Source organism: Streptomyces sp. NPDC050085, assembly GCF_044460595.1.
In the GTDB taxonomy this organism is placed as follows: Bacteria; Actinomycetota; Actinomycetes; order Streptomycetales; family Streptomycetaceae; genus Streptomyces.
The window spans coordinates 127,471-185,141 of sequence record NZ_JBITJZ010000002.1 but is presented as its reverse complement, the minus strand read 5'-3'; the positions used below and the strand labels follow the sequence as shown (position 1 = coordinate 185,141).

Sequence of the window (57,671 nt, the reverse complement as noted above, 5' to 3'; positions counted from 1 at the left end):
CGGTCTCGACAAGGACTGGCTCTGGGACGACTGGCAGGACTCGCTCGACGAGACCGAGGTCGAGGACTGCCGCTGGACCCCGTGCTTCGACTGCGGCGTCTGCCCGCAGATGCAGACCGAGATCCAGATCGGCCCGACGGGCAAGAAGTTGCTGCCGCTGACGGTCGTCAAGTAGCGCTTGCCTGTACGTAGTTGAAGGGGCGGCCGGTTGAGCAATCAACCGGCCGCCCCTTCGACGTACGTGCGTCTCCTTGCGTCTCCTTGCGTCTCCTTGCGCCTACTTGCTCACGGCGAACCGCATCAGGGCGTGCTCGTCACCCTGCTTGATCTTGCCCGTCGTGTTGATGACCTCGAGCTTCCAACTGCCGCCCACGCGCACGGCCTTGGCCACCGCGCAGCCGTTGTCGGCGCTCAGCATGCTCGGCCAGATGTCGGCGACCTGCTGGGTGCTGCCGCCCGTGGCGTCGTACACCTTGATGCTGACGTTGCGGGCCTTCGTGAACGAGCTGCCCTTCTTGTACGCGGCCGCGACGAACACGATCGACGTGATCTGCTGCGGGATGCGCGAGAACTCGACGGTCACCGTCTCGTCGTCGCCGTCCCCCTTGCCGGTCTGGTTGTCGCCGCTGTGCACCAGGGAGCCGTTGCCCATCGGGTCGAGCGAGTCGAGGCCCGCCAGACGCACCGGGTCCGCGCCCTGCATCGCGATCGCGATCAGGTCGAGGTCGGTGCCCTGCTTGCGGCGCAGCGCTCCGAGAACGCCGCCGCTCGCCCCGGAGGTCGGGTCCCAGGACACCCCGATGGACAGGTGCGTGACTCCGTCCAGGTCCGCCGGGCCGTCTTCCTTCGTGAGCGTGATCATGACTGGATCCCCTCCGCGTGGCTGGTGCGTTGCTGCGCAAAGTGTGCCTATACGAGGGGGTTTTCGTCCACGCGCACGTGATCCAGAGCCCAGTACCAGTTATTGCCCGCGTCATACATGCGGAACTTCAGCCGCACGCTCGTGGCCCCCGAGGGTGGCGTCAACTCCCTTGTCACGTACGTGTTCTCAACGTCCCGGCCCGCATTGTCGTTCCCGGCCGCATCGGCGCTGTACGACAGCAGCGTGACCTCCTCGCCTGTGTCGAACGCCGCACTGACCGACGCCTTCTGCGGGGCTTCCTGGCGGTAGTGCGAGTCGAAGGAGACGTACAGCTTCCGGGCGCTCGACGGGATGGCGAGCGAGGGGGAGACGAGCGTGGAGTCGAACTTTCCCTTCGCCGACGGCGATCCGGTGTCGTCCCAGTCGTCCGGGTCGGCGACCGCGATGACGCCGAGGGCCCGGTCGAAGCTCCCGCGGTCCTGGCCCGCCGGGGCCCAGGCCCGCTTGGTGTGGAACGTCCAGCCCTGGAGGCGGGCGGTGCCCTGCGGCATGCCGGGGGCGTTCACCACCGACCAGCCCTCGGGCGCCTGCGCGGTCCAGCCGGTGACCCCGGCGACCGGGGCGAGCAGGGGCGCGAGCGACTCGAAGTCCTCGTCCAGGAGGTGGCCCGTCATGGCCGGTGCGGTGCGGGCGCGCACCTCGCCGTCGGCCAGCACGAACCGCCGCCCGGCGCGGGCCGTGCCCGTGACCAGGAGCCGGTGCGCGTCCTGCGGCCCGAGGTCGGCCGGGACCTCGACCTGCCACTCGGCGGTCGCGGACGCGCCGGCCTTGAGGGCGGCGGGGGGAGCGGTGATCTCCTTCGCGCGCCAGCCGTCGGGGAGTACGGGGTACGCGGCGATCCCCGTCACGTCGGCGTCGGCGGCCGTGAACGTGGCGCGGACCCGCGCGGCCTTGCCCGGCACCAGGACCGGCTCGTCGATCGTGCCGGACGCGGCCTCGAGGGACACGGCCACCGTCAGCGCGTCGGGCAGGCCCATCGCCGGGTCGGTGACGCCCTCGCGGCGGCCGGCCACCCGGCCCGCGAACCGGCGCAGGAAGCCGGGCTCGCCGTGCACCGCGGCCCCGAAGTCGTACCAGCCCTCGTGCGCCACGGGGAAGGTGACGGTGCGCTCGGTGCGGCCCGGCACGCGTATCTCGCGCACCCCGGCGCCGTAGGCCAGGTCACCGACGGCGAAGGTGCGGGCGGCGCGGGCGCGGTTGGTGAGGGTGAGCGTGGCCCGGCGGCCGTCTTCGGACAGCTCGCACGCGGCGTCGTACGTCCCCTCGGCGTCCCCGCGCAGCTGCCACAGCGCACCGTTCGGCCCGTGCACCCGGAGGTCGTACCCGGCGCGCACGTCCCACACGTCGGACAGCGTGCTGTGCGCCGCGAGGGTGTAGTGCTTGGGCGGCGTGCCCGGCTCCGGGTAGACGGCGAACACGGCGCCCTGCGTCCCGCGGTTCGCGAAGTCGAGGGTCAACTGACCTTTTCTCGTACGGGACTTGAGGCCCAGTCGGTAGGGAGTGGGCCGTGCGGTGCGGGTCCCGCGCTGCTGCTTCGGCGGCGTCTGCGGCTTCGGCACGGTCGGCGCGGGCAGCTTGCCGGTGTCGGTGACCTTCTGCCGGTTGCCGCTGGTGTCGGGGAGCTCGGGCCAGTGGGGTTCCTTGCCGGAGAAGTCGAAGACCTCGGTCAGGTCGCCGGTGACCTCGCGGCGCCAGGCGCTGATGTTGGGCTCGCGCACCCCGAACCGCCGCTCCAGGAACTGGATCACGGAGGTGTGGTCGTACACGGTCGAGGCGACGGCCCCGCCCCGCGTCCACGGCGACACGACGATCATCGGCACGCGCATGCCGAGCCCGAGCGGGAACGGCCCCGCGACCTTCGTCTCCCCGGCGGGCAGGGCGTCGGACCAGGAGGTGCCGACCCGGTACTGCCCGCGCTGGTTCACGGGCCGGTAGAAGGTGGACGTCCCCTTCTGGACCCGCACGACGACCTCGCCGTCGGGGGAGACGTTCGTCTTCCCGCGCCCCTCGGCGAGCGGCGGCACGGGCGGCAGCAGGTGGTCGTAGAACCCGCCGTGCTCGTCGTAGTTGAGGATGAAGACGGTCTTCTCGAAGACGGCCGGGTTGTCCGCGAGCGCGGACAGCAGCCGGGCCGTGAGGTCCTCGCCGTGCGGCGGCGCGTAACTGGCGTGCTCGGACAGGGCGGCGGGCGCCACCAGCCAGGACACCTGCGGCAGGGCGTCGTTCTTCACGTCCTCGGCGAAGGCGGCGACGAGCGCGTCCCCCATCGCCCACGGGTCGTTCGTCTGCGCCGGATCACCGACCTTCTTCATGCCGCGCTCGTACAGCGCATCGCCGGGCTTGGCGGCGCGGAAGGCGGTGAACCAGGCGAGCGCGTTGTCGTCGAAGTTCTCCTGCGCCTGGTACGTCTTCCAGGAGATCCCGGCGGCTTCGAGCCGCTCGGCGTACGTGGTCCACTCGAAGCCCGGCTCCTGGTTGTCGACGACGGCGACGTCGCGCACGGTGCCGCCGCTGGTGCCGGTCATCAGGTGCTCGCGGTTGGGGTTGGTGCTGGTCTCGACCGAGCAGTAGTAGTGGTCGCAGACGGTGAAGACGGACGCGAGCGCGTTGTAGAAGGGCATGTCGGCGGGCTCGTAGTAGCCCTGCCCGAGCCAGCCGCTGCCGCGCCGCGTCACGTACCCGTCCGCGATGCCGTCGTTGCGGGCACTCATGGAATCCCCGAACCCGAAGGCGGCGGCGCCCTGTTGGTACGCGCTGGTGTGCGCGGCGTTCATCGCGAACGGCGCGAGCCAGCCCTCCGGGCGCGACGGGTCGGGCTGGTGCGTGACCGGCAGCCCGTTCACCCCGCGCACGGCGGCGCGGTCACCGAAGCCGCGGACGCCCTGCATCGTGCCGAAGTAGTGGTCGAACGACCGGTTCTCCTGCATGAAGACGACGACGTGCTCGATGTCACCGAGCGTGCCGGGCCGCCCCGGCGCGGCGAGCGCGGTGCGCAGGCTCAGCGGCAGCGCGGCCAGCACACCGGCGGCCGCGGCACCGCCGAGGAGGGTGCGGCGGGAGGGGCTGTGGGGTCTGTGGGGTCCAGCGTTCACGGGGATGCCTCCAACGGTGGTTCGTCCCGGGCCGCTTGGCCCAGACCCGTTATGAATACGAGACCGAGGTGACGGTGAACAGAGGTGTGCATGAAGTTCTCGTGGCGTGCATCCACCGGGCCGCCCCGAGCGTCTTCACCGTCATGGACACCGTCACGGACCTGGAGAAGCGCCCCGAACCCGGCGGCGAAGGCTGCCTCGTCGTGGCGATCAGGCTGCCGGTGCGCATCCTCGCGCTCGTCCTCGTGGTGCCGGTGCGCCTCGCGTGGGACGCGCTCGCCGCGGGCGGCCGCCTGCTGTACGAGAAGGTGCTGGTGCCGCTGGGGCGCGGCCTGGGCGTGCTGTTGTGGGCGGTGTTCGTGTGGCCGCTGCTGATGCTGTGGCGGTATGTCCTCGCGCCGGTCGGACGAACGCTGCGGTGGCTGGGCCGAATGCTGATCGTGGTGCCCGCGGTGTGGCTGTACGAGCAGGTCCTCACACCGCTCGGCCATGCGATCGCCTGGCTGGCCAGGGGAGTTGGGGTCGGGATCGCCTGGCTGGCCAGGGGGGTCGGCGTCGGGCTCGGCTGGCTGGCGAAGGCGTTGTTCGTGTGGCCGTGGGTGTGGGCGTATGTGCATCTCCTCACGCCCGTCGGGCACGCAATTGCCTGGCTGGCCAAGGGAGTTGGCGGCGGGATCGCCTGGCTGGCCAGAGGGGTCGGGGTCGGAATCGCCTGGCTGGTGCGGATGCTGGTGGTGGTGCCGTGCGCATGGGCGTACGCGAACGTGCTCGCGCCCCTCGGGCGCGCCCTCGCTCTCGCTGTCTCCGCACTCGTCCGGTGGATCCTCGTGGCGCCCGCGCTGGCCCTGTGGCGCTGGGTGCTCGTGCCCGTCGGCCGCGCCCTCGGCGTCGTCCTGCGGGAGATCGGCACCGCCTTCGGGCACGCCTGGCGCATCGCCGGACACGTGTCGCTCGCCGTCGGGCGGTTCATCGGGAGGCTGCTGCGCCTGGTGTTCGTGGACCCGGTGCGCTGGGCGTACCGCGCGGTCCTCACCCCGCTCGGGCACGTCGTGCGCGACCAGGTCTGGCGGCCGGCGCTGCACGTCGCCCGGGAGGTGCGCGCGAGCCTGCGCCAGGCCCGCGCCGACGTCCGCCGTGCCCTGTTCGGCACCACCAGCCCCGCTGAACCGCAGGTCAGGGACCGGCGGGAACCGGGAGCCCCGCAGCCACGTACTCTAGGTAGCAGTACGACCGCAAGCACGAAGACCGCATTCATTAAGGATTAGGACACTGGGCAAGCGACAGCCCGTAGGCCCGCCGCCCGCACCCGCGGTGCAGCGCATCCGACTGCGCTACACCAAGCGCGGCCGCCTCCGGTTCACCAGCCACCGTGACTTCCAGCGCGCCTTCGAGCGTGCGCTGCGCCGCGCCGAGGTGCCCATGGCGTACTCGGCGGGGTTCACGCCGCACCCCAAGGTGTCGTACGCCAATGCCGCACCCACCGGCACGGGCAGCGAGGCCGAGTACCTGGAGATCGCGCTCACGGCGCCGAGGGACCCCGAGAAGCTCCGTGCTCTGCTGGACGAGTCGATGCCCGTCGGGCTCGACATCGTGGACGCCGTCGAGGCCCGCACCTCGGGCCTGGCCGACCGGCTCACCGCCTCCGTGTGGGAGCTGAGGCTCGACGGAGTCCCGGTCGAGGAGGCCGCGCGCGCCGCCGAGGCGTTCCGCGCCGCCGAGACCGTGGAAGTCCAGCGCCGCACGAAGAACGGGATCCGTACGTTCGACGCCCGCGCGGCCGTCGTCAGCCTGGAAGCCTCGTCCGATGTTCCGGCTGATAGGCCCAGCGACAAGGCCTGTGCGATACTGCGCCTGGTTGTTCGGCACGTGACGCCTGCCGTACGACCCGACGACGTCCTGTCCGGTCTCACCGCCGTGGCCGACCTGGCGCCGCCGGTCCCCGCAGCGGTGACCAGGCTGGCGCAGGGGCTTTTCGATGAAGAGACCGGCACGGTGACCGACCCGCTCGCGCCCGACCGCGAGGCACTCCCGACCGCCCCACAAACGGCGGCCGCAGGATCTGCCACCGCGACGGCGCCTGCCGTGGAAGGTTCCGCGTAAGGCGGTCGTCGTAGCGCCGCCCTCGTACTCGGGAGCCACCTGGGTCGGGCAGCGCACCCACCCAAGGACTTTCGCCAGGCCGTACGTACATCGCGTACCGGAACCGGCGAGAACAGACAGAGAGCCCCCGTGCGGCGCCCGCGCCCCGGACCGGCGGCCCTCGCGCCCGACAACAAGCGCGAGCGAGCCGCGGACGTCACCGGTCACGGATCAGGCGCGGCGCCCGGGGGCCTGACGGGAGATCCACCCGCATGCCCGAGCCGATCGAGCCGAACGAACCCACCGCCTCCGCCGTGGGCGACACCCCCAGCGACACCCTGCCCCCGCGCCGCCGGCGCCGGGCCGCGTCGCGTCCCGCGGGCCCGCCCGTGACGGACACCACCGCAGACGCCGCCGACAGCGCGCCGGCCATACCGGCCGCTGCCGCGGACGCCGGGACCGGCGCCGCCGACGCGACCGCCCAGACTTCCGATGCCGCCGAGCCCGCCGCGCGCCCGCGCCGCCGTGCCACCCGCCGCGCCTCCGCGCCGGCCGGTGCGCCCGCGAAGGGCGAGGCCGAGGCCGCGGCCCCGGTCGCCGAGACGCCCGCCGAGACCGCCGAGGCCGCCGAGGTCGAGGACGCCGCCCCGCGCCGCCGTCGCCGCGCCACCCGCGCCGTGTCCGCGCCCGTCGCGGAGCAGGCCGTCGAGCCCGCCGCCGAAGAAGCCGAAGAGGCCGAAGAGACCGCGCCGGTCGCCGAGGTGCAGGAGCCGGAGGCCGTCGAGGCGCCCGCGCCGCGCCGTCGCCGCCGTGCCACCCGCACCGCCACCGCGCCCGCCGCCGAGCAGGCCGAGGCCCCCGTCGAGGTCGAGCCGGCCGCCGCCGAGGAGCCGCAGGCCGCCGAGGACCCGGTCGTCGCCGAGGCCCCGGCCGAGGACGTCGCCCCGCGCCGCCGTCGCCGCGCCACCCGCGCCGTCGCCGCCCCCGAGCCGCAGCAGGCCGAGGCCGCCGCCGAGCCGCAGGCCGAGGCCCAGGCCGCGGCCGAGCCGGAGGAGACCGAGGACGCCGCTCCGCGTCGTGCGACGCGCAGCCGTGCCACCCGCAAGGCCGCGGGCGGCTTCGCCGAGCCCAAGACCGGCCGCCGGGGCGCCAAGAAGGCCGCGCAGGGCGACCAGGAGGGCTCGGAGACGGGCCGTCCGAAGCGGCCGTCCGTCGCCGTGTTCCAGGCGCCCGTCTTCACCGAGCCGATGTTCCAGACGCCGGAGCGCGCCGCTGCCGCTGCCGCGGCCGAGGCCGCCGAGGAGCCGGAGCCGGTCGCCGAGGTCGAGCAGGCCGCCCCCGTCGCCGTCGAGGAGGAGACCGGCCCGCGCCGTCGCCGCCGCCGTCGTGCATCGGACGAGCGGCCCGTCGCCGAGCAGCCCGTCGAGCCGGAGCCGGTCGAGGCCGAGGTCGGGGTCGAGGACGCCGCCGACGACGAGGACCAGGCCGACGCCGAAGACCGTGACGACGCCGACGAGCAGGACGAGCACGGCGACCGCCCGGCCCGCCGCCGTCGCCGCGGTGGCCGTCGCCGTCGCCGTGGCGAGTCCGCCGACGCGGACGCCGACCAGGACCAGGGCGCGTCGGACGACGACGCGGAGCCGCCGGCCGAGTCCGCCGACCACGAGGCCGAGGACGCCGCCGGCGACGAGGACCAGGGCGACGAGCGCGAGGACAGCGCCGCGTCCGGTTCGAGCAGCAGCCGCCGTCGCCGTCGCCGTCGCCGCCGCGCCGGTGACTCGGCGTCGGACGGCGACACGTCGACCGACGACCCGGAGCGCACCGTCGTCAAGGTCCGCGAGCCGCGCAAGAAGGAAGAGAAGGCCGAGCGCTCGACCTCCTCGGACGAGGTGCAGTCCATCAAGGGCTCCACGCGCCTCGAGGCCAAGAAGCAGCGCCGCCGCGAAGGCCGTGAGCAGGGCCGCCGTCGCGTCCCGATCATCACCGAGGCCGAGTTCCTGGCGCGCCGCGAGGCCGTCGAGCGCGTGATGGTCGTCCGCCAGAACGGCGAGCGCACCCAGATCGGCGTGCTCGAGGACAACATCCTCGTCGAGCACTACGTCAACAAGGAGCAGTCGACCTCGTACGTCGGCAACGTGTACCTGGGCAAGGTGCAGAACGTGCTGCCGTCGATGGAGGCCGCCTTCATCGACATCGGCAAGGGCCGCAACGCGGTCCTGTACGCCGGTGAGGTCAACTTCGAGGCGCTCGGCATGGCCAACGGGCCGCGCCGCATCGAGACCGCCCTCAAGTCCGGCCAGTCCGTGCTCGTCCAGGTCACCAAGGACCCGATCGGCCACAAGGGCGCCCGCCTGACCAGCCAGGTCTCGCTGCCCGGCCGCTACCTGGTCTACGTGCCCGAGGGCTCGATGACCGGCATCAGCCGCAAGCTGCCCGACACCGAGCGCGCGCGTCTGAAGACCATCCTCAAGAAGATCGTCCCCGAGGACGCGGGCGTCATCGTGCGCACCGCCGCCGAGGGCGCGAGCGAGGACGAGCTGCGCCGCGACGTCGAGCGTCTGCAGGCCCAGTGGGAGGACATCCAGAAGAAGTCCAAGCAGATCTCGACGTCGTCGCCGAGCCTGCTGTACGGCGAGCCGGACATGACCGTCCGCGTCGTGCGCGACATCTTCAACGAGGACTTCTCCAAGGTCATCGTCAGCGGTGACGAGGCGTGGGAGACCATCCACGGCTACGTCAACCACGTGGCGCCCGACCTGTCCGACCGCCTGTCCAAGTGGACGAGCGAGGTCGACGTCTTCGCGACGTACCGGATCGACGAGCAGCTCGCCAAGGCGCTCGACCGCAAGGTGTGGCTGCCCTCCGGCGGCTCCCTCGTGATCGACAAGACCGAGGCGATGGTCGTCATCGACGTCAACACCGGCAAGTTCACCGGCCAGGGCGGCAACCTCGAAGAGACCGTGACGAGGAACAACCTCGAAGCGGCCGAGGAGATCGTGCGCCAGCTGCGCCTGCGCGACCTGGGCGGCATCGTCGTCATCGACTTCATCGACATGGTCCTGGAGTCCAACCGGGACCTGGTCCTGCGTCGCATGCTCGAGTGCCTGGGCCGTGACCGTACGAAGCACCAGGTCGCCGAGGTGACCTCGCTGGGCCTGGTCCAGATGACGCGCAAGCGCGTCGGCCAGGGCCTGCTCGAGTCGTTCTCCGAGACCTGCGTGCACTGCAACGGCCGCGGCATCATCGTGCACATGGAGCAGCCCACCACCAGCGGTGGCGGCGGCAAGCGCAAGAAGCGCGGCCGCGGGGGCAACGGCGAGCACCAGCACGAGGCGCACGAGCACGTCGAGGTCGTCGAGACCGAGACCGAGACGGAGACCGAGACCGAGGCCGAGGTCGCCGCGGAGGCAGCCGCTCCCGCGGCGCTGCCCGAGCCAGAGTTCGTGCCCGACGAGGAGCTGTACTCCAGCCCCGCCGAGGCGGAGGCCGCGGCCGGTGGCCGTGGCGGTCGCTCGCGGCGCCGTGCCACGCGCCGTGCGTCGGCCCCGGCCGGCGCGCCGAAGCGGGAGAAGGAGTCGCGGAAGGACTCGGAGGCCTCGCAGGAGGCCCCCGCCCCCGCCCCCGCCCCGGCGCCCGAGCCCGAGCCCGTCGTCGAGCCCGAGCCGGTCGTCGAGGCCGAGCCCGTGCAGCCCGTACAGGAAGAGGCGCCCGCCCCGCGGACGCGTCGGCGCGCCACCCGCAAGGCCAGCGCGCCCGCCGGTTCCCCGAAGGCGTCCTCCGAGGAGGCAGCCGAGGTGACCGTCGCCGAGCCGGTCAAGGCGGAGGAGCCCGTCGCGGCCCCCGAGCCGGTCGAGGCCCCCGAGGCCGCGGCTCCGGCCCGTCCGCGCCGCCGTGCCGTCCGCAAGGCCACCGCTCCCACCGCGACCGAGGAGGCGGCCGTCGTGGTCGTCCCGTCGGCCACGGAGGCGGCCCAGGAGCCCGCGCAGGACGCGGCCGACGACGAGGCGCCCGCCGCCAAGAAGACGGCCCGCAAGACGGCCAAGAAGGCGACGGCGAAGAAGGCCGCCACCAAGAAGACCGCGGCCAAGAAGACGGCCGCCAAGAAGACGACGGCCAAGAAGGCGGCGAAGACCACCACCGCCAAGAAGGCGACCGCGAAGAAGACCGCGGCGGCCGAGCAGCAGGCGCTGCCGTCCGTCTCGGCCGCGGCCGACGAGTCCTGAGTCACCGACGGAGCCCCCGCACGGCAGCGCGCCGGGCGGGGGCTCCGTCGTTCACGAGGTCATGGGGCAGGGCCGGTTTGACCCTTCTGAGGGCGGCCACGTAACCTTGACCGTCGGCGTGTCCATAGACGCGCCTCACTCCCGTAAACCTTTTTCCTCCGGGACGTCGGATCACACCGATATTCCGGAGAGGCCGCCTCGTGCGGCTGGACTGCGGGGGTCCCGTTCCGAGCGAAAGAGAGATCCGCGTGTACGCCATCGTGCGCAGCGGTGGTCGCCAGCACAAGGTTGCTGTCGGCGACATCGTTGAGGTTGACAAGATTTCCACCGCCAATGTTGGCGACACCGTAGAGCTCTCTACGCTGCTCGTTGTCGACGGCGACGCTGTGACGAGCGACCCCTGGGTCCTCGCCGGCATCAAGGTCCAGGCCGAGGTCGTGGACCACCACAAGGGCGCGAAGATCGACATCCTTCGCTACAAGAACAAGACCGGCTACCGCCGTCGTCAGGGCCACCGCCAGCAGTACACGGCGATCAAGGTCACTGAGATCCCCGCGGCTGCGAAGTAAGGGTAGGGACTGAGACATGGCACACAAGAAGGGCGCATCGTCCACTCGGAACGGTCGCGACTCCAATGCTCAGCGGCTCGGCGTGAAGCGCTTCGGCGGTCAGGTCGTCAACGCCGGTGAGATCCTGGTCCGCCAGCGCGGCACCCACTTCCACCCGGGCAACGGCGTGGGTCGTGGCAAGGACGACACGCTGTTCGCGCTCGACGCCGGTGCGGTGGAGTTCGGTACCCACCGTGGCCGCAAGGTCGTGAACATCGTTCCGGTCGCCGCCTGAAAGGCAGCCTGACCGGTAGTTTTTCGCGAGGCGGACCTCACTTCCTTCCGGGGAAGCGGGTCCGCCTTTCGCGTGTTGAAGTAAAGACATTCCCGTACGTAGCTGACGTACGGGAGATGACGTACCGCTGTATCTGGAGGCACTGAACCATGACCACCTTCGTGGACCGCGTCGAACTTCACGTCGCCGCGGGTAGCGGGGGCCACGGCTGTGCCTCCGTACACCGGGAGAAGTTCAAGCCGCTCGGCGGCCCGGACGGCGGCAACGGCGGGCGTGGCGGTGACGTCATCCTGGTCGTGGACCAGGCCGTGACCACCCTGCTCGACTACCACCACTCGCCGCACCGCAAGGCCACCAACGGTGTGCCCGGCGCCGGTGACAACCGCTCGGGCAAGGACGGCCAGGACCTGGTCCTGCCGGTCCCCGACGGCACGGTCGTCCTCGACCGGGAGGGCAACGTGCTGGCCGACCTGGTCGGCCAGGGCACCACCTTCATCGCCGCCCAGGGCGGCCGCGGCGGCCTGGGGAACGCGGCGCTCGCGTCCGCCCGGCGCAAGGCCCCCGGCTTCGCGCTGCTCGGCGTCCCCGGTGACGCGCGCGATGTCGTCCTCGAGCTGAAGACCGTCGCCGATGTCGCGCTCGTCGGATACCCGAGCGCCGGCAAGTCCTCGCTGATCTCGGTGCTCTCCGCCGCCAAGCCGAAGATCGCGGACTACCCGTTCACGACGCTGGTCCCGAACCTGGGCGTCGTCACCGCCGGTGCGACCGTCTACACCATCGCCGACGTGCCGGGCCTGATCCCGGGCGCCAGCCAGGGCAAGGGCCTCGGCCTGGAGTTCCTGCGCCACGTCGAGCGGTGCAGCGTGCTCGTGCACGTCCTGGACACGGCGACCCTCGAGTCCGACCGCGACCCGGTCTCCGACCTGGACGTGATCGAGGCCGAGCTGAAGGAGTACGGCGCGGGCCTGGAGAACCGGCCGCGCCTCGTCGTCCTCAACAAGATCGACATCCCGGACGGCCAGGACCTCGCCGACATGGTCAGGCCCGACCTGGAGGAGCGCGGCTACCAGGTCTTCGAGGTCTCCGCCATCGCCCACAAGGGCCTCAAGGAGCTGTCCTTCGCGCTCGCCGAGCTGGTGGCCGCCCACCGCGCCGCGCAGCCCAAGGAGGAGTCGACCCGCGTCGTCATCCGCCCCAAGGCCGTGGACGACGCCGGCTTCACGGTCGTGCGCGAGGAGGTCGACGGGGAGCCGCTGTACCGGGTGCGCGGCGAGAAGCCGGAGCGCTGGGTGCGCCAGACCGACTTCAACAACGACGAGGCCGTGGGTTACCTGGCCGACCGCCTCAACCGCCTCGGTGTGGAAGAGGCGTTGATGAAGGCGGGCGCCCGCAACGGCGACGGCGTCGCCATCGGCCCCGAGGACAACGCGGTCGTCTTCGACTGGGAGCCCACCATGATGGCGGGTGCCGAGATGCTCGGCCGCCGTGGCGAGGACCACCGCCTGGAGGCACCGCGCCCGGCCGAGCAGCGTCGCCGCGACCGGCAGGCCGCGCGTGACGAGGCGCAGCAGGAGTTCGACGACTTCAAGCCGTTCTAGCGTCCGGCAGCACGCACGCAGCACATGGCCGAGGGGCCCGGAGAATTCTCTCCGGGCCCCTCGGCCGTGTCAGTGGCAGGCGCTCAGTGCTGCGGCACGGGCACCTGCGCCGGCGTCCGCTCGGACAGCGGCACGACCGGCGGCAGCTGTGCGTCGCTCTCGCCGAGGAAGACCCGGCGCACGGTGCGCTCGGCGGCCCGCCCGTCGTCGAACTCGCAGAAGCGCAGCCGGAATCGGGCCCGCAGCTCGGTCGCAGCCGCGTCCTGCCAGCGGTCCGAGGAGAGGATCTCCGTGAGCTCTTCCTGCGTGGTGGCCACCGCGCCGGGCGGCTCCTCGAGCAGGTCGAAGTAGGTGCCGCGCACGACGGAGTACGTCTCCCAGTCGTCCGCGTAGATCACGACGGGCCGGTCCAGGTTGGCGTAGTCGAACATCGCCGACGAGTAGTCCGTGATCAGGCAGTCGGAGGCGAGGTACAGCTCCTCCACCTTCGGGTGCCGGGAGACGTCGACGATGCGGCCGTCGGCCTGCAGCTGTGCCAGCTCGGACGAGCCCGCGTAGAAGTAGTGGCCGCGCACCAACAGCACGGTGTCCGGGCCGAGTTGATCGGCCAGGCGCGCGAGGTCCAGGCGCGGGGTGAAGCCGCTCTGGTACTCGCGGTGCGTCGGCATGTAGAGGAACGCCCGGACGCCGTCGGCAAGGCCGAGCGCGGCGCGGGCCCGGACGACGTCGTCCCGCGTGGCGTTGACCAGGACGTCGTTGCGCGGGTAGCCGGTCTCGAGCGAGGTGTACGAGCAGGGGTAGACCCGCTCCCAGATCGCGGTGGAGAAGCGGTTCGAGGAGAGGCTGTAGTCCCAGCGGTCGCAGCGCTCGAGCAGCCGCTTGAAGTCCATGCTGGTCGAGGCCGGGTACTTGTGCTGGTCCAGGCCCATGCTCTTGAGCGGTGTGCCGTGGTGGGTCTGCACGTGGACCTGGCCCTCGCGCTTGACCACCGAGTCCGGGAAGTTCACGTTGTTCACGAAGTACGTGGCGCGGGCCATCACGGACCAGTACTCGCGCGAGCCCACCCGCACGAAGTCGGTGCCCGCGGGCACCTGGTCGACGTGCTCCGCCTGTACGGTCCACACGCGCCGCACGTGCGGCGCGAGCCGCGCCAGCTCGGCGTCGATCGCGGCCGGATTGCAGGCCACGCTGCGGCTCCAGTACGCGGAGAACACCGCGAGGTTCGGGTCGAGGGGGGCCCTCAACTGGGCCTGGTAGTACGCGCCCAGGGCGCCGCGCAGGGAGCGGCGGACCGTGACCTTCGCCTTCCGCTTGACGGCCGCGCGGGCCTTCGCGGCGAGCGTGGCGCCGGCCAGGGCCGCGTAGTTGCCGCGGGCCAGCAGGGCGTACTTGTGGCCGCGGGCACCGGCGGGCGGCGTGAACCCCTGGGGCAGCCGGGAGCGGTAGTCGGCGGCGGCCCGGCGGAAGAACTCGGCCTTGGCGTCCTGCGGCAGGCGTCCCGGCTTCTCCAGGATGGTCAGGTACTGGTTGACCATCCGCGCGAAGACGGGGCCGCGCCAGCGGTCGTACGCGGGGCTGCTGTCGAGGAACGCGAAGATGCGGTCGTACTGGTCGAAGGCGTCGAAGTGCTTGCGGCTGACCGTGCTCAGGATGTTGCCGCCCTCGCGGCGCTGCCGGTAGCGGACGCAGACCCGGTCGAGCACGGTGATGCGCTCGGCGGATATGAGGGCGCCGAAGGTCCAGGGCGCGTCCTCGTAGTACCCGGGCGGGAAGGTCAGCCCCGCGTCCTCGACGAACGCCCGGCGGTACGCCTTGTTCCACACGATCTGCAGCAGGTCGAGCAGCTCGGGGCGGTCGGCAAGCGAGAACACGTCGGCCGTGCCCTCGGTCCGCAGCAGCTCCGCCTTCTGGTTGCGCTTCGCCTCGCCGTCCCAGTACGTGCGCTCGTAGTCGTAGACCAGGACGTCCGGGTCGTCGGTCGCGGCGAGGCGGTCGGCGATCGCGCGCAGCGAGCCGGGGGCGAGTGTGTCGTCGCTGTCCAGGAACAGGACGTAGTCACCGGTGGCCTGCTCGAGACCCGCGTTCCGGGCCCGGCCCAGGCCCACGTTCTCGGTGAGATGAATCACCCGCAGCCGCTCGTCGCGCGCCGCGAACTCGTCGAGGACGGCACCGGAGCGATCGGGCGAGCAGTCGTCGACCGCGATAACCTCGATGTCCGTGAAGTCCTGGTCAAGGACCGATTCCAGGCACTCCGGCAGGTACGCCTGCACGTTGTACACCGGCACGACGAGTGTGAGTCTGGGCATCCTTCACCTGTTCCGGGAGCTTGCGCGAGAACGGATCACACCGGGAGTCCACCGGCGTGACCTGGCCGGTCCACAAAATAAGCTTAAGTGATTCGCATGCGGCTGCCGTGGGTAGTGGGGGCGGCCGCGGCGACACCTGCACCGACGGAGAAGGGAAGCCATGAGCTGGCTGGTCACAGGCGGAGCCGGATACATCGGCGGACATGTCGTGCGTGCCATGAAGGACGGCGGGCAGGACGTGGTCGTCTACGACGACCTGTCGACCGGCAGTGCCGAGCGGGTGCCGGAAGGCGTGCCCCTGGTCGTCGGCAGCGTGCTCGACGGACCGCTCCTCGAGCAGACGCTCCGTGAGCACGGCGTGACCGGCGTCGTCCACATCGCGGGCAAGAAGCAGGTGGCCGAGTCGGTGGAGCGCCCGCTCCACTACTACCGGGAGAACGTCACCGGTCTGCAGGTCCTCATCGAGGCCATGGTCGCCACCGACGTGCTCCGGCTCGTCTTCTCGTCCTCCGCCGCCGTCTACGGCATGCCGGACGTCGACCTCGTCACCGAGGAGACGCCGTGCGCGCCCATGAGCCCGTACGGCGAGAGCAAGCTCATCGGCGAGTGGCTGATCAAGGCCACCGCCCGTGCGCACGGCCTGCGCGCGGCGTCCCTGCGCTACTTCAACGTGGCGGGCGCGGCCAGCCCCGAGCTGGCGGACGCGGGCGTCTTCAACCTGATCCCGATGGTCTTCGAGCGCCTCGAGGCCGGTGCGGGCCCGCGCATCTTCGGTGACGACTACGCGACGCCCGACGGCACCTGCGTGCGTGACTTCATCCACGTCGAGGACATCGCCTCGGCCCACCTCGCCGCCGCCCTGAAGCTGGCCGACGCCGAGCCGGGCACGGACCTGGTCATGAACATCGGCCGCGGCGAAGGCAGCTCGGTCCGCGAGATGGTCGACCGCATCCTCAAGATCACCGGGAACGAGGACGTGGCCCCCGAGGTCACCCCGCGCCGCCCGGGCGACCCGGCCCGCGTGGTCGCGTCCGCCGACCGCATCCGTACGGAGCTGGGCTGGTCGGCGCGGTACGGCGTCGAGGAAATGATCGACTCGGCGTGGCAGGGCTGGCGGCTGCGCCACCCGTAACCGGCACGCACGCGCAACGGCACGCACGCACAACGGCCCGGCGGCCGCGGATCTCGTCCGCGGCCGCCGGGCCGTTCTGTCCTGTTCTGCAGGTCAGGCGATGGGTGTCTGCACCTCGGCGCGGCGCTGGCTGGGGATCGCGTTGGCCGTCTCGGCCGCCGCCCGCTCGTTGTGCGCCTCCGCGGCCGCCACGAGCGCCCGCACCGCTCCGCGGAACCGGACGATGGACGCGGGCTCGACCGGCCCGAGCAGCTCCTCGCGCAGCCGGCTCCGGTCGGCGGCGAGCGCCTCGTCGGCCCCCGGGGCCCGCACCGAGGCGAGCAGCGCGGGCAGGCCCGCCGCGTCCGGCGTCAGGATCGTCGCCGCGCGCACGGTGGAGAACAGCTGCCGGAACTCGTCCTCCGTCACCCCGCTGGTGTTCACCACGGCGTACGGCTTCCCGCTCGCCAGGTAGTCCGAGATCACGCTCGACACGTCGCTGATCAGCAGGTCGGCCTGGTTGAAGCAGGAGTAGATGCCGGGGCGCGCCCCGGTGACGATGCGGTGGCGGGACGGCGGGAGCGCCGCCCAGTAGGCGTCCTCCCAGCCGTCGACCGACGTCTCCACGGCCTCGGCCCGCCCCGCGACGGGCGTGCCCTGGACCATCATGCGCTCGCACTCGTCCGCCGCGGAGCGGAAGGAAGTGTCCGTGAGTGCGGTCAACTCCCGGTCCTTCAGGGCGAGTTGCTGGTCGGACTCGGGCACGCTCGGGCGGCCCTCGTTCGCCGCGCGGATCATCTCCTGGATCCGGGCGTTCGCCGCGCCTGCGCGCGGGTCGACCGAGCCGGTCATGGGATGCGGCTTGTACAGCAGCCGCACGGCCGGGTCGGCGAGCAGCGTCCGCACGACGTTCTCGCCGGCCTCGATCACGGAGGTGTTGCCGGGGTTGCCGTCCCAGCCCTCCCACGTGGGCGCGTACAGGACGGTGGTGCGCTCGCCCGCGTGCGCCGCGTCGGGGCGGATGCCGGCGAGCTGGGGACGGCCGACCTCCACGATGTCGTGGTCCTCGACCCCGACATCGGCCTGGGCGTAGCGCTCGCGCGCGGTCCTTCCGGCCACCCACACCTCGTCGTACGCCTTCGCGAAGGGGTTGCAGGAGGAAAGTTTGTCGCTCTCGCCGTGGTTGACGAAAGCGTGCTTGATTGTAGGAATCCGCAGTACCTGGGACGTCTTGCCCGAGTTCGACGGGTGCAGGAGCACCTTCAGCGTGGACTGCTCGAGGTGCATCAGCGTCGCGACCTTCGGCAGGCACAGGATCGGGATGTCCGTGGCGCCGATCCGCTGCACCATCGCGCGCTCGCGCAGCACGATGAGGGGCCGCTCGCCGAGCTCGGCCAGCGGGCGCAGCCACATGTTCGCCTGGTACGCGGAGGACGAGCCGCCGGAGAAGTACATGCCGACGGTGGGCCGGTACTCGGCCAGCCACGCGTCGAGCCACTCCATGGCCGCGGCCTCACCGACCGGACGGCGGCGCGGCAGCAGGCGTACGACGAGCTCGCCGAGGCCCACGGCCGAGAGCGCGATGGACAGGGCGATGCCTGCCGCGGCGTACTTCGGGACGTCGGTCGCCGCGGTCAGCATCAGACCGAGGTCCGCGGGCAGGCTGAAGGCGAGGACGCGGTGCGCGGGGCGGCGCAGCAGCAGGGCGGGCGGTGCGGGGGAGAGCCGCAGCCCGGAGGCGTCGATGTTCCGCGTGACGAACGGCAGGGTCCGGGTGCGCCGGACCAGGATCGCCGCCGCGTGGCAGGCGAAGTGGAATGTGTAGAACAGGAGGAGGCCGCACACCAGGGGGAGGTAGAAGGTGCGCTGGTCGACCTCGTCGATGCGGAGCAGCCCGGCGACCAGCAGGAAGTCGCGCAGGACCTGGCGCATCGTGACGTCGGCGCGCACCTTGCTGAGTGCGGCCACGGCTCTGAGCTGCCAGCGGTAGAGCACCGCCTCGACGGCGTACCCCAGGAGCGTGGCCGCGATGAGCAGCGGTGTGTGGGGAAGGAGTGCCCCGACGGCCTGAGCTGCGAACGATGCGGCCAGGACCAGCAGGGGCAGCAGCGGGAGTGCCGCACGGGGAAGGCGGCGGAGGGTGGGGGGCACGGAACTGACTCCAGGCGGTTGCTTCGCGTACGGCGTACGACAGGCGTTGCGCCGTTCGGGTAACCGGTCAAACGCTAGGGGGCGTTTCTAGGTAATGGCTGAGAAAGTTGTGAACATCTGCAAAGGATCTTGAGAAACGGAATCCAGAGGCGGTCCGGATCCCACCTGGAGTAGGTTGCTCGCTGGAACACGTCGAAAACAGTGGGGAACCGCACACATGTCAGGGGCAGTGCGACAGGGCAGGCAAGGCGTCGCGGAAGCGCGCCGGATCGTGGTCAAGGTCGGATCGTCGTCGCTCACCACGGCCGCGGGGGGCCTGGACGCGGACCGCGTGGACGCACTCGTCGACGTCCTGGCGAAGCACCGCTCCGGGGGTGAGAAGGAGATCGTCCTGGTCTCCTCCGGTGCCATCGCCGCCGGACTCGCCCCGCTCGGCCTGACCCGCCGCCCCAAGGACCTGGCCCGCCAGCAGGCCGCGGCCAGCGTCGGCCAGGGCCTCCTCGTCGCCCGCTACACCGCGTCCTTCGCGCGCTACGGCGTCCGCGTCGGCCAGGTCCTCCTCACCAGCGACGACATGGCCCGCCGCGCCCACCACCGCAACGCCTCGCGCACCCTCGACCAGCTCCTGGCCATGGGCGCCCTCCCGGTCGTGAACGAGAACGACACGGTCGCCACCGACGAGATCCGCTTCGGCGACAACGACCGGCTCGCCGCCCTCGTCGCCCACCTCGTCCACGCGGACCTGCTCGTGCTGCTGTCCGACGTGGACGGCCTCTACGACGGCGACCCGTCCAAGCCCGGCACCTCCCGCATCACCGAGGTGCGCGGCCCCGCCGACATAGCGCACGTCAAGATCGGCTCCGCCGGGAAGGCGGGCGTCGGCACCGGCGGCATGGTCACCAAGGTCGAGGCCGCCTCGATCGCCGCGGCCGCCGGCATCCCCGTCGTGCTCACCTCGGCCTCGGGCGCCTCCGCCGCGCTCGCCGCCCGCGACACCGGTACGTACTTCCACCGCACGGGCCGGCGCAGCGCCGACCGGCTGCTCTGGCTGCAGCACGCGTCCACCCCGCAGGGCGCGATCACCCTCGACGCGGGTGCCGTGCGGGCCGTGGTCGAGCGGCGCACGTCGTTGCTGCCCGCCGGAATCGCCGCAGTGGAGGGCGAGTTCAGCGCGGGGGACCCCGTCGAGCTGCGCGACGAGAGCGGCCGCGCCGTTGCCCGCGGCCTGGTGAACTTCGACGCCAAGGAGATCCCGCAGCTGATCGGCCGTTCAACACGGGAGCTCGCCCGCGACCTCGGTCCCGCCTACGAACGCGAAGTCGTACACAGGGACGACCTGGTCCTCCTGAAGGCGTGATCTGCGCCCGCCCGCCTTCGAAACCCCTGTGTAAACGGCCGAAAGCCTGCCACCCGAGGGGGACCTTCCCCAAAAGCACCCCATGAGGCCTCGTGGCCTGGTCAACTCTTGATGCAGGGATTCATGCAGGGGAAGTTCCGCACGACCATTGCGCAAAGGAGGCCGTCGTGAGACGAGCGCGCCCGGGGACACCGTCCAAGGGGTCCCGAGGGTCGGCGGATCGGGCACTGACCAGCGTGGCCGCCGGGGACGCGTACGAGGAGGAGACGTCGCCGGAGGGAACCACGGTGGCTGAAGAAGGCCCCCGCCTGTGGCACATCACGCTCAGCGTCTCCGGTGCCGAGACTCCCCTCGCCGAGGTGCGCCGAGGCCTCGAACAGCTCGCTCACGACCACCCCTTCCTGCTGACCAGCCGCTACGCCGTCGACCACGCGGAGATCCGCTACTGGGAAGAGGCCCGGGACCTGCACGACGCGGCGGCGGTCGCCCTGCGCCTGTGGGGCGAGCACCGCCAGACGTCGCAGCTCCCGCCCTGGGAGATCGTCGGCCTCGAGGTCATCGACCGCCAGACCTACCACCACCGGATCGCGGAGGGCTTCGGACCGCTGCCGGCGACACCGGTGGGCGTCCACCCGTTCTGACTCGGGCACACGGCTGCCGAGTCCGGTCACCCGGGTCGGTCGGGAAGAAACAGAACCACTCCCGAACCGATCCGTTTTCGGCCATGTCTCACCCCCCGAAACACCATCGGAACCCACCCCGTCGGCGACTACCCTGCGAAGCATGACGTCGCTCTCGCTCAACCCGTACGACTCGATGACCCCGGTCACGCAGGCCGCGTACCGCGCCCGCGCCGCAGCCAACGACATCGCCGCTCTGCCACGCGCGGAGAAGGACGACGCCCTGGCCGCGATCGCCGACGCCCTCGAAGTCCGTACGGCAGAGATCGTCGAGGCCAACGCCAAGGACATCGCCCGCGCCCGCGAGGCCGGCACCAGCGAGTCGATCATCGACCGGCTGACCCTGACCCCGGAGCGCGTGCGGGCCATCGCCTCCGACGTGCGCGACGTCATCGCCCTGCCCGACCCGGTCGGCACGGTCGTGCGCGGCAACACCCTCCCGAACGGGATCGACCTGCGCCAGATCCGCGTCCCGCTCGGCGTCGTCGGCATCATCTACGAGGCCCGGCCGAACGTCACGGTGGACGCGGCCGCCCTCTGCCTCAAGTCGGGCAACGCCGTGCTCCTGCGCGGCAGTTCCTCCGCGTACGAGTCGAACACCGCACTCGTGCGCGTGCTGCGCGACGCCGTCGGCGGCAGCGGCCTGCCCGCCGACGCGATCCAGCTCGTGCCCGGCGAGGGCCGCGACTCGGTCACCGAGCTGATGCGCGCCCGCGGCCTGGTCGACGTCCTGATCCCGCGCGGTGGCGCATCGCTCATCAAGAACGTCGTCGAGAACTCGATCGTCCCCGTCATCGAGACCGGCACCGGCAACTGCCACGTCTACGTGGACGCCGACACCGACATCGACATGGCGATCGACATCCTGATCAACTCCAAGGCGCAGCGCCCCTCCGTCTGCAACGCGGCCGAGACGCTGCTCGTGCACCAGGACATCGCCGACGCGTTCGTGCCGCGCGCCCTCGACGCGCTCGCCGACGCGGGCGTCACCGTCCACGCGGACCCGCGCGTCCTCGCGTACGCAGGTCAGAGCAAGGCCACCGTCGTCGAGGCGACCCCCGACGACTGGGAGACCGAGTACCTCTCGTACGACATCGCGGCCGCCGTCGTCGACGACCTCGACAAGGCCGTCGAGCACATCCGGCTGTGGTCCTCCGGGCACACCGAGGCCATCGTCACGACCTCGCAGGCGGCGGCCCGCCGCTTCACCCAGCTCGTCGACTCCACGACCGTCGCCGTGAACGCCTCGACGCGGTTCACCGACGGCGGCCAGTTCGGCTTCGGCGCCGAAATCGGCATCTCCACACAGAAGTTGCACGCCCGCGGCCCCATGGGACTCCCGGAGCTGACGAGCACCAAGTACATCGTCACCGGCGACGGCCACACCCGTTAAGCAGCGTCTTGTGAGGTGAATCCCCTTACCGTCTGCCCAAATTGACCCCTCCGGTCTACTCTGGACGGGTGCCGGAGGACGTGGGGGGCGGGCCGTTTCCTGACGGCTGGGAGCCCGACGACGACCACGACCGCGGGGGCTGGGACGAAGAGTTCGCCTCCGTGGTCTTCGACGAGGACTTCGTGAAGGCTGCCGAAGTCCATGAGCCGACCGCGGTCGAGCGCCTGCTCGCCGCGGCGCAGGCCCGCGCCGAGGCCCAGGAGGCCGAGGCCCGCAGGGCACGCATACGCCGCTCCCCTGACAACGCGGACGACTTCTACGAGGACGCCGACGGGTTCGGACCGGGCGGCGCGAGCGGTTTCGGCCGCGCCCTCGACGACGTGGACGACCTGTACGAGGAAGAGCTCGGCCGCGACGGCAGGAGCGGCCCGCACTCGGCCATGGCCCGCTGGCGCAGGCCCGTCGCCTGGGCACTCGCGCTGCTCATGGGCATCGGCATGGTCGCGCTCGCCTTCACCGCGGTCTACCGGGGCGCCTCGTCGGGCCGCTCGGACCAGGTACCGCCGCCCGCGACGACGGAACTGGAGAAGAGCATCCCGGGTCCGCCCTCGGCCTCCGCCGACTACTCGCAGCCTGCGGTTTCGGCCGTCCCGCGGACCCCGTGAGCCCTCCCGCGCGCAGCTGTCGGAACTTGTCGTGCACCAGGGCGTTTACCTGGGGTCCCGGAGACCTACCCTGAAGGTATGGGCGGGCCAGCAGAACCACCGGAGGGGACACCGGAAGGCGGCCCCGGCGGTGGTGGCGGGAGCGAGGACGAATACCGATCCGTCGTGTTCGACGAGTCGTTCGTGCGGGCTGCCCGCCTCCAGGAGTTCTCCGCGCAGGAGCGCATCGCCGACCACGCGCCCGCCGTCCGCCGCACCCCGGCCCTGCGCCGCGGTCTGACCCGGCAGGCCGTCATCCTCGTCGTCCTGATCGCCATCGCCTTCGGCACCGCGATCTACATGGGGGTGCGCAGCCCGTACCGCTCGACACCGGCGTCCCGGCAGACCGAGCCGCTGCGGATGACCGTGATACCGCTCGCCCCGACCGGCGCGGTGCCGGGCGCGGTCTCGGTCGAGGAGCTGTACGCGCACAGCCCGGCCGCCACGTTCGGACAGCTGGCCAAGGGCATCGAGCTGCCGGCGAACCCGGCGCGCACCGAGCACTTCTCCGACAGCCAGGTCGTCGCCGCGCTGACCACGGCCAAGGACTACCTCGTCGACTCCTCGCTCGACCCGGACGTGCTGGCCGGCGGCTCCGCCGGTGACCTGCGGGCCGTGCGGACGCTCGTCGACCCGCAGCAGTTCGTCCAGTTCGACCAGAGCATGGAGCATCCGGTCGCGGACGGGCGGCACGCGGCGACCGGCTGGGTGGTCCGCTTCGACCCGGCACAGGCCGAGCTCGCCGACCCGCACATCCGCGTCCGCGGCACCCTGAACGCGGTGGAGAGCGAGGACGCCGAAAGCCTCGAGGTGGTCTCCAACCACACCTTCGTCTACGCCCTGCGGCCCGCGGGCGCCCACGCGGACGCGCGGGCCTCCCTGTTCACGGTCCGGCGCGAGCTGCACTTCCGCTTCGACCGCGAGGACCTGCGCAACCACCAGGCCGAGGTCCTCGTGTCGTACCTCCAGGCGGGACCGCTCGCCTGCTCCACGGACTCCGCCGCACAACTGCATCCGCTGCTCGCGGGGCAGACGGCCAAGAAGGAAGGACCGGCGGGCACCGACCCGTACGCGACGGGAAGCGCGACCGCGTCCGCGCTGTGCGGGGCGCTCGCGTCCAGTGCCCAACCGGCCGTCTGACAACCGGCCGTCTGACAACCGGCCGTCTCTGGCAACAGGCCGCCTCTGACAACAGCCTGTCCAGCAGCGGGAGTTACTCGTCCTCGGTGGTGCCGTGGTTTCCGTTGTTGCCGCCGCCTCCGCCACCGAAGTTGCCGAAGCCGCGCCGGACCCGGCCGCCGATGTCGCCCGCGCCGCCCGCGATGTCGCTGACCAGCTTCATCAGCGGGTCCTTCGAGTTCTTCACGTGGTCCGTGTAGTGCGAGGCCGACTCACGGAACGAGTCGGTCACCTTCGTGTCCTTGTCCTCGCTGCGGCGCGGGTAGTGCCCGTCCATCAGCCGCTGGAAGTCGCGGGTCTCCGACCACTTCTTCAACTCGGCGGCGCGCACGGTGGTGAACGGGTGCGAACGCGGCATCACGTTCAGGATCTTCAGCACCGAGTCGCGCAGGTCGCCCCCCGCCTCGTACTCCTCGGCCTGCTTGAGGAACGCGTCCACGTTCATCTCGTGCAGATGATTGCCGCCCGCGATCTTCATCAGGCCGCGCATGGACGCCTTGAGGTCCTGGCCGACCAGCAACCCGGCGCGGTCCGCCGACAGTTCGGACTTGCGGAACCACTCGCGCAGCGCCGTCACGATCGCCATGATCGCGAGGTTGCCCAGCGGGATCCACGCGACGCGGAGCGCGAGGCTGGTCAGGAACAGCAGTATCGTCCGGTAGACCGAGTGCCCGGACAGCGCGTGGCCCACCTCGTGGCCGACGACCGCCCGCATCTCCTCCTCGTCGAGCAGCTCCACGAGACCGGTCGTGACGACGATGATCGGCTCGTCGAGGCCGATGCACATCGCGTTCGGCTGGGGGTCCTGATTGACGTACATCGGCGGGACCTTCTCCAGGTCCAGGATGTCGCAGGCGTCCTTCAGCATCGCGTTCAGATGCGCGAACTGCTCGTCGGAGACGCGCACCGAGTCGGACAGGAACAGCAGCCGCAGGCTGCGCTCGGGCAGCAGCCCGCTCAGCGCCTTGAAGACCGTGTCGAACCCGGTGAGCTTGCGCAGGGCCACCAGGGCCGAGCGGTCCGCGGGGTGTTCGTACGCGCGGGACGAGATCCCGGGGAATCGCCTGCGCTGCCTGCTGGGTACGTTCTCGTGCTCTTCGTTCGGTACGTCGGGCATGCGGCCCCCCATGTCGGCTGTCGGTCTGCGTCAGTCGCTCAACGTCGGTCGGTATACGTCCAACGGTCCTGCCCCCGAGATGGATCCCACCCTAGGCGGAGATACCGTGGCGAGGCAGCACACAGAAGGAGCGAACCGTCATGGATCACAACATCGATCACATCGATCACGTCATCAGCGCCGTCGCGTCCGATCAGGGGCCCGGCAATCTGCTGCGCATCGTGCTGATCGTCGGTGTGCTCGGCGCCCTGTTCCTCGCCTGGTTCCTGCTGCGCGGCTACAAGCGCGACGACTAGAGCCGGGTTTGTGCGGCTGTACGGCAGAGTCGGCGTGAGCGCCGTGAGGGCCCCCGCTTACGATGGGTCAGAAATCTCTGTCCCGATCCCACACCGGATAGGTCCTGCTGAAGATGAGCCTCCACGCTTCCGCTGCCCAGCTGGCCACTCTCGCTGCCGAGGGCGGCGAGCACGGCGGCAACCACGAGAGCATCAGCCCCTACATGACGGGTGGCGCCGCCTTCATCATCCTGCTTCTGCTGCTGTGGATCGTGACCCGCTTCAACCGCGACCGCTGAGCCTTCACGGCGTACCACCGACGTAGCACTCGGATCGGGCCAGTAGGCTCTGCTCGCATGGGAGCGCAGGACATGCCTACCGGCCCGGTCAACAGCCCGGCCGGCGGCCCGGATCACGAGTGGTCCTCACCGACCAAGCGACGCCTCGGCGTCATGGGCGGAACGTTCGACCCGATCCACCACGGACACCTGGTGGCGGCCAGTGAGGTCGCCGCGCAGTTCCATCTCGACGAGGTGGTGTTCGTGCCGACCGGGCAGCCGTGGCAGAAGAGCGACAAGAAGGTGTCCCCGGCCGAGGACCGTTATCTGATGACGGTCATCGCGACCGCCGAGAACCCGCAGTTCTCGGTGAGCCGCATCGACATCGACCGCGGCGGACCCACGTACACCACGGACACGCTGCGCGATCTGCGCGCGCTCAATCCGGACACGGACCTCTTCTTCATCACGGGCGCGGACGCCCTGAGCCAGATCCTCACCTGGCGTTACACCGAAGAGCTCTTCTCCCTGGCACACTTCATCGGCGTCACCCGGCCCGGTCACACCCTGACCAACCCCGGACTGCCGGAGGACGGCGTCTCGTTCGTCGAGGTGCCCGCACTCGCGATCTCCTCCACGGACTGCCGTGACAGAGTCGCCAAGGGCGACCCCATCTGGTACATGGTGCCGGACGGTGTGGTGCGCTACATCGACAAACGCCAGCTGTACCGGGGCGAATGACCCTGCACCGCCGAGAGGGGCATCGGTGAACGACCGCTACGACGGTTACGACCAGCGCAACGAGAATTACGAGCTGGTCGGCTACGACGAGTTCGGCCAGCCGGTCTACCGGCAGGTCCAGCAAGCGCCGTCGTACGAGCAGCCCGCGCAGAACACAGCGTACGGATACGGCTACGACCCGTACGCGACCGGGCAGCAGCCACCGGTGCCGCCCGCCCCGCCGCAGCAGCCGCCCGCGCAGTCGTACGACCCCTACGGCTCCTACGACTCGTACGGCCCTCACGGCGGTGGCTACGACCCGTACGGTCAGGGCACCGGGACCGGCGAGCAGCCCCGCGTCGCACAGCAGACACCGCAGCAGGCACCGCATCAGGCGCCGCACCATGCGCCTCAGCAGGCACCCCGGCAGGCACCCCGGCAGGCACCTCGCCAGGCAGAGCAGGCGACCGCCTACATCCCGCAGCAGGCACCGCCGCCGCAGCAGCCCGCGGCCGAGCCGGACCGTGACCGGGACTACCGCACCGAGCAGTTCTCGTTCGTGGAGGAACCGGACGAGAACTCCGAAGACGTCATCGACTGGCTGAAGTTCACCGAGTCGCGCAGCGAGCGCCGCGAGGAGGCGAGGCGCCGCGGCCGCAACCGGGTCGTCGCGCTCGTCGTCGTCCTCGCCCTGTGCCTGGCCGGCGGCGTCGGCTACCTCTGGTACGCGGACAAGCTGCCGTTCCTGTCGAAGAGCGACGCGAAGGGCGGCGGCGCGGACGCGACCGGCCCGCAGAACCGTGACGTCATCGTCGTCCAGCTCCACAACACCAAGGGCGGCGCCACCTCGTCGGCGCTGCTCGTGAACAACACCACCACCAAGCAGGGCACCACCGTCCTGCTGCCCAACTCCCTTGCCCTGACGGACGAGAACGGAACCGCCACGACCCTCGGCAAGTCCGTCGAGGACAACGGCTCCTCCGGGACCGGCGACTCCCTCGACACCCTCCTCGGCACCGACATCGAAGGCACCTGGCGGCTCGACACCCCCTTCCTCAGCAACCTCGTCGAACTCGTCGGCAACATCGACATCGACACGAACACGGACGTGCCCGACCCGAGCAAGAAGGGCACGACCCTCGTCCACAAGGGCGCGGCCCAGACGCTCAGCGGCCCGATGGCTGTGGCGTACGCCACGTACCAGGGCAAGGGCGAGGCCGCGACGGCGCAGCTCATGCGGTTCGGACAGGTCATGCAGGGCGTGCTGCGCAAGCTGTCGTCCGACCCGCAGGCCGCGACGGTCACCGTGCAGACGCTCGCGCAGATCATCGAGCCCCCGCTGACCGAGAAGGACCTCGGCGCCTTCCTCGCCAAGCTCGCCGACCGGGCCAAGGAGGGCGACTACAAGACCGCCCTGCTCCCGGTCCAGCAGAACGGCACGCTCACCGAGGCCGCCGCGAACTCCGTGGTCAAGGACGTCCTCGGCGGCACCGTGAAGGCCCCGGCCCAGGGCGACTCGCTGCGCGTCGCCATCAAGAACGCCACCGGCGACAAGGCCCGCACGGAGAAGGCCCGGGTCACCCTGGTCAACGGCGGCTACACCTACGTCGAGGGCGGCACCGGCACCACCGCGACCGCCTCCCAGGTGACGTACGCCGACGACGCCCGCAAGCAGGACGCGGTCGAGGTCGCCAAGACGCTCGGCCTGCCGACCTCGGCGGTCAAGAAGGGCAAGACCGCCGCGAACGCGGACGTGGCCGTGGTCCTCGGGCAGGACTACACCGGCAAGTGACCTCCTGGTGGCCCCGGAACCCGTGCGGGCCGGGGCCACCGGTAATGCCGTGAGGGCGCGCGGCGGTCCGTGAGACCCTTGAGGTACCCCGTGAGGGCCCACTCAGGGACAGTCCGGGGGACTCTGAACGGATCCGACCGGATCTGCCCGCCGACCGAAAGCCTTGTAGTGACCGCCACTGACCGCTCCACCGAGCTCATCAACGTCGCCGCCCAGGCGGCCGCCGACAAGCTCGCGCACGACATCATCGCCTACGACGTCAGCGACGTGCTGTCCATCACGGACGCCTTCCTGCTGGCCTCCGCGCCCAACGACCGCCAGGTCAAGTCGATCGTCGACGAGATCGAGGAGCGCCTGAACAAGGAGCTCGGCGCCAAGCCGGTCCGCCGCGAGGGCGACCGCGACGCTCGCTGGATCCTGCTCGACTACGTCGACATCGTCGTCCACGTCCAGCACTCCGAGGAGCGCGTCTTCTACGCCCTCGAGCGCCTGTGGAAGGACTGCCCCGAGCTGGACCTGCCCGCCGACGCCAAGGCGACCCGGGGCAAGGGCCAGGAGCACGCCCAGCAGGCCGAGGCAGAGGCCGAGGCCGAGGAGCTGCGTTGACCGGCGGGCCCGGGCAGCGGGGCCGCCGCGTCGTCCTGTGGCGGCACGGCCAGACGTCCTGGAACCTGGAGCGCCGCTTCCAGGGCAGCACGGACATCGAGCTGACCGAGACGGGCGTCGCCCAGGCCAAGCGCGCCGCCCGGCTGCTCGCCTCGCTGAAGCCGGACGCCATCGTGGCCTCCGACCTCAAGCGCGCGGCGCACACGGCCGGCGAGCTGGCGGCGCTGACGGGCCTCGAGGTCAGCCACGACGAGGGCCTGCGCGAGACGTACGCCGGCGAGTGGCAGGGCCTCACGCACGAGGAGATCATCGCGCGCTTCGGCGAGCAGTACGCCGCGTGGAAGCGCGGCGAGCCCGTGCGCCGCGGCGGCGGCGAGCTGGAGACCGAGGTCGCCGACCGCGCGGCGCCCGTCGTGCTGCGGCACGCGGACAAGCTGCCGGACGGCGGTCTGCTGGTCGTGGTCAGCCACGGCGGCACCATCCGCACCACCATCGGTCGCCTCCTGGGTCTCGAGTCCGTCCACTGGGAGGGGCTCGGCGGTCTGTCGAACTGCTGCTGGTCCGTCCTCGGCGAGGGCGCGCGCGGCTGGCGCCTGCTCGAGCACAACGCGGGCACGCTGCCCGAGCCGGTCCTCGGCGACGACGACTAGCGTCGCCCGAGCCGGTCCCCGCGGGCCGCGGGGACCGGATTTCACTTTCTGGCAGGTCGCAGGCTAAAGTTCTTCTTGTTCGGCCGCCGCGGAAAGCGGAGGCGGAAGAACGCAAGGGGCTATAGCTCAGTTGGTAGAGCGCCTGCATGGCATGCAGGAGGTCAGGAGTTCAATTCTCCTTAGCTCCACAGGAATCACCAGGATTCATCGAAGATCCCGTCCCGTCAGGGGCGGGATTTTTCGTTGCCTGTTTTGCTGCCCGAGCCTGCCTTGCTGCCCGAACCTGCTTTGCTGCCCGAAGACGCCAGGTGGGCGCGGGTCTCGTCGTCCGCGGGGGAGTACACGACGATCCGGCACTCCGGCATTCCGTCGATCGACAGGGACGTCGACGTCATCCGCAGCTCGCCTGTTGTCTCGCCGGACGGGACGAGGCACCGGAACGTCTTCACGCGGGAACCCGGGGGCGCCACGTCGCCGCTCTCCCACAGTTCGGCGAAGTAGGGGCTGGCCGCCGCCAGCTCGCGTATGAAGCGCTCCCAGGCCGGCTCGCCCACATGACGTCCGTATGCGGAGCGCAGGGTCGCGACCATCATCGGCAGTTCCGCCTCCCGGTGGACCAGGGGGCAGGTCTTGTCGGGGACCAGGAAGAGCGTGCGCAGCGCATTGGGCACCCGGGGGAGCGTCTCGGGCGCGAGGATGAACAGGGCCCGGTAGGCGGCGTTCGTCGCCAGCAGGTCGAACCGGCTGTTGTACACGACCGCGGGCAACGGCTCCATGGAGTCGAGGATGCCCTGCACCTCGGGGGCCACCGACTGTTCGGCCTCCTCGCGGGTGGGCGCGAACGGCACGTCCGCCAGGTGGTACAGGTGCTCGCGCTCCGGCAGGTCGAGCCGCAGGGTGCGGGCCACCGCGTCCAGGACCTGCGGCGAAGCGTTGATCGGGCGGCCCTGCTCGAGCCACGTGTACCAGGTGACGCCGACGCCGGAGAGCTGCGCGACCTCCTCGCGGCGCAGGCCGGGCGTGCGCCTGCGCGGGCCCGCGGGCATGCCCACGTCCTGCGGGGTCACCCGCGCCCTGCGGCCTCGCAGAAACGCGGCCAGCTCGGGCCTCGGCCTGCGGCGGTCCGTTGCGGTCATCGTCGTCACATCCCCCATGCTCGACTTCGGTGCCGCGCCCCGGAAGGCGCGAACCGGGTGGTGCCAGTACCAGCACCAGCGGGCTCTCGTTACCCGTATCCGATTGCCGTCACGCTCGATGCATGACGACAACCGTCCCGGAAAGTCCGCACTCCCCAACTCCTGGATCCAGTAAAGCTCCTGGCACTGACAACCGTCCTGCGATCGGTCGCGGGCGGCTGCTCGCGGTGGTGCTGACCGTGCAGTTCATGGCGGTCCTCGACGTCTTCATCGTGAACGTCGCCGCCCCCACGATCCGCACCGACCTCCACGCGTCCGGCGCGGCGCTGCAGCTGGTCGTCGCCGGGTACACCATCACGTACGCCGTGCTGCTGATCACCGGCGCGCGGCTCGGCGACCTGTTCGGGCACCGCAGGGCCGTGCTCGGCGGGCTCGCCGTGTTCACCGCGGCGTCGCTGGCGTGCGGTCTTGCGCAGAGCAGCGGCGAGTTGATCGCCTTCCGCATGCTGCAGGGCGCGGGCTCCGCGCTGATGATCCCGCAGGTGCTCAGCCTCATCCAGCGCAACTTCACGGGCGAGGCCCGCACCAAGGCGCTCGGCGCGTACGCCGCGGTGATCGCCGTGGGCGCGGCGGCCGGGCAGGTGCTGGCCGGATTCCTGATCAGCGCCGACCTGTTCGGCACGGGCTGGCGGTCCGTGTTCCTGGTGAACGTGCCGGTCGGCGTGGCCCTTCTCGCCCTCGGGGGGCGGGAGTTGCCGCGCGACGGCGCCGGGCGCGAGGGCCGGGCGCGGCCGCTCGACCTGCCGGGGCTCGTGCTGCTCGGCGGCTCGGTCTCCCTGCTCACCGTCCCGCTCGTGCTCGGTCAGGAGGAGGACTGGCCGCTGTGGTCCTGGCTGTGCCTGGCCTTGTCCGCCGTGCTGTTCGCCCTGTTCTGCGGGTACGAGTCCGCGCTCGCGCGGCGTGGCGGCGCACCGCTGATCGCCCCGAGGGTGCTGCGGGTGCCCGGGATCGGCCTGGCCGTCCTGCGCATCTTGGCCGTGATGGCGGTCAACGCGGGCTATCTCTTCGTACTGACCCTGCACATCCAGGGCGGCCTCGGCTACAGCGCGCTGCGCGCGGGACTGACCTTCGCGCCCACCGCCGTCGTGTTCGGCGCGGTCGGGATGACCTGGCGGCGCTGGCCCGCGCGGTGGCAACAGGCCCTGGTCCCGGGCGGGTTCGGGCTCGTGGCGGCCGGGGCGCTCGGCACCGGGCTCGCGCTGCACGGCGGGGGCGACGGAGGCGGGTGGCTCTATGTCTCCTTCGTGGTGATCGGTACCGGGCTCGCCCTCGGCTTCAGCCCGACGCTCACCAGGGCCCTCGCGACGGTGCGGCCCGAGGACGCGGCCGACGCCAGCGGGCTGCTCGCCACGGTGACGCAGCTGGGCCAGCTCATCGGCGTCGCCGCTTTCGGGACACTTTTCCTCAACCGGATTGAGTCGTCCGGGGCTCCAGGGGCGTATACCTCTGCGGACGCGCTCCTTGTATGCGCCTATGCGCTGGCCGGGGTGGCGGCTCTGGGTGCCGTATCCGGACTGGTACGCATGCGTCGCTGACCGTATTGCTCCGGCCGTGGCAGAATCGGACGGCCGGAAGAGGGCTGCGTCCGACCGACGAAGACGGCCCGACGGGAGGGAGTGCGCGATGCCCTTGAGCATCACTGAGGAGGCCGATCACCTCCTCGGCCTGGCCGTGGCACCCGTCGAGCCCGTCTCCGGCACAAATGCCCCGCTTCTTCTCAACTGTCCGTCCTGCGGCTCCTCCCATGTCGCCCAGATGCTGGGTGACAACGGCGGGATCTCGTACGTGTGCACGGCCTGCGGCCACAGCTGGAGCTGAGCAGATCGACATGGGGTCACACAGGAGAAAGTGCGACTGGTGCGGCAGTGGTACGCCCATCGTGCGCGACATGGAGCCCGTGAACCCGGACTACCAGTACTGGTGCGAGGAGTGCGCGCGGGCGCTGATCATAAAGGGCGACCCGATCGAGACCTATCGGGAACTGGAGGGCGAGCCGATCTACGGCCGCCTCCTGGACGAGCACTGCACCCTCAAGCGGTTCTACTCGTTCGCCACAGCCTGATCCCGGCGCACAGCAAGAAGGCGTACGCCACACCTACGTAGAGCGCCGACAGCACGAACTGCCCACTGTTCTGGTGCAGTTCGTGCCGGCCAGAGGTGTGCGGCACCCACCACAGGGCGTACGTGCAGAACGGCACCGCCGTCAAGGCGGCGATCCGGGGGCGGCCCGACTCCCACACCAGGAGGACCAGCGGCACGCACCACACCCAGTGGTGCGACCACGACACCGGGCTGATCAGGAGCGCGGTCGCCGCGCAGGCGACGACGGCCTGGGCCCGTCGCTCGCGCAACGCCGCGGCGACGGCGACCGCGAGCCCGAGTACGCCAGTCAGGACGGCGGTCAGGGCCCACCACGGACCCGGGTCGCCGGTGTGCAGCAGGCGCGCCAGGACGCCGCGCAGCGACTGGTTCGCCGTGTCCTCGGCGTGCCCCACCCGGCTCGCCTCGAACACCATCCGGGTCCAGAAGCGGTGCGAGTCGTGCGGCAGGACGGCTGCGGTGAGCACGGTGGCACCGGCGAACGAAGCCGCGGCCACGCACGCGTGCCGCAGCCAAGGCCGCCAGGCCCCGCGCCCGGTCACCGCCAGCGCGATCCCCGTACCCAGCAGGAAGACGGCGAACAGGGCCGGCGTCAGCTTGATCGCCGCCGCCACCCCGATGCCCACACCCGCCCAGCGGTGCCCGGGGCGCCGGGTCAGATCCCACAGCACCAGCACGGCGAGCAGGAGATTGACCTGCCCGTAGCGCAGCGTCGTCCACACCGGCTCGCACCACACGGCACCGGCAGCCACCCACAGAGCGTGTTCCACGCGCGCGTGGCGCCCCGCGAGCCGCAAGGACAGCTGCACGAAGGCGACCAGCAGAACGAGGTTCGCGACGGTCGCCGCGGCGCGCATGGTGGCGACGTCCAGCAGCGTCAGCGGCGCGAACAGCAGCGCGGCGAAGGGCGGATACGTGGTGGGCAGCCCGGCGTGCGTCGCGCGCAGCGCATACAGGTCGCCCCCCGCTCTGACGGTCGCGCCCTCCGCCCGGTAGACCATCAAGTCGATCATCGAGACATGGGCGGCGCGCTGAGCGACCCAGAAGCCCGCGAAGGAGAGCAGGCAGACGCCCAGGGCTGCGGGCACACGGCGATGGGTGCGGGGCAGGACGAGCACGGTCACGACAGGCGACAGTAGTGGCCCTATCCGTCCTCTTTCCCCACAGAGGGGGTCAGATGGGAAACGATTTGGTGATGCACCTGGGTGACCGTGTAATGTTGGCGTCGCCGCCGGGGAAACCGACAGGGAAGCCGAGCGGACAAAGCAAGGGGCTATAGCTCAGTTGGTAGAGCGCCTGCATGGCATGCAGGAGGTCAGGAGTTCAATTCTCCTTAGCTCCACAGCAGTTGAGGGCGGGCCATCCGATTCGGATGGCCCGCCCTCTTGCATGCCTACCTACGGGCGCGGCTGCGGCCCGGTGGGAGCGCGGGCCGCGGTGCCGGGCCGGGCGGCAGCGCCGCCGCGTCCTGGTCGATGCGCAGAGCCAGCGCGGGGCAGCGGCGTACGGCGCGTACGGCGCTCGCCTCCGAGTAGCGCGGCACCGCAGCCTCCGCGACCGCGGGGAAGCCGTCAGGGCCCAGCTGGATCAGCTCCGGCACGATGTCCGCGCACAGGCCGTGGCCCTGGCACAAGGTCCAGTCGACGGCGAGCCGCTTGCCGCTGGGGGCCGCGCCCGCCGGTGCCTCGGCGTGCAGCGGCAGCACCCCGCGCACGGGGCGGCCGCAGCCCGCGCCGAGGACGTGCGCCGCCAGGTCGTCCGTGAACGCCGAGATCGTCGACTCGATGAACGCCGCCGAACCGTCCGGGTGCTTGCACGCCCCACGCCGCTTCACCGCGCGCGTGACCTCGCGCAGCGCCTCCAGGGCGGTCGGGCCACCGCCGTTCAGGACGTCCTCCAGGCCGCGGGCCGCCGCCGGAAGCCCGAGATAGCAGGGCCCGCACTGGCCGGCGCTCTCCGCGGCCAGCCACTGCGCCACCTTCAGGGCCTCGCCGAGCGGGCAGGTGTCGGGGCCGATCGGCAGGATCGCGCCCGCGCCCAGAGCGCCGCCGCACGCCTCCAAGGAGGCCCGGGAGACGATCGCGTCCTGAGCGCCGACGCCGTCCAGCCACTTGCCGTGATAGCCGCCGGTGAGGACGCCCTGGGGGAGTGGGGGAGCACCCGCGAGCTGGAGCACGTAGCGCAGCGGGACGCCGGAGGGCACCTCCAGGACCATGGGGCGTGCGACGGCGCCGGAGAGCGTCAGCAGGACGGTGCCGGGCTCGTCGTGCAGGCCCGTGCGGCAGTAGCGCTCGGGCCCCGTGCGGGCGGCGACGGCGAGCTGGGCGAAGGTCTCCGCGTTCGACAGGAGGGTGGGTGCGCCGCCCACTCCGGAGTCGGAGGCGCGCACCTTGCGGCCCGGCGGCATCGGCGGGCCGCCGTCGGCCGAGCGGATCAGGGCCGAGGACTCTCCGGTGACCATGCGCACGGGATTGCGCTGCACGCGCGCGCGTAGTGGCGCGTTACGTCGGTTCGTCAGGCCGCGCTCGGCGAGGGCCGCCTGCATCGAGGCCTCGGTGGAGTCGCGGGTCACGCCCACGACGAGGGTGCGCGCCCCGAGCGCCTCGGCGACCAGGAGCGCGCCGTCCAGGATCAGGTGCGGGGCCCGGTTGAGCAGGACGGTGTCCTTGCGGCAGGCGGGCTCGTCCTCGCTGCCGTTGACGACGACCACCGGGCGTACCCCGCGCCTGATCGCCGACTCGGCGACCGCGCGCAGCTTCTTGGCGAAGGGGAAGCCCGCCCCGCCGCGGCCGCGCAGCGACACCGCCTGGGCGAGCTGGGCGAGCGCCTCGCCCGCCAGCGGCTTGAGCGGGCCGTGCACCTTGAGGTGCATGTCGAGGTCGAGCCGCTCCACGAGGTCGAACCCCGAGGTGAGTTGCGGAAGTCCGACGACGCGGACCTCGGGGACGTCGGGCAGCGCCGTGTTCACTGCGTGCCTCCGTAGGGCGTGGTCCAGGGCTCACCCGAGGCGGGTGCCTGGAAGGGCCCGGGGAACGGTTCGGTGGGGTTCTCGCTGCCTTCATAGGCGATGTCGTAGCTACCGCTGTCTCCATAGGCGGCTTCGTACGCCGGGGTGCCTCCGTAGGGCGTGTCGTACGTGGGGTCGTACGAGGAGGGCGGCGCCTCGGCCGGAGGTGGCGGCGACGGTGCGGGCCAGCGCTGGGGCGACTCCCTGGGTGGGGCGGCGGAGACGGCACGGTAGGCGGCCGAGAAGCCGACGCCTGCCGGTGCCGGTGCCGGCGGCTGTGTCCGTGCCGGAGCCGGGCGAACCGGTGTCTCCATAGCGGGCAGTGGCTGCTCGGTCAGGTCCCGGGGAGTGCCGCGGCCCGTGTCACGGGTGACGCGCGGAGCGGGGTCCAGGAGGGCGAGGATCCGCGCCGCGACCCTGCGCTTGACCGGCCGCGGCGCCGCCCGCAGCGCCACGGCGCCGGCGACCGCGAGCAGGCACAGGCAGTACAGGACCACCACGTACGTCTTCGGCGGGCGCCCCGCGTACAGGCCGTGCACGAGCGCCAGGCACCAGGCCGGGTAGGCGAGCATGTGGGTCGCGCGCCAGCGGGCCGCGAGCCGGGCCGGAGACGCCATCGAGCTGCGCAGCGCCCCGGTGACGCCGGTGGCCACCATGAGGATCCCGGCGAGCACTCCCAGGCCGATCAGTCCGCTGCTGCCGGTGATGCCCTTCCCGAAGGGGATGAGCGCTTCGACGAGCGTCACATGGGCGAGGGCCAGCTTCACGCTGACGTGCAGCAGCAGGAAGCCCAGGGAGGCGACCGCGGTGGCGCGGTGGACGCCCTGGGCGAGCAGCCGTTGGCGCGAGGTGAGGAACAGCCGGTCAGAGGCGACCAGACCCCACACGACGGACGCCGTGAGGGAGACCAGGGACAGCACACCGGTGGTGAAGTCGAGCGCGGCCCGGAAGGCGTCGCTCCCTGTGACCACGATCAGGGGTATGAGCAGGAGGGCCGCCGCGCTCAACACCCCCGTTGTCGCGCGGCGGCTGCTACCAGAGGTGCGTGAACTCCTGGGCGTACGAAGGGAGTTCAGTGTGTGAGGGGTTCGAGGGTTCATGGGGGCGACTCCGAATGGTTCGGCACAGTGGTCCCACAGCCCGCACTCTAGGTCGACGCATACCAGCCAGTACGAGGTTTGAGTTATCTCGCCGTTATCTAGAGGTCGCCCGGTATTTGTGTTGCCCCGATAGCGGGCGGTACGCGGAGTAACCCTTGGCCCTGGGTGGGGCGGCGGGAACGCCGTCGCGGCCCGTACGAGGGCTGCGGTACCCTGACGCCATGCGTGCCGTACGCCTTCTGCTTAGCGAGCCGCGCTGATCAGTCCCGACCCGCCCCTGAGCGTGTGGTCGGAATCGGCGCGGCGTCCCCTCCTGTGCGAGGGGCTTTTTCATTTCCCGCGCAAGGGCAGCTGGCAGAGACGATCGATGGAGCTTTGAGGATCATGAGCGAGACGAATAACGCCGCCGGTGTCGAGGCGGCGGTCGCGCCGCACCGCTACACGGCGGTCATGGCCGCCGACATCGAGGCACGCTGGCAGGACTTCTGGGACGCCGACGGCACGTACGAGGCGCCCAACCCGACCGGTGACCTGGCCGGCGACCCGCAGGTCGCCGCCCGGCCCAAGAAGTTCATCATGGACATGTTCCCGTACCCCTCGGGCGCGGGTCTGCACGTGGGCCACCCGCTGGGCTACATCGCCACGGACGTCTTCGCCCGCTTCCAGCGCATGACCGGGCACAACGTGCTGCACACCCTGGGCTTCGACGCGTTCGGCCTGCCGGCCGAGCAGTACGCCGTGCAGACGGGCACCCACCCGCGCACGTCGACCGAGGCCAACATGGAGAACATGAAGGCGCAGCTGCGCCGCCTGGGCCTGGGTCACGACAAGCGCCGGTCGTTCGCCACGATCGATCCGGAGTACTACAAGTGGACGCAGTGGATCTTCCTGCAGATCTTCAACTCCTGGTACGACGACGACCTGAAGAAGGCCCGTCCGATCGCCGACCTGGTCCAGCAGTTCGAGACCGGTGAGCGTGCCGTCGACGGCGGCCGTTCCTGGACGGAGCTGAGCGCCACCGAGCGGGCCGACGTGCTGAGCGAGTACCGCCTGGCCTACGCCTCCGACGCGCCCGTGAACTGGGCGCCGGGCCTGGGCACCGTCCTGGCCAACGAGGAGGTCACCGCCGACGGACGCTCCGAGCGCGGGAACTTCCCCGTCTTCAAGGCGAAGCTGCGCCAGTGGAACATGCGCATCACCGCCTACGCGGACCGCCTGCTGGACGACCTGGACGGCCTGGACTGGCCCGAGGCGATCAAGCTGCAGCAGCGTAACTGGATCGGCCGCTCCGAGGGCGCGCGCGTCGACTTTCCCATCGGGGACGACGCCATCACGGTCTTCACCACGCGCCCGGACACCCTGTTCGGCGCCACCTACATGGTGCTGGCGCCCGAGCACGAGCTGGTCGAGAAGATCGTCCCGGCGGCGTGGCCCGAGGGCACGCGCCAGGTGTGGACCGGCGGGCAGGCCACCCCGGCCGAGGCCGTCGCCGCGTACCGCAAGCAGGCCGCCGCCAAGTCGGACGTCGAGCGGCAGGCCGAGGCGAAGGACAAGACCGGCGTCTTCACGGGCGCCTACGCGACCAACCCGGTCAACGGCGAGCAGGTCCCGGTCTTCATCGCCGACTACGTACTGATGGGCTACGGCACCGGCGCGATCATGGCCGTCCCGGCGGGCGACCAGCGCGACTTCGAGTTCGCGCGCGCCTTCGAGCTGCCGATCCGCTGCATCGTCGAGCCGACGGACGGGCGCGGCACCGACACGGACACGTGGGAGAACGCGTTCGGCTCCTACGAGGCGAAGATCATCGCCTCGTCGAACGACCAGATCAGCCTGGACGGCATGGGCGTCGTCGAGGCCAAGGCGCGCATCACCGAGTGGCTGGAGCGCACCGGCAAGGGCGCGGGCACGGTCAACTTCCGGCTGCGCGACTGGCTGTTCAGCCGCCAGCGCTACTGGGGCGAGCCCTTCCCGATCGTCTACGACGAGGACGGCATCGCCCACCCGCTGCCCGAGTCGATGCTGCCGCTGGAGCTGCCGGAGGTCGACGACTACACCCCGCGGACCTTCGACCCGGACGACGCGGACACCGAGCCCGAGACGCCGCTGTCGCGCAACCAGGAGTGGGTCAACGTGACCCTGGACCTGGGCGACGGCCCCAAGAAGTACCGCCGCGAGACCAACACCATGCCCAACTGGGCGGGTTCGTGCTGGTACGAGCTGCGCTACCTGGACCCGCACAACAGCGAGAAGCTGGTCGACCCGGCCATCGAGCAGTACTGGATGGGCCCCCGCGAGGGCCAGCCCACCGGGGGTGTCGACCTGTACGTGGGCGGCGCCGAGCACGCCGTGCTGCACCTGCTGTACGCGCGCTTCTGGTCGAAGGTGCTGTTCGACCTGGGCCACATCTCGTCGGCCGAGCCGTTCCACAAGCTGTTCAACCAGGGCATGATCCAGGCGTACGTCTACAGGGACGCACGCGGCATCGCCGTACCGGCCGCCGAGGTGGAGGAGCGCGACGGCGCTTACTACTACGAGGGCGAAAAGGTCTCGCGCCTGCTGGGCAAGATGGGCAAGTCCCTGAAGAACGCGGTCACGCCGGACGAGATCTGCGCCGAGTACGGCGCGGACACGCTGCGCCTGTACGAGATGGCGATGGGCCCGCTGGACGTGTCGCGGCCGTGGGACACGCGCGCGGTGGTCGGCCAGTTCCGGCTGCTGCAGCGCCTGTGGCGCAACATCGTCGACGAGGCGAGCGGCGAGGTCACCGTCGTGGACACTGCCGAGGCCGACATCGACGAGGCCATGCTGCGCGCGCTGCACAAGGCGATCGACGGGGTGCGCGGCGATCTGGAGGGCATGCGGTTCAACACCGCCATCGCCAAGGTCACCGAGCTGAACAACCACCTGACCAAGGTGGGCGGGCCGCTGCCGCGCTCCGTCGCCGAGCGGCTGGTCCTGCTGGTCGCGCCGCTGGCCCCGCACGTCGCCGAGGAGCTGTGGCGCAAGCTGGGCCACACCGGATCGGTCGTCCACGTGGACTTCCCGGTCGCCGACCCCCAGTACGTCGTGGACGAGGCCGTGACCTGCGTCGTACAGATCAAGGGCAAGGTGAAGGCCCGCCTGGAGGTCTCCCCGTCGATCTCGGACGAGGAGCTGGAGAAGGTGGCCCTGGCCGACGAGAAGGTCATCGCCGCTCTGGACGGCGCCGGCATCCGCAAGGTGATCGTCCGGGCGCCGAAGCTGGTGAACATCGTGCCTGCGTAAGGCACTCAGGGTTGTTCCCTACGGGCAGGTTGGGGGTTCCGCTGGAACCCTCGGCCTGCCCGCTCCGTTTACCGTGGAGAAGCGGGCCGGTGGGCTCGGACGGGGTGGACGGACGAATCGGAGGAGCGCCGTGGAAGCTGTGCTGGTGATCGTGGCGCTGATCTTCATCGCGGCCCTCGTGCTCGGTGCGTACGCGACGGTGAAAGCGGTCGGGGCCGCCAAGCGCGGCGTGGACCGCAAGGTCGAGCAGGCGCGGCGGGCGGTGGAGGACACCACGCTGCGGGCCAGGACGTTCGCCCAGCCCGGAGCGACCAGCGAGCTGGCACAGCTGCGGCTGAAGCTGCGCACCTCCATGCGGGCCACGCAGGACGCGTTGCACGCGCGCGTGGGCGAGGACCCCACGCTCCAGGAGTCGATCGGCCTCTTCCAGCGCCTGAGCGCGCACGGGCACGAGCTGGACGACGAGCTCAAGCGCCTGGAGCGGGAGCCCGACAAGGTCCATCTGGCACGCCTGCTGCCCGAGCTGCGGGCGCGTGCGGAGCAGATCACGGACTCCGCCGACGCGCTGCGGCACGCGGCCCGCGACCGGGCCAGCCGCTTCTCCGGCGACGACCTGGACTCGCTCAGCCAGCAGATCGACCTGGAGGCCGGTGCGCTGCGCCACTGGACGACGGAGGACGTGCCCCGGCCCGGCACGGAGGCCTCCGAGACGACGGGTACGGTTCAGGAGCCGACGCGGCAGGCGATCACTCCGCCAGGGGCGCGCCCCGTGTACCCGTGGCAGAAGAAGCCCCGCCCCGAGAGCACGACTTGATCCCTGGCCGACGGACGTCGGTCGGCGGCCGGTGAGCCGGGAGGTGCCGGGGGCCGGGCTGCCGCTCACGGGCCCCGGCGGGTAATCTCCGGTGCATGTCCCGCCATGTCGCGATCGTCACCGATTCAACGGCCTACCTGCCGCAGCGGACGATGGAGCGCCACGGCATCACGGCGGTGCCGCTGACCGTGGTCCTGGGCGATCGGGCGCTCGAGGAGGGTACGGAGATCTCCGCCCGCTCGGTCGCCGAGGCGCTGCAGAAGCGCCGCTCGGTGACGACGTCGAGACCCAGTCCCGAGCTGTTCGCCGAGACCTACCGCAGGGTCGCCGAGTCCGGCGCCACCGGCATCGTCTCGCTGCATCTGTCCGCCGAGTTCTCCGGGACGTACGACGCCGCGGTCCTGGCCGCGCGCGAGGCACCGGTCCCCGTGCGCGTCGTGGACACCGGCATGGTGGCCATGGCCCTCGGGTTCTGCGCGCTCGCCGCGGCCGAGGCGGCCGACGCCGGGGGCACCGTCGACGAAGCGGTGACCGCGGCGGAGAAGCGGGCCGCGGGCACCTCCGCGTATTTCTATGTCGACACCCTGGACTATCTGCGCCGCGGCGGGCGGATCGGGGCGGCGCAGGCGCTGTTCGGCTCCGCGCTCGCCGTCAAGCCGCTGCTGCAACTCGACGGCGGCCGCATCGAGATGCTGGAGAAGGTCCGCACGGCGTCCAAGGCGATCGCGCGACTGCAGGAGATCGTCGCCGAGCGCGCGGGCAGCGGGCAGGTCGACATCGCCGTGCATCACCTGGCGGCGCCGGAGCGGGCGGAGGCGCTGGCGGGCTGGCTGCGCGAGCATGTGCCGGGCCTGGGCGAGCTGTTGGTCAGCGAGGTCGGGGCCGTGATCGGGGCGCACACCGGGCCCGGGCTGCTGGGTGCGGTGGTGTCGCCTCGGGAGTAGGTCCGGAGGCCGTTCCGGAGCTCGTTCCGGGGCTCTTTCCGGGGCTCGATTCCCTGGAGATCACTGGGGTGGGTGACGAAGTTATCCACAACTGGGCGGTTCTCCCCGGGAATTGACCAAGATCCACTAGTTCGCGGCGGGGTGCCTACCGTCTCGTGACATGGCACTTCGATCACTGTCTCGGACAGCACAGGCATCCAGCGGGCCGGGGCGCGGCCCCGCATCCGACAGCCGCACCCGGCATCGGCACGTCGTGCGGCGGCGTGCGCGGCGCAGGCGTATCGCGCAGGAGCGGACGCGACTGCGTGCGGAGGCGTTGTTCGCGCCTCCGCGGCCGTATCGGGCGCCTGAGCCGGACGTGGAGTCTGCGACACGTGTGAGGTCTGAGCCGTATGCGGAGCCTGATCCGTATGTGGAGGCCGGGTCGGGCGGCGGGCTCAAGTCGGGTCCGGTGGACGGTGGTTCGGCGCGTGATCCTGTGCGTGATCCGGTGCCTGATCCGGAGCCGCCCTGGCGGGAGCGGGCTCTGTCGGCCGTGCGCGACCGGCTGCCGTTGTGGGTGCAGACCCGGTGCGGCATCGAGCGTCGGGGTGCGGTGGCGCTGGTCGTCGTCCTCGGTGTGGCCGCGCTCTTCGCCGTCCAGCACTTCTGGGCGGGGCGCACGCAGTCGGTGCGGATCCCGCAGGCGGTGCACGCTGCGGCTCCGAAAGCGGTGGAGCCGCCGGGTGCCGCCGCGTCCCCGGCCGTGCAGGGACCGGCGGCATCGGGTGGTCCCGGCATCGTCGTCGACGTCAGCGGCAAGGTGCGCAGGCCCGGCATCCACCGGTTGCCCGCAGGGGCCCGGGTGGCGGACGCGTTGCGGGCGGCCGGTGGGATCCGCCCGGGGGCGGACACGGCGGGGCTCAACCGGGCGCGGTTGCTGATGGACGGCGAGCAGGTTCTGGTGGGTGCGCCGGCGGCCCCGGCGGCCGTGGCACCCGGAGGGGCGGCGGGAGCGGCTGCTCCGGCCGGGCCGATCGGCCTCAACACGGCCACGGTGGACCAGTTGGACACGCTGCCCGGCGTCGGCCCGGTGCTGGCGCAGCACATCGTCGACTACCGCACGGAGCACGGAGGTTTCCGGTCCGTCGACGAACTGCGCGAGGTGAACGGGATCGGGGACCGCCGCTTCGAGGATCTGCAGAAACTCGTACGGCCATGAAGGGTAAGGGAGTTGACCGTTCCCACCGTCCGTCGGCGGATTCGGCGGATTCGGCGGATTCGGCGGATTCGGTGGACTCGGTGGGCCGACTCGGGGATGCGCACCCGCGGCAAGAGGAGCCGCTGGACCTGAGGTTGGTGCCGCCGGCGCTCGCGGCATGGGTGACGGCGGCGTTGCTCCTGACGGCCCCGGGCCGTTGGGCGACGGCCGTGGCAGCGGTGTGCGGGGTCGCAGGGGCGGCGCTGCTGGCGGTGGCGCGCGCGGGGCGGAGTTCAGGTTCAGGAGAGGGACGCCCAGATGGCATCGACAGAGGCATCGACACAGGCGTCGGCAGAGGCATCGGCAGAGACGGAGGCCTCGGCCTCGGGACCGGTATCGGCCTTGGGACCGGTATCGGCGCAGAGGCTCGGGGCCCGGGCATGCAAACTCGGCTGCCTGGGTCCTGGCGGAGCTCCTCCGCCGCGGTCCTCCTGCTCTGCATCGCCGCGGCCGCGGCCTCCGCGGGACTGCACGGAGCGGATCTGCGCAGAGGCCCCGTGCCCGAGCTCGCTGCCCAACATGCCAGGGTGAGCGCCGAGTTGGAGGTCACCGCCGATCCGAGAGTGACCCGGCCCAGGGTCACCGGGGACCATGCGGCACCGGTCGCCGTGGTCGTGGAGGCGGATGTGGTGCGGGTGACGTCGCCCGACGGGACGGTGTCGCGCACGCGGACGCCGGTCCTGGTCGTTGCCGAGGCGCGCGGCAGTCCCTGGCTGTCCTTGCTGCCGACGACGCGGCTGTGGGTCAGGGGCGGGCTCACGCCACCGTTCGCCGGGGGTGACCGCATCGCGGCGGTGCTGCGCGTCGGCAAGGAGCAGCAGCCGCGTGTGGTGGGCGGGCCGAGCGGGCCGCAGCGCCTGGCCGGGACGCTGCGCGCGGGGCTGCGCGAGGCGACGGACGGGCTACCGGGGGACGCGCGGGCGTTGCTGCCGGGGCTGGTCATCGGGGACACGGCGCGTGTCGTGCCGGAACTCCACGCGGCGTTCCAGGCGACTGACCTGCTTCATTTGATGGCCGTCAGCGGGGCCAACTTCACCATTCTGCTGGCCCTGTTGATCGGTCCTGCGGGCAGTGCGCAGCGTGTGGAGCGGCGGGGTCTCGCGCCGCGGATCGGTCTGTCGCTCAGGACGACGGCGCTTGCGGGAGGGGCGCTCACGCTCGGGTTCGTCGTGGTGTGCCGGCCCGAGCCGAGCGTGCTGCGGGCCGCGTCGTGCGGGCTGATCGCGCTGGTCGCCGTCGCCACCGGTCGGCGCAGATCCCTGATCCCGGCGCTGGCCACGGCGGTGCTGCTGCTCGTTCTGTACGACCCGTGGCTGGCCCGGAGTTATGGGTTCCTGCTGTCGGTGCTGGCGACCGGGGCGTTGCTGACGCTGGCCCCGCGGTGGGGTGCGGCGTTGCGGCGGCGCGGGGTGCCGGTGCGTGTCGCCGAAGCGCTGGGGGCTGCCGCGGCCGCGCAGGCCGTGTGTGCGCCCGTCGTCGCCGTGCTGGCGGCGCGGGTGAGTCTGGTGGCGGTGCCGTGCAATCTGCTCGCGGAGTTCGCCGTGGCGCCCGCGACCGTGCTCGGGTTCGCCGCGCTGGCGACGGCGCCCGTGGCGATGCCGGTGGCCAAGTGCCTTGCCTGGTTGGCTGGTTGGCCCGCGGGCTGGATCGCGGACATCGCGCGGACCGGTGCGGCGCTGCCCGGCGGCGGGGTGGACTGGCCGGGTGGCTGGCGCGGGGGAGTGCTGCTGGCGGCGGGCACGGTGGTGGCCGTCGTGGTGGGGCGCAGGGTGCTCAAGTCGCCCTGGATCGCGGCGCTCTGTGTGCTGGTGCTGCTCGTGGTGGTCGTACGGCCACCACCGGTCACCCGGGTCATCACCGGCTGGCCGCCGCCGGGTTGGCGGCTGGTGATGTGCGACGTGGGGCAGGGTGACGCGCTGGTGCTGGCCGCGGGGGCCGGAGCGGGCGTGGTGGTGGACGCCGGGCCGGATCCGCTGCTCGTCGACCGGTGTCTGCGTTCGCTGGGCGTCACCAGGATTCCGCTGGTGCTCCTCACCCACTTCCACGCCGATCATGTGGCGGGCCTCGCCGGGGTGTTGCGGGGGCGCTCCGTCGGGGCGATCGAGACGACGGGGTTCCAGGAGCCCGCGGACCAGGCGGCGTTCGTGCGGCGGCTCGCGGCGGAGCGGGGCGTGCCCGTGGTGCGGGCGTCGGCGGGGGAGCGGCGCAGGGCCGGGCCGCTCGACTGGCAGGTGCTGTGGCCCCCGCCGCGCCAGGTTCCCGGCCCCGACGGGCCGAACGACGCGAGCGTCACGCTGCTGGTGCGCACCGCGGGACTGACGCTGCTGCTGCCGGGAGACCTCGAACCGGCGGCGCAGCAGGCCCTGTTGAGAACCGCCGAAGGGGCGCGGCTCGCCCGGGTCGACGTACTCAAGGTCGCTCATCACGGATCGGCGTACCAGGACTCGGAGTTGCTGCACCGGCTCGCGCCCCGGCTCGCGCTGGTCTCCGTGGGCGCCGACAACCCGTACGGGCACCCGGCGCCGCGCACGCTGGCGGTGTTACAGGCCCTGGGGGCGACCGTGCTGCGGACGGACCGGGACGGCGCGATCGCGGTCGTGGGCCACGGCGAGGGGAGTGCGGGCGAGTTGGAGGTGGCGCATATCGAACCCTGAGAGGAGCCCGCGAGGCCCGGCCCGGGGCCTTCCGTCCCCGCGCCGAGCCCGGCCGAGGGCGGACGCAGGAACCGTCCGTGGCGACGGCGACGGCGACGGCGACGGCGACGGCGGCGTGGCGGTGGCCGGGGCATGAGTGACGGGCACGGGCACGGTACGACGGTGGCCGTGTGGTGGCCGCGCGGTCGGCGGACTGTGTCGAGCCCGTAGCTACCCGTGAGTAGAAAAGCCGCTGAGCTGGCGAAACGCTAACCGGAGGGATCAATTCGGCCCAGGCGGGGGCAGCCGTGCACCTTCCGTCCCCATCCAGCTCCATCCCGGTCGATCCCGCTCCATCCGCCTCCATTCCCGCGATGTGGGCCCGTGTTGCCTCGAAAGCCTCAACGGTGATCGAATGCTTCTTCGTTCAAGTAGCAACGATCGTTGTCAAGGCGCACTGGGGTGGAGAGGTCATGTTCGGCCGCTGGCTGGGAAACCGTACGAACCGGGCTCAACGGACAAGTCCTCTGGCGGCGGTGACAGTGCCGCCCCGTGCGGGAGTGCTCAGTTGCCGTGTCCTCGACCCGGTGAGCGAGCCGGTGCCGGGGGCCGAGTTCGCGGTGAGCGACGCGATGGGGCGCAAGGTGGTGAGCGGGGGCACCGATCCGTTCGGCTCGTTCATGGCGGCTGTGCCCGCGGGTGACTACCGGCTGGCGGTCACGGCGGAGGGCTACACCCCGTTCCGGGGCAGTGCCAGCGTCGCCGAGAGCGGGCACGCCTCGCTGGGTGACGTGACGCTGCAGGTCGCCCAGCCGCCGCAGCTGCCGGGTTCCGGCGACTGGGAGATCGAGCCGATGCACTCCTCGATCGCGTTCACGGCGCGGCACATCGGACTGGCCCGGGTCCACGGCCGGTTCAACACCTTCGCGGGTGCGCTGCGCGTCGCCGACCGCATCGAGCAGTCCGCGATGCACGTCGTCATCGACGCCTCGTCCATCGACACGAACGTGAAGATGCGCGACGACCACCTGAGGTCCGCCGACTTCCTCGACGTCGACCGGTTCCCGACCCTGGAGTTCTACAGCGAGCGCTTCACGCACAGGGGCGGCAGCCGCTGGGCGATCACCGGTGCGCTCTCGCTGCACGGCGTGACCCGGACGGTCACCCTGGACGCGGAGTACCTGGGCGTGGGCAACGGCATGGAGGGCGAGACCCGCGCCGCCTGCCGCGCCACCACCGAACTGCACCGCGACGACTTCACCGTGAGCTGGCAGACCATGCTGGCCAGGGGCATCGCGGTGGTGGGATCCAGCGTCAGGATCGACCTCGACGTACAGATCGTGCCCAAGGGCTGACCCGGTCCCGCGGCGCTCTCGGCATGCCCGAAAATGGTGTCGTGAGCGATGTGAGACACGTACTGGTGCTGCCCGACCGCGACGCGGCACAGGAGGCCGCCGAGGCGCTCGGGGAGCGCTTCGGCGTGGCCGAGGAACCGCAGCTCGTACGGGACGCGCTGGCCGGTGAGGACGACGCCGAGGACGCGCAGTGGCTGGTCGTCGTCGAAGACCCGCAGGACCGGCTCGACCCCAAGGAACTGGACGCGTTCGCGGGCGAGTGGGACGGCTGGCGCGAAGAGCCCTAGGAGCGATCGAGTACCTGGCGGGCCGCCTTCGGGCGGGCGAACCGGGTTGTCAGTGCCCCGTGGGATGCTTGTCCGCGATGGCCAGGAAGAGTGCAAACGACGATCCGCTCGCCCCGCTCACCCTCGCGGTGGGCCAGGAGGACCTGCTGCTCGACCGCGCGGTGCAGCAGGTGGTGGCGGCCGCGCGCGCGGCCGACGCGGACACCGATGTGCGCGATCTGAACCCGGACCAGCTGCAGCCCGGCACGCTCGCCGAGCTGACGAGCCCGTCGCTGTTCGCCGAGCGCAAGGTCGTCGTCGTACGCAATGCGCAGGACCTGTCGGCGGACACGGTCAAGGACGTGAAGGCGTATCTCGGCTCGCCCGCCGAGGAGATCACGCTGGTGCTGCTGCACGCAGGCGGTGCCAAGGGCAAGGGGCTGCTCGACGCCGCGCGCAAGGCCGGGGCGCGGGAGGTCGCCTGCCCGAAGATGACGAAGGCGGCGGACCGGCTCGCGTTCGTGCGGACCGAGTTCCGCACGGCGGGCCGGTCGGCGACGCCCGAGGCGTGCCAGGCCCTGGTCGACTCCATCGGCAGCGATCTGCGGGAGCTCGCGTCCGCCGTGACGCAGCTCATCTCCGACATCGAGGGGACGATCGACGAGGCCGTCGTCGGGCGGTACTACACGGGGCGGGCCGAGGCGTCCAGCTTCACCGTGGCCGACCGCGCCGTGGAGGGGCGGGCCGCCGAGGCCCTCGAGGCGCTGCGGTGGTCCCTCGCGACCGGGGTCGCGCCCGTGATGATCACCAGTGCGCTCGCGCAGGGCGTGCGGGCCATCGGGAAGCTGTCCTCCGCGCGCGGGGGCCGGCCTGCCGATCTGGCCCGGGAGCTGGGGATGCCGCCGTGGAAGATCGATCGGGTCCGGCAGCAGATGCGGGGGTGGACGCCGGACGGGGTCGCCGTCGCGCTCACCGCCGTGGCCGAGGCCGATGCCGGGGTCAAGGGCGGTGGGGACGACCCCGAGTACGCGTTGGAGAAGGCGGTCGTGGCCATTGCCCGGGCTGCTCGGTCCGGGCGCAGCCGCTGAGATTCGCCCCGCCGCCCCTTCCCGTCAGCAACGCCGAAGCCCCGTCCTGGAGAACCAGGACGGGGCTTCGGGTCAGGCATGTGCTGAGCCGCACCCGCGTGGCGAACGCAGTCGCGTGCGGCTCGGGGTGCCGGTCGGGGGCGGATGAGAGAGGGCCCGCCCGGGTCCTACCGGCGTCAAATCAGGTCAGGTTCAGCCCTTGAGGGAAGCGACCTTCGAAGCAAGCGCCGACTTCTTGTTGGCGGCCTGGTTCTTGTGGATGACGCCCTTCGAGACAGCCTTGTCGAGCTGACGCGCGGCAGCGCGCTGGTACTCGGTGGCCTTCTCGGCGTCACCCGCGGCAGCGGCCTCGCGGGCCTTGCGGATCGCGGTCTTCAGGGAGGACTTGACGGCCTTGTTGCGCAGCCGAGCCTTCTCGTTGGTCTTGATCCGCTTGATCTGGGACTTGATGTTCGCCACGAAATGAGCCTTTGCAGGTTCAGGCACGGGGCCGCGAGGGTCCCGTACCGATGATTTTCACTGAGTGTGTGCCTCCTGCTGAGAGGGCATGAGACACAGCTGTCCACGGTACCAGCCGTACTCCCACCGGCCCAAACCGTGCCCGGCCCGCCAAGCATGGGACGATGGAACCTACGTATCGATCCCAACCGAGGCCGACCTGAGGCAAACGGCGCCTCAAGAGACAGGACCCTGCGTGCCCGCGACCCCTAACAATGTGCCCGAGCCGAGCCGTACCGACCCGGCTCTGATCCGCAATTTCTGCATCATCGCGCACATCGACCACGGCAAGTCCACGCTCGCCGACCGCATGCTCCAGCTGACGGGTGTGGTCGAGCAGCGGCAGATGCGTGCTCAGTACCTCGACCGGATGGACATCGAGCGCGAGCGCGGCATCACGATCAAGTCCCAGGCCGTGCGTCTGCCGTGGGCTCCGACCCACGACAAGAGCCATACGCACATCCTCAACATGATCGACACCCCGGGCCACGTGGACTTCACGTACGAGGTCTCGCGCTCGCTCGCCGCGTGCGAGGGCACGGTCCTGCTCGTCGACGCCGCCCAGGGCATCGAGGCCCAGACCCTCGCCAATCTGTACCTGGCGATGGAGAACGACCTCAAGATCATCCCGGTGCTCAACAAGATCGACCTGCCGGCCGCCCAGCCCGAGAAGTTCTCCGAGGAGCTCGCCAACCTCATCGGTTGCGACCCCGAGGACGTCCTCAAGGTCTCCGCGAAGACCGGCATGGGCGTCGAGGCGCTGCTCGACAAGGTCGTCGCCGAGATCCCCGCGCCGGTCGGCGTCGCCGACGCCCCCGCCCGCGCGATGATCTTCGACTCGGTCTACGACTCGTACCGTGGCGTCGTCACGTACGTACGAGTCGTCGACGGTCAGCTCAACAAGCGCGAGCGGATCCGGATGATGTCCACCGGAGCCACCCACGAGCTGCTCGAGATCGGGACGAACTCGCCCGAGATGCTGTCGGCCGACGGCCTCGGCGTCGGCGAGGTGGGCTACCTCATCACCGGCGTGAAGGACGTCCGCCAGTCCAAGGTCGGTGACACGATCACCAGCCTGAACAAGGGCGCCACGGAGGCGCTCGGCGGCTACAAGGACCCGAAGCCGATGGTCTTCTCGGGTCTGTATCCGCTGGACGGCTCGGACTACCCCGAGCTGCGCGACGCCCTCGACAAGCTGCAGCTCAACGATGCGGCGCTGGTCTACGAGCCGGAGACCTCGGCCGCGCTCGGCTTCGGTTTCCGCGTGGGCTTCCTCGGCCTGCTGCACCTCGACGTGATCCGCGAGCGGCTCGAGCGCGAGTTCGGCCTCGACCTCATCGCCACCGCGCCGAACGTGGTCTACCGCGTCGAGATGGAGGACCGCAGCGAGCACGTCGTCACCAACCCGAGCGAGTTCCCCGAGGGGAAGATCGACAAGGTCTACGAGCCGGTCGTCCGGGCCACCATCCTGGCCCCGTCCGAGTTCATCGGCTCGATCATGGAGCTGTGCCAGACCCGGCGCGGCACCCTGCTCGGCATGGACTACCTCTCCGAGGACCGCGTCGAGATCCGCTACACGCTGCCGCTCGCGGAGATCGTCTTCGACTTCTTCGACCAGTTGAAGTCCAAGACCCGCGGCTACGCCTCGCTCGACTACGAGCCCACGGGCGAGCAGGACGCGAACCTCGTCAAGGTCGACATCCTGCTGCACGGCGACAAGGTCGACGCCTTCTCCGCCATCACGCACCGGGACCAGGCCTACGCGTACGGCGTGCGGCTCGTCGCCAAGCTGCGCGAGCTGATCCCGCGGCAGGCCTTCGAGGTGCCGATCCAGGCCGCCATCGGCTCCCGGGTCATCGCCCGCGAGACCATCCGCGCCATCCGCAAGGACGTCCTCGCCAAGTGCTACGGCGGTGACATCTCCCGTAAGCGGAAGCTGCTCGAGAAGCAGAAGGAAGGCAAGAAGCGGATGAAGATGGTCGGCTCCGTGGAGGTGCCGCAGGAGGCCTTCATCGCGGTGCTGTCCAGCGACGACGGCGCGGGGGCGAAGGGCAAGAAGTAGCCCTGGCGGCCGCCCCGCCGAGCACGACGCAAAAGGCGTCTGTCCGTACACCGGACAGACGCCTTTTGCGTTGATGTGAGTATTGGAAAAGCTCCTGCGACATATGGGTGATTGCCAAAAAAGCCGTCACTTAAGAGTTTCCGCAGGCAGGGGCGTCCCGTTACGAATGTGGAAGCGGCGTTCCGAGCGGCCAGCAAGACGCTCGGGCGGCACGACGGTCGTGACCGTGAAGGACGCCTCTTTGGAAAGGGATTCAAAGTGAAGTACACGAAGGCTGCTGCTGTCGTTGCCGGTGCCATGCTCGCCGTGGGGGCTGGGGCGCCTGCCTTCGCCGACGACGTCGACAACGTTCCGGCGGTTTCGGGCAACGACGAGCTGGCGAACAGCAACACCGTCACCAAGACGACCGCCAAGAACCCGCTGAAGGACATCAACGCCGATGTCATCATCGGTGGCGTCAGCAAGGTCGCCGACAAGCTGGCGACCAAGAACGACCTCGCCTCCAAGACGAACGCCCTGCAGGGTGCGACCGCCCGTGCCGCGGAGGGCACCCCGCTCATGGGTGGCCTGCCCTACGGCGGCTGAATTTCCCCTGAGCGCATCGTGCCGTTTCCTCGAGCGACGGCAGGGTGAGACTCTTCCCGGCGGGCCCGGCGCATTATGTGCGCCGGGCCCGCTTTTCGTTTGTCAGTTTATTGCTCTCTTGGAGTGCATTATGTGTGCTGGACAATTGATGGCGTTACGTTCTTTGAATTCTGGTTACCGTTCTCGTTTGAAGGAGGCAAACCATGAATAAGAACGTAATTGCTCGACTCGCCGCCGGGGTGCTTGCGGCAGGGCTGCTGCTGGGTGCCGGAGCCGGGGCCGCGGTGGCGGACGACGGCCCGCTGGTCCAGAGCACCATCAAGAACGGGGTCAGCGTCGGCAACCTGCTGGACGTCGGCCAGAACTACACCGTCAACGGGACCCACACGAAGACCGGCACGAAGGTGAACGGTCCTGCCGGCGTCACGACCAACATCAGCAACGGCGTCGACGTCAACGCCAACGTCGCGCTCGACCTCGCGGCGTCGATCCTGGCGAGTGTCGGCTGACGCGCCGCTCGCTCGCGGTGGGCCCGTCACGCACAAGCGTGGCGGGCCCACCGCTTTTGTGTGGGCCCTGTGTGGGGCGAGACGGCTGGGGCGACCCGGCGGAAGTTGAGTACCGGGGCCCCTTACGCGCCGGGCGGGCGCGGCTTACCCTGATCACTGCTCAATGGTTACTCGCCAGTTAAACAAGCCGCGTTTCAACAGTCGCGGGCCCCGGAGGACGTCGTGAGCGACACACAGACCCTGATCGAGAACCGGCCGCCCTCCGTGGCGTCTCTCTTCCTCGAGCGCGTGGCGGCCACACCGGACGCCGAGGCCTACCGCTACCCGGTGCCCGCCTCCTCCGGTGCGGGCCCGGACGACTGGAAGTCGCTCAGCTGGGGGCAGGCCGCTCAGCGGGTCTATGCGATCGCGGCCGGACTCGTCGAGCTCGGCGTGCAGCCCGAGGAGCGGGTGGCGCTCGCCGCCTCGACCCGGGTCGAGTGGATCCTCGCGGACCTCGGCATCATGTGCGCGGGCGCGGCGACGACCACCGTCTATCCGCAGACCAACGCCGAGGAGTCGGCGTTCATCCTGTCCGACTCCGAGTCCAAGGTGCTGGTGGCCGAGGACGCCGCGCAGCTCGCCAAGGCGCGGGAGCGGCGGGCCGAGCTGCCCGAGCTGCGGCACGTCGTGGTGATCGACGCGACGGGTGTCGAGCCCGACGCCGGTGACCCCGACGGCTGGGTGCTCACCCTGGAGGACCTGGAGGCGCGCGGCGCCGCTTACCTGGAGAAGAACCCGGACGTCGTCAAGGAGCGCGTCGGGGCCATTCGCAAGGAGCAGCTCGCCACGCTCATCTACACGTCGGGAACGACCGGGCGGCCCAAGGGAGTTCGGCTTCCGCACGACAACTGGTCGTACATGGCGAAGGCCATCGCCGCGACCGGGCTCGTCAACACGGAGGACGTGCAGTACCTGTGGCTGCCGCTCGCGCACGTCTTCGGCAAGGTGCTGACCAGCGGGCAGATCGAGGTCGGGCACGTCACCGCCGTGGACGGGCGCGTTGACAAGATCATCGAGAATCTGCCGGTCGTGCAGCCCACGTACATGGCCGCCGTGCCGCGCATCTTCGAGAAGGTCTACAACGGGGTCGCCGCGAAGGCGCGCGCCGGGGGCAACGCCAAGTACAAGATCTTCCAGTGGGCGGCCGGGATCGCGCGCGAGTACGCGAAGGTCAGCCAGGACAACTTCCGCAGGACCGGCGTGAGTTCGGTGCCGTTCGGGCTCGCGTCCAAGCACAAGGTCGCCGACGCGCTGGTGTACAGCAAGCTGCGCGAGGCGTTCGGCGGGCGGCTGCGGGCCTGTGTCTCCGGGTCCGCCGCGCTGGCTCCCGAGATCGGATACTTCTTCGCCGGCGCGGGAGTTCACATTCTCGAGGGGTACGGGCTGACCGAGTCGTCGGCCGCGTCCTTCGTCAACCCCGGTGAGGCGTACCGGACCGGCACCGTCGGCAAGCCGCTGCCCGGCACCGAGGTGCGGATCGCGGACGACGGGGAGATCCTGCTGCGCGGCCCCGGCATCATGGAGGGCTACCACGGGCTGCCGGAGAAGACCGCCGAAGTCCTGGAGTCCGACGGGTGGTTCCACACCGGTGACATCGGTGAGCTGTCAGTGGACGGGTACCTGCGGATCACCGACCGCAAGAAGGACCTGATCAAGACCTCGGGCGGCAAGTACATCGCGCCCGCCGAGGTCGAGGGGCAGTTCAAGGCCGTGTGCCCGTACGTCTCCAACATCCTGGTGCACGGCGCCGACCGGAACTTCTGCACCGCCCTCATCTCGCTCGACGAGCCGGCCATCCTGGAGTGGGCCAAGGAGAACGGGCTCGAGGGCAAGTCGTACGCCGATGTCGTGGCCGCGCCCGCGACCGTGCAGCTCGTCGAGGGGTACGTACAGGAGCTGAACCAGGGGCTGCAGCGCTGGCAGACCATCAAGAAGTTCAAGCTGCTGCCCCGTGATCTCGACATCGAGCACGGGGAGTTGACGCCCAGCCTCAAGCTGAAGCGTCCGGTCGTCGAGCGGACCTACAAGGAGCTGCTCGACGAGATGTACGCCGGCAGCCGGGAGGGCTAGCAGGACGCGCGGGACGAGGCGCCCCGGGTCACGGGCGCCTCATCCTGCGGAGCGTCTCTTCCATCTCGGCGATGTCCTCGCGCAGAGCACGCACATCGGGTTCGGCGTGCTGGGCCAACTGGCCCTCGATCGAGGACATGCGCGACGACAGCTCGTCGAACTGCTGCTGTTCGCGGGCCAGTAGGCGCTCGAGCTGCTGGTTCTTGCGGTGCAGGTCGAGGAAGACCGTGACCTTCGCACGCAGCACCCAGGGGTCGAAGGGCTTGGTCAGGTAGTCGGCCGCGCCGGTCGCGTACCCCCGGAACGCGTAGCCCGCGTCCGCGTCCGTCCCCGTCAGGAAGATGATCGGGGTGTCCTTCGTCTGGTCGAGGCGCTTGATGTTCGTCGCCGTCTCGAAACCGTCCATGCCCGGCATCCGGATGTCGAGCAGGACGACGGCGAAGCGCCGTCGCAGCAGCGCCTTCATCGCCTCCTCGCCCGAACGGGCCCGTACCAGCGGCTCGTTGAGCGAGCCGAGGACGGCCTCCAGTGCGACCAGGTTGTCCTCCATGTCATCGACCAGGAGGATGCTCGCCCTCTCGTCCGACGTGATCTCTGCAGTGGTCATGGTTGCCGGTGCCTCACTCGATCGTCGGCGGAGCGACGGGGTCGGCCTCGCTGTCCCCAGTGCCTGACGTGGCGGATTCGTCCGATGCGTCCGACGGATCGTGGTCGGCCTCAGGGGTGAGGAGATCGCACACGACGGTCAGCAGTTGATCGACGTCCACCGGTTTCGGTACGTAGTCGTTGGCGCCCTTGGCGATCGATTTCTCGCGGTCGCCGGGCATGGCCTTCGCGGTGAGGGCCACGATCGGCAGTCCGGCCCACCGGGGTGTCGCGCGGATGACGGAGATCGTCTCATAGCCGTCCATCTCGGGCATCATGATGTCCATCAGGACGAGCTCGATGTCGGAGTTGCGCTCGAGGGTCTCGATGCCCTCCCGGCCGTTCTCCGCGTACAGGACCGGCATGCCGACGCGGCCGAGTACGTGGGTGAGCGCGAAGACGTTGCGGATGTCGTCGTCGACGATGAGCACCCGGCGACCCGGCAGGACTTCGCCCGCGACGCCGGTCTTCCACTGTTCCAGCTTCGTCGGCGTCGGCCAGTTGTCCTCCTGCTGCTCGTGGATCGTGTACGCGTCCGGGGTGTCCTCCTGCTGGGACGGGACCAGCGGCACGTGGTCGGGGTTCGGTTCCAACTGATCCGGGTCACCCGCCGGCTGCTCGTGACCGGGATAGACCACGGGAACGTACAGCGTGAAGGTGGAACCCTCGCCGGGCTCGCTCTCGGCGATGATGCGGCCGCCGAGCAGCCCCGCGATCTCCCGGCTGATGGACAGGCCGAGGCCCGTGCCGCCGTACTTGCGGTTGGTCGTGCCGTCGGCCTGCTGGAACGCCTCGAAGATGACGGGGAGTTTGTCGCGGGCGATGCCGATGCCGGTGTCGGAGACGGCGAACGCGATCAGGTCGTCGGTCTCGCGCACGAACTGGTGCTCCGGGTCCTTGATCCGCTTGACCCGCAGCTCCACCTTGCCGTTCGCGGTGAACTTGATCGCGTTCGACAGGAGGTTGCGCAGGATCTGCTGGAGGCGCTGCTCGTCGGAGAAGACCTCGCGCGGTACGTCCTCGCCGACCGACACCTCGAAGGCCAGGCCCCGGTCGAGGGTGATGGGGCGGAAGGTCGCGTGCACGTAGTCGAGGAGCTTGATGAGGGGGAGCTTCTTGGGGCGTACGTCCATGCGCCCGGCCTCGATCTTCGACAGGTCGAGGATGTCGTTGATGAGCTGGAGGAGGTCGGAACCGGAGCGGTGGATCGTCGTCGCGAACTGGACCTCCTGGTCGTTCAGATGGCCGTCCGGGTTGTCGGAGAGGAGGCGGGCCAGGATGAGGAGGGAGTTGAGGGGGGTGCGCAGCTCGTGCGACATGTTCGCGAGGAACTCCGACTTGTACTGGGAGCTCGTCGCCAACAGGGCGGCCTTCTCCTCCAGTTCGGCGTTCGAGCGCTGCAACTCGCCCTGCTGGCGCTGGAGTTCGTCCGATCGCTCCTGCAGCTGCGTCGCCAGGCGCTGGGACTCGCCGAGCAGGGACTCGGTGCGGGAGTTGGCGATGATGGTGTTGATCGCGACGCCGATGGTGTTCACGAACTGGTCGAAGAACGCCAGGTGGACGTCCGAGAAGCGGGAGAAGGAAGCCAGCTCGATGACGCCGAGGAGCTTGTCCTCGAAGAGGATCGGGATGATGACGACCGAGGCCGGGGCCGCTTCCCCGAGACCGCTGTTGATCTTGATGTAGTCCGGCGGGGCCTCCTCCACCAGGATGCGCTTCTTCTCCAGGGCCGCCTGGCGGACCAGTCCGTGGACCGGCATGCCACCCGTGTCGACGACCAGGGCCGCCGCCGATCCGTAGCCCGCGATGTAGGCAAGTCCCTTGGTGGGGATGGTCGTTCGGATCGGAGTGTCGCCCTCGTCGGGCTCGGCGAGGAAGAAGGCGCCGTACTGCGCGTTCACCAGCGGGGTCAGCTCGCGCAGGATCAGGTCGGCGACCTCCATCAGGTCGCGGTGGCCCTGCATCAGGGCCGCGAGGCGCGCCAGGTTCGACTCCAGCCAGTCCTTCGCGCGGGTCGTCTCGCGGAGGTTGGCCACCATCAGGTTGATGTTGTCCTTCAGCTCGGCGACCTCGCCCTGCGTCTCCACCGTGATGGAGCGGGACATGTCGCCCTGGGTCACCGCGGAGGCGACCTCGGCGATGGCGCGGACCTGCGTGGTCAGGTTCAGCGCCAGCTCGTTCACGTTCGTCGTCAGGCGCTTCCAGGTGCCGTAGACGCCCTCCACCCGTGCCTGGCCGCCGAGTTGACCCTCGGAGCCGACCTCGCGGGCGACGCGGGTGACCTCGGAGGAGAAGGAGGAGAGCGTGTCGACCATCGTGTTGATCGTCGTCTTCAGTTCGAGGATCTCGCCGCGGGCGTCGACGTCGATCTTCTTGGAGAGGTCGCCCTGGGCCACCGCCGTGGCGACCTGCGCGATGTTGCGCACCTGTGAAGTCAGGTTGTCCGCCATGTAGTTGACGTTGTCCGTGAGGTCCTTCCAGACCCCGGACACGCCGTGCACCGTCGCGCGGCCGCCGAGGCGGCCGTCCGTGCCGACCTCGCGGGCGACGCGGGTGACCTCGTCGGCGAAGCCGCGCAGCTGCTCCACCATCGTGTTGACGGTGTCCTTCAGCTCGAGGATCTCGCCGCGCGCGTCGACCGAGATCTTCTTGGAGAGGTCGCCCTGGGCCACGGCGGTGGTGACCTGTGCGATGTTCCGCACCTGTGACGTCAGGTTCGACGCCATGAAGTTGACGTTCTCGGTGAGGTCGTTCCACACGCCTGCGACGCCGCGGACCTGGGCCTGGCCGCCCAGGTTTCCTTCGGTGCCGACCTCGCGGGCGACGCGGGTGACCTCGTCGGCGAAGGCGGAGAGCTGGTCGACCATCGTGTTGATCGTCGACTTGAGTTCGAGGATCTCGCCCTTCGCCTCGACCGTGATCTTCTTGCCGAGGTCGCCCTGGGCCACGGCCGTGGACACCAGCGCGATGTTGCGCACCTGTGACGTCAGGTTGTCCGCCATGAAGTTGACGTTGTCGGTGAGGTCCTTCCAGACGCCGGAGACGCCGCGGACCTGGGCGCGGCCGCCGAGTTGGCCCTCGGTGCCGACCTCGCGGGCGACGCGGGTGACCTCGTCGGCGAAGGCGGAGAGCTGGTCGACCATCGTGTTGATCGTCGACTTGAGTTCGAGGATC

General features: G+C 70.8%; 46 protein-coding genes and 2 tRNA genes (1 of these 48 running past the window's edge). 36 read left to right on the top strand and 12 right to left on the bottom strand.

Features of this window, described 5'->3' with window-relative positions; genetic code table 11:
- Window positions 1–175, top strand: partial view of a TIGR03960 family B12-binding radical SAM protein gene (locus ACIBUY_RS09220; RefSeq protein WP_365568574.1) — the end only. Its footprint begins 1,751 nt before the window's first position; the window shows 175 of its 1,926 coding nt (coding positions 1,752–1,926); the start codon falls outside the window, past its left edge; it ends in the stop codon at window positions 173–175.
- Between the two features lie 102 nt (window positions 176–277).
- Here the strand turns inward: ACIBUY_RS09220 and ACIBUY_RS09215 are convergent, their stop codons facing one another.
- Both ACIBUY_RS09215 and ACIBUY_RS09210 read right to left on the bottom strand, forming a co-directional pair.
- Entirely contained in the window at window positions 278–862 is a 585-nt protein-coding gene (locus tag ACIBUY_RS09215) for a TerD family protein (RefSeq protein WP_365568572.1), read from the bottom strand.
- Window positions 863–909: 47 nt separating this feature from the next.
- Window positions 910–4,014 (bottom strand): phosphocholine-specific phospholipase C, encoded by a 3,105-nt coding sequence (locus tag ACIBUY_RS09210; protein ID WP_399152236.1) that lies wholly within the window; start codon window positions 4,012–4,014, stop codon window positions 910–912.
- Window positions 4,015–4,157: 143 nt separating this feature from the next.
- Here ACIBUY_RS09210 and ACIBUY_RS09205 point away from each other — a divergent pair, with 143 nt between their 5' ends.
- The 6 genes from ACIBUY_RS09205 (at window position 4,158) to obgE (ending at window position 12,757) form a co-directional block, all read left to right on the top strand.
- Complete coding sequence (locus ACIBUY_RS09205) at window positions 4,158–5,279, top strand: hypothetical protein (protein WP_399152521.1); 1,122 nt, start codon at window positions 4,158–4,160, stop codon at window positions 5,277–5,279.
- A 46-nt stretch (window positions 5,280–5,325) separates the two neighbouring features.
- Window positions 5,326–6,114: a TIGR03936 family radical SAM-associated protein gene (locus ACIBUY_RS09200; RefSeq protein ID WP_365568566.1), complete on the top strand. Its 789-nt coding sequence runs from the start codon at window positions 5,326–5,328 to the stop codon at window positions 6,112–6,114.
- A 251-nt stretch (window positions 6,115–6,365) separates the two neighbouring features.
- Window positions 6,366–10,316 carry a ribonuclease E/G gene (locus tag ACIBUY_RS09195; RefSeq protein ID WP_399152235.1) on the top strand — a complete coding sequence of 1,317 codons (3,951 nt, stop codon included), beginning with the start codon at window positions 6,366–6,368 and terminating at the stop codon, window positions 10,314–10,316.
- A 248-nt stretch (window positions 10,317–10,564) separates the two neighbouring features.
- The gene (rplU, locus tag ACIBUY_RS09190) at window positions 10,565–10,885 is read left to right on the top strand and encodes a 50S ribosomal protein L21 (RefSeq protein ID WP_262005068.1); all 321 of its coding nucleotides are present in this window, start codon (window positions 10,565–10,567) and stop codon (window positions 10,883–10,885) included.
- Window positions 10,886–10,901: 16 nt separating this feature from the next.
- Window positions 10,902–11,159 carry a 50S ribosomal protein L27 gene (rpmA, locus tag ACIBUY_RS09185; protein ID WP_207822891.1) on the top strand — a complete coding sequence of 86 codons (258 nt, stop codon included), beginning with the start codon at window positions 10,902–10,904 and terminating at the stop codon, window positions 11,157–11,159.
- Between the two features lie 149 nt (window positions 11,160–11,308).
- A complete protein-coding gene (obgE, locus tag ACIBUY_RS09180; protein WP_365568559.1) occupies window positions 11,309–12,757 on the top strand; it encodes a GTPase ObgE in 1,449 nt (482 codons plus the stop codon).
- 83 nt (window positions 12,758–12,840) lie between these two features.
- Here obgE and ACIBUY_RS09175 read toward each other — a convergent pair whose 3' ends face one another.
- On the bottom strand, window positions 12,841–15,063 hold the full coding sequence (locus ACIBUY_RS09175; RefSeq protein ID WP_399152234.1) for a CDP-glycerol glycerophosphotransferase family protein: 2,223 nt from the start codon (window positions 15,061–15,063) through the stop codon (window positions 12,841–12,843).
- A 160-nt stretch (window positions 15,064–15,223) separates the two neighbouring features.
- On the opposite strand from ACIBUY_RS09175, the gene galE reads away from it, so the two are divergent.
- Window positions 15,224–16,195 (top strand): UDP-glucose 4-epimerase GalE, encoded by a 972-nt coding sequence (gene galE / locus ACIBUY_RS09170; protein WP_365568553.1) that lies wholly within the window; start codon window positions 15,224–15,226, stop codon window positions 16,193–16,195.
- Window positions 16,196–16,288: 93 nt separating this feature from the next.
- Here galE and ACIBUY_RS09165 read toward each other — a convergent pair whose 3' ends face one another.
- A complete protein-coding gene (locus ACIBUY_RS09165; protein ID WP_365568550.1) occupies window positions 16,289–18,325 on the bottom strand; it encodes a hypothetical protein in 2,037 nt (678 codons plus the stop codon).
- A gap of 217 nt (window positions 18,326–18,542) precedes the next feature.
- Here ACIBUY_RS09165 and proB point away from each other — a divergent pair, with 217 nt between their 5' ends.
- The 5 genes from proB (at window position 18,543) to ACIBUY_RS09140 (ending at window position 23,599) form a co-directional block, all read left to right on the top strand.
- Window positions 18,543–19,682: a glutamate 5-kinase gene (proB, locus tag ACIBUY_RS09160; protein ID WP_399152233.1), complete on the top strand. Its 1,140-nt coding sequence runs from the start codon at window positions 18,543–18,545 to the stop codon at window positions 19,680–19,682.
- Window positions 19,683–19,849: 167 nt separating this feature from the next.
- Window positions 19,850–20,323, top strand: a complete 474-nt coding sequence (locus ACIBUY_RS09155; RefSeq protein WP_365568543.1) for a hypothetical protein — start codon at window positions 19,850–19,852, stop codon at window positions 20,321–20,323.
- A gap of 142 nt (window positions 20,324–20,465) precedes the next feature.
- The gene (locus ACIBUY_RS09150) at window positions 20,466–21,755 is read left to right on the top strand and encodes a glutamate-5-semialdehyde dehydrogenase (RefSeq protein WP_365568541.1); all 1,290 of its coding nucleotides are present in this window, start codon (window positions 20,466–20,468) and stop codon (window positions 21,753–21,755) included.
- A gap of 68 nt (window positions 21,756–21,823) precedes the next feature.
- Complete coding sequence (locus ACIBUY_RS09145; protein WP_365568538.1) at window positions 21,824–22,420, top strand: hypothetical protein; 597 nt, start codon at window positions 21,824–21,826, stop codon at window positions 22,418–22,420.
- Window positions 22,421–22,498: 78 nt separating this feature from the next.
- Window positions 22,499–23,599 (top strand): hypothetical protein, encoded by a 1,101-nt coding sequence (locus ACIBUY_RS09140; protein WP_365568535.1) that lies wholly within the window; start codon window positions 22,499–22,501, stop codon window positions 23,597–23,599.
- Window positions 23,600–23,672: 73 nt separating this feature from the next.
- Here the strand turns inward: ACIBUY_RS09140 and ACIBUY_RS09135 are convergent, their stop codons facing one another.
- The gene (locus tag ACIBUY_RS09135; RefSeq protein WP_365568532.1) at window positions 23,673–24,755 is read right to left on the bottom strand and encodes a M48 family metallopeptidase; all 1,083 of its coding nucleotides are present in this window, start codon (window positions 24,753–24,755) and stop codon (window positions 23,673–23,675) included.
- Window positions 24,756–24,895: 140 nt separating this feature from the next.
- Here ACIBUY_RS09135 and ACIBUY_RS09130 point away from each other — a divergent pair, with 140 nt between their 5' ends.
- The 7 genes from ACIBUY_RS09130 (at window position 24,896) to ACIBUY_RS09100 (ending at window position 29,264) form a co-directional block, all read left to right on the top strand.
- On the top strand, window positions 24,896–25,051 hold the full coding sequence (locus ACIBUY_RS09130) for a hypothetical protein (protein ID WP_365568529.1): 156 nt from the start codon (window positions 24,896–24,898) through the stop codon (window positions 25,049–25,051).
- Between the two features lie 113 nt (window positions 25,052–25,164).
- On the top strand, window positions 25,165–25,329 hold the full coding sequence (locus ACIBUY_RS09125; RefSeq protein WP_365568527.1) for a hypothetical protein: 165 nt from the start codon (window positions 25,165–25,167) through the stop codon (window positions 25,327–25,329).
- A gap of 57 nt (window positions 25,330–25,386) precedes the next feature.
- Window positions 25,387–26,049: a nicotinate-nucleotide adenylyltransferase gene (gene nadD / locus ACIBUY_RS09120; RefSeq protein ID WP_365568524.1), complete on the top strand. Its 663-nt coding sequence runs from the start codon at window positions 25,387–25,389 to the stop codon at window positions 26,047–26,049.
- A gap of 25 nt (window positions 26,050–26,074) precedes the next feature.
- Window positions 26,075–27,820, top strand: coding sequence for an LCP family protein (locus ACIBUY_RS09115; RefSeq protein WP_399152232.1), 1,746 nt, complete (start codon window positions 26,075–26,077; stop codon window positions 27,818–27,820).
- A gap of 168 nt (window positions 27,821–27,988) precedes the next feature.
- Window positions 27,989–28,426, top strand: coding sequence for a ribosome silencing factor (gene rsfS, locus ACIBUY_RS09110; protein WP_365568518.1), 438 nt, complete (start codon window positions 27,989–27,991; stop codon window positions 28,424–28,426).
- Window positions 28,423–29,076: a histidine phosphatase family protein gene (locus ACIBUY_RS09105; protein ID WP_365568515.1), complete on the top strand. Its 654-nt coding sequence runs from the start codon at window positions 28,423–28,425 to the stop codon at window positions 29,074–29,076. The genes rsfS and ACIBUY_RS09105 overlap by 4 nt, the downstream gene beginning before the upstream one ends.
- Window positions 29,077–29,191: 115 nt before the next feature.
- Window positions 29,192–29,264, top strand: a tRNA-Ala gene (locus ACIBUY_RS09100).
- A gap of 36 nt (window positions 29,265–29,300) precedes the next feature.
- On the opposite strand, the gene ACIBUY_RS09095 is transcribed toward ACIBUY_RS09100, so the two are convergent.
- Window positions 29,301–30,212, bottom strand: coding sequence for a helix-turn-helix transcriptional regulator (locus tag ACIBUY_RS09095; protein WP_365568512.1), 912 nt, complete (start codon window positions 30,210–30,212; stop codon window positions 29,301–29,303).
- Window positions 30,213–30,442: 230 nt separating this feature from the next.
- Here ACIBUY_RS09095 and ACIBUY_RS09090 point away from each other — a divergent pair, with 230 nt between their 5' ends.
- The 3 genes from ACIBUY_RS09090 (at window position 30,443) to ACIBUY_RS09080 (ending at window position 32,334) form a co-directional block, all read left to right on the top strand.
- Window positions 30,443–31,807, top strand: coding sequence for an MFS transporter (locus tag ACIBUY_RS09090; protein WP_365568729.1), 1,365 nt, complete (start codon window positions 30,443–30,445; stop codon window positions 31,805–31,807).
- 88 nt (window positions 31,808–31,895) lie between these two features.
- The gene (locus ACIBUY_RS09085) at window positions 31,896–32,090 is read left to right on the top strand and encodes a hypothetical protein (protein WP_365568509.1); all 195 of its coding nucleotides are present in this window, start codon (window positions 31,896–31,898) and stop codon (window positions 32,088–32,090) included.
- A gap of 10 nt (window positions 32,091–32,100) precedes the next feature.
- Window positions 32,101–32,334 (top strand): hypothetical protein, encoded by a 234-nt coding sequence (locus ACIBUY_RS09080; protein ID WP_127831505.1) that lies wholly within the window; start codon window positions 32,101–32,103, stop codon window positions 32,332–32,334.
- On the opposite strand, the gene ACIBUY_RS09075 is transcribed toward ACIBUY_RS09080, so the two are convergent.
- A complete protein-coding gene (locus ACIBUY_RS09075) occupies window positions 32,303–33,496 on the bottom strand; it encodes a glycosyltransferase 87 family protein (protein WP_365568506.1) in 1,194 nt (397 codons plus the stop codon). The genes ACIBUY_RS09080 and ACIBUY_RS09075 overlap by 32 nt on opposite strands.
- 145 nt (window positions 33,497–33,641) lie before the next feature.
- On the opposite strand from ACIBUY_RS09075, the gene ACIBUY_RS09070 reads away from it, so the two are divergent.
- Window positions 33,642–33,714, top strand: a tRNA-Ala gene (locus tag ACIBUY_RS09070).
- 51 nt (window positions 33,715–33,765) lie between these two features.
- Here the strand turns inward: ACIBUY_RS09070 and ACIBUY_RS09065 are convergent.
- Both ACIBUY_RS09065 and ACIBUY_RS09060 read right to left on the bottom strand, forming a co-directional pair.
- Window positions 33,766–35,340 carry an NADH-ubiquinone oxidoreductase-F iron-sulfur binding region domain-containing protein gene (locus ACIBUY_RS09065; protein WP_365568503.1) on the bottom strand — a complete coding sequence of 525 codons (1,575 nt, stop codon included), beginning with the start codon at window positions 35,338–35,340 and terminating at the stop codon, window positions 33,766–33,768.
- The gene (locus ACIBUY_RS09060) at window positions 35,337–36,389 is read right to left on the bottom strand and encodes a cytochrome b/b6 domain-containing protein (RefSeq protein ID WP_399152231.1); all 1,053 of its coding nucleotides are present in this window, start codon (window positions 36,387–36,389) and stop codon (window positions 35,337–35,339) included. Before ACIBUY_RS09060 ends, ACIBUY_RS09065 begins: the two co-directional genes overlap by 4 nt.
- Window positions 36,390–36,863: 474 nt before the next feature.
- On the opposite strand from ACIBUY_RS09060, the gene leuS reads away from it, so the two are divergent.
- The 8 genes from leuS (at window position 36,864) to holA (ending at window position 48,086) form a co-directional block, all read left to right on the top strand.
- The gene (gene leuS, locus ACIBUY_RS09055; protein ID WP_399152230.1) at window positions 36,864–39,746 is read left to right on the top strand and encodes a leucine--tRNA ligase; all 2,883 of its coding nucleotides are present in this window, start codon (window positions 36,864–36,866) and stop codon (window positions 39,744–39,746) included.
- A gap of 130 nt (window positions 39,747–39,876) precedes the next feature.
- Complete coding sequence (locus tag ACIBUY_RS09050) at window positions 39,877–40,560, top strand: hypothetical protein (protein WP_399152229.1); 684 nt, start codon at window positions 39,877–39,879, stop codon at window positions 40,558–40,560.
- A 95-nt stretch (window positions 40,561–40,655) separates the two neighbouring features.
- Window positions 40,656–41,504 carry a DegV family protein gene (locus ACIBUY_RS09045; RefSeq protein ID WP_365568495.1) on the top strand — a complete coding sequence of 283 codons (849 nt, stop codon included), beginning with the start codon at window positions 40,656–40,658 and terminating at the stop codon, window positions 41,502–41,504.
- Between the two features lie 490 nt (window positions 41,505–41,994).
- Window positions 41,995–42,705: a helix-hairpin-helix domain-containing protein gene (locus ACIBUY_RS09040; protein WP_399152228.1), complete on the top strand. Its 711-nt coding sequence runs from the start codon at window positions 41,995–41,997 to the stop codon at window positions 42,703–42,705.
- Complete coding sequence (locus ACIBUY_RS09035) at window positions 42,702–45,398, top strand: ComEC/Rec2 family competence protein (protein WP_399152227.1); 2,697 nt, start codon at window positions 42,702–42,704, stop codon at window positions 45,396–45,398. Before ACIBUY_RS09040 ends, ACIBUY_RS09035 begins: the two co-directional genes overlap by 4 nt.
- A gap of 452 nt (window positions 45,399–45,850) precedes the next feature.
- Window positions 45,851–46,732, top strand: coding sequence for a YceI family protein (locus ACIBUY_RS09030; RefSeq protein ID WP_365568487.1), 882 nt, complete (start codon window positions 45,851–45,853; stop codon window positions 46,730–46,732).
- Window positions 46,733–46,773: 41 nt separating this feature from the next.
- Window positions 46,774–47,019, top strand: a complete 246-nt coding sequence (locus ACIBUY_RS09025) for a hypothetical protein (protein WP_365568484.1) — start codon at window positions 46,774–46,776, stop codon at window positions 47,017–47,019.
- Between the two features lie 77 nt (window positions 47,020–47,096).
- Window positions 47,097–48,086: a DNA polymerase III subunit delta gene (gene holA / locus ACIBUY_RS09020; protein ID WP_365568481.1), complete on the top strand. Its 990-nt coding sequence runs from the start codon at window positions 47,097–47,099 to the stop codon at window positions 48,084–48,086.
- 192 nt (window positions 48,087–48,278) lie between these two features.
- On the opposite strand, the gene rpsT is transcribed toward holA, so the two are convergent.
- The gene (rpsT, locus tag ACIBUY_RS09015; RefSeq protein ID WP_030042978.1) at window positions 48,279–48,545 is read right to left on the bottom strand and encodes a 30S ribosomal protein S20; all 267 of its coding nucleotides are present in this window, start codon (window positions 48,543–48,545) and stop codon (window positions 48,279–48,281) included.
- Window positions 48,546–48,780: 235 nt separating this feature from the next.
- On the opposite strand from rpsT, the gene lepA reads away from it, so the two are divergent.
- The 4 genes from lepA (at window position 48,781) to ACIBUY_RS08995 (ending at window position 53,852) form a co-directional block, all read left to right on the top strand.
- Window positions 48,781–50,646: a translation elongation factor 4 gene (gene lepA / locus ACIBUY_RS09010; protein ID WP_365568478.1), complete on the top strand. Its 1,866-nt coding sequence runs from the start codon at window positions 48,781–48,783 to the stop codon at window positions 50,644–50,646.
- Between the two features lie 258 nt (window positions 50,647–50,904).
- Complete coding sequence (locus tag ACIBUY_RS09005) at window positions 50,905–51,231, top strand: hypothetical protein (protein ID WP_365568475.1); 327 nt, start codon at window positions 50,905–50,907, stop codon at window positions 51,229–51,231.
- Between the two features lie 203 nt (window positions 51,232–51,434).
- Window positions 51,435–51,740, top strand: a complete 306-nt coding sequence (locus ACIBUY_RS09000; RefSeq protein ID WP_365568472.1) for a hypothetical protein — start codon at window positions 51,435–51,437, stop codon at window positions 51,738–51,740.
- Between the two features lie 222 nt (window positions 51,741–51,962).
- Window positions 51,963–53,852, top strand: coding sequence for an AMP-binding protein (locus ACIBUY_RS08995; protein WP_365568469.1), 1,890 nt, complete (start codon window positions 51,963–51,965; stop codon window positions 53,850–53,852).
- Between the two features lie 28 nt (window positions 53,853–53,880).
- On the opposite strand, the gene ACIBUY_RS08990 is transcribed toward ACIBUY_RS08995, so the two are convergent.
- On the bottom strand, window positions 53,881–54,459 hold the full coding sequence (locus tag ACIBUY_RS08990) for a response regulator (protein ID WP_365568466.1): 579 nt from the start codon (window positions 54,457–54,459) through the stop codon (window positions 53,881–53,883).
- A gap of 13 nt (window positions 54,460–54,472) precedes the next feature.
- Window positions 54,473–57,671, bottom strand: a 3,199-nt coding sequence (locus ACIBUY_RS08985) for a HAMP domain-containing protein (protein ID WP_399152226.1), incomplete at its 5' end; no start/stop codon positions are given.

Excerpts from the sequence above, each read along its gene's own strand:
- ACIBUY_RS09140 (WP_365568535.1), top strand. The coding sequence starts at position 22,499 with ATGGGCGGGCCAGCAGAACCACCGGAGGGGACACCGGAAGGCGGCCCC.
- ACIBUY_RS09035 (WP_399152227.1), top strand. The coding sequence starts at position 42,702 with ATGAAGGGTAAGGGAGTTGACCGTTCCCACCGTCCGTCGGCGGATTCG.
- ACIBUY_RS09095 (WP_365568512.1), bottom strand. The coding sequence starts at position 30,212 with ATGACCGCAACGGACCGCCGCAGGCCGAGGCCCGAGCTGGCCGCGTTT.
- ACIBUY_RS09085 (WP_365568509.1), top strand. The coding sequence starts at position 31,896 with ATGCCCTTGAGCATCACTGAGGAGGCCGATCACCTCCTCGGCCTGGCC.
- ACIBUY_RS09205 (WP_399152521.1), top strand. The coding sequence starts at position 4,158 with ATGGACACCGTCACGGACCTGGAGAAGCGCCCCGAACCCGGCGGCGAA.
- ACIBUY_RS09195 (WP_399152235.1), top strand. The coding sequence starts at position 6,366 with ATGCCCGAGCCGATCGAGCCGAACGAACCCACCGCCTCCGCCGTGGGC.
- ACIBUY_RS09000 (WP_365568472.1), top strand. The coding sequence starts at position 51,435 with ATGAATAAGAACGTAATTGCTCGACTCGCCGCCGGGGTGCTTGCGGCA.
- ACIBUY_RS09215 (WP_365568572.1), bottom strand. The coding sequence starts at position 862 with ATGATCACGCTCACGAAGGAAGACGGCCCGGCGGACCTGGACGGAGTC.
- ACIBUY_RS09135 (WP_365568532.1), bottom strand. The coding sequence starts at position 24,755 with ATGCCCGACGTACCGAACGAAGAGCACGAGAACGTACCCAGCAGGCAG.
- galE (WP_365568553.1), top strand. The coding sequence starts at position 15,224 with ATGAGCTGGCTGGTCACAGGCGGAGCCGGATACATCGGCGGACATGTC.
- proB (WP_399152233.1), top strand. The coding sequence starts at position 18,543 with ATGTCAGGGGCAGTGCGACAGGGCAGGCAAGGCGTCGCGGAAGCGCGC.
- ACIBUY_RS09175 (WP_399152234.1), bottom strand. The coding sequence starts at position 15,063 with ATGCCCAGACTCACACTCGTCGTGCCGGTGTACAACGTGCAGGCGTAC.
- rpmA (WP_207822891.1), top strand. The coding sequence starts at position 10,902 with ATGGCACACAAGAAGGGCGCATCGTCCACTCGGAACGGTCGCGACTCC.
- obgE (WP_365568559.1), top strand. The coding sequence starts at position 11,309 with ATGACCACCTTCGTGGACCGCGTCGAACTTCACGTCGCCGCGGGTAGC.
- ACIBUY_RS08990 (WP_365568466.1), bottom strand. The coding sequence starts at position 54,459 with ATGACCACTGCAGAGATCACGTCGGACGAGAGGGCGAGCATCCTCCTG.
- nadD (WP_365568524.1), top strand. The coding sequence starts at position 25,387 with ATGGGAGCGCAGGACATGCCTACCGGCCCGGTCAACAGCCCGGCCGGC.
- ACIBUY_RS09125 (WP_365568527.1), top strand. The coding sequence starts at position 25,165 with ATGAGCCTCCACGCTTCCGCTGCCCAGCTGGCCACTCTCGCTGCCGAG.
- ACIBUY_RS09045 (WP_365568495.1), top strand. The coding sequence starts at position 40,656 with ATGTCCCGCCATGTCGCGATCGTCACCGATTCAACGGCCTACCTGCCG.
- ACIBUY_RS09130 (WP_365568529.1), top strand. The coding sequence starts at position 24,896 with ATGGATCACAACATCGATCACATCGATCACGTCATCAGCGCCGTCGCG.
- ACIBUY_RS09150 (WP_365568541.1), top strand. The coding sequence starts at position 20,466 with ATGACGTCGCTCTCGCTCAACCCGTACGACTCGATGACCCCGGTCACG.
- ACIBUY_RS09080 (WP_127831505.1), top strand. The coding sequence starts at position 32,101 with ATGGGGTCACACAGGAGAAAGTGCGACTGGTGCGGCAGTGGTACGCCC.
- leuS (WP_399152230.1), top strand. The coding sequence starts at position 36,864 with ATGAGCGAGACGAATAACGCCGCCGGTGTCGAGGCGGCGGTCGCGCCG.
- holA (WP_365568481.1), top strand. The coding sequence starts at position 47,097 with ATGGCCAGGAAGAGTGCAAACGACGATCCGCTCGCCCCGCTCACCCTC.
- ACIBUY_RS09030 (WP_365568487.1), top strand. The coding sequence starts at position 45,851 with ATGTTCGGCCGCTGGCTGGGAAACCGTACGAACCGGGCTCAACGGACA.